The 46,918-nt window shown below is 67.7% G+C and carries 42 protein-coding genes and 1 riboswitch; of the genes, 24 read left to right on the top strand and 18 right to left on the bottom strand.

What is annotated here, in order from left to right; translation table 11 throughout:
- From RJ03_RS11130 to RJ03_RS11115, 4 genes are all read left to right on the top strand, one after another.
- The coding region (locus RJ03_RS11130; RefSeq protein ID WP_036500968.1) for a GuaB1 family IMP dehydrogenase-related protein at positions 1-1,168 on the top strand (1,168 nt) is incomplete at its 5' end.
- 333 nt (positions 1,169-1,501) lie between these two features.
- Positions 1,502-2,884, top strand: coding sequence for a hemolysin family protein (locus tag RJ03_RS11125; protein WP_036500995.1), 1,383 nt, complete (start codon positions 1,502-1,504; stop codon positions 2,882-2,884).
- On the top strand, positions 2,877-3,941 hold the full coding sequence (locus tag RJ03_RS11120) for a hemolysin family protein (protein WP_036500966.1): 1,065 nt from the start codon (positions 2,877-2,879) through the stop codon (positions 3,939-3,941). Before RJ03_RS11125 ends, RJ03_RS11120 begins: the two co-directional genes overlap by 8 nt.
- On the top strand, positions 3,938-4,837 hold the full coding sequence (locus RJ03_RS11115) for a 3-methyladenine DNA glycosylase (RefSeq protein WP_245552244.1): 900 nt from the start codon (positions 3,938-3,940) through the stop codon (positions 4,835-4,837). The genes RJ03_RS11120 and RJ03_RS11115 overlap by 4 nt, the downstream gene beginning before the upstream one ends.
- Positions 4,838-4,853: 16 nt before the next feature.
- On the opposite strand, the gene RJ03_RS11110 is transcribed toward RJ03_RS11115, so the two are convergent.
- Positions 4,854-5,327 carry a nuclear transport factor 2 family protein gene (locus RJ03_RS11110; RefSeq protein WP_036500964.1) on the bottom strand — a complete coding sequence of 158 codons (474 nt, stop codon included), beginning with the start codon at positions 5,325-5,327 and terminating at the stop codon, positions 4,854-4,856.
- A 58-nt stretch (positions 5,328-5,385) separates the two neighbouring features.
- On the bottom strand, positions 5,386-5,760 hold the full coding sequence (locus RJ03_RS11105; RefSeq protein WP_245552243.1) for a DUF8021 domain-containing protein: 375 nt from the start codon (positions 5,758-5,760) through the stop codon (positions 5,386-5,388).
- Positions 5,761-6,016: 256 nt separating this feature from the next.
- On the opposite strand from RJ03_RS11105, the gene RJ03_RS11100 reads away from it, so the two are divergent.
- From RJ03_RS11100 to RJ03_RS11090, 3 genes are all read left to right on the top strand, one after another.
- A complete protein-coding gene (locus RJ03_RS11100) occupies positions 6,017-7,594 on the top strand; it encodes an LVIVD repeat-containing protein (protein ID WP_036500960.1) in 1,578 nt (525 codons plus the stop codon).
- Positions 7,595-8,242: a DUF305 domain-containing protein gene (locus RJ03_RS11095; protein WP_036500958.1), complete on the top strand. Its 648-nt coding sequence runs from the start codon at positions 7,595-7,597 to the stop codon at positions 8,240-8,242.
- Between the two features lie 164 nt (positions 8,243-8,406).
- On the top strand, positions 8,407-9,120 hold the full coding sequence (locus RJ03_RS11090; RefSeq protein ID WP_036500956.1) for a hypothetical protein: 714 nt from the start codon (positions 8,407-8,409) through the stop codon (positions 9,118-9,120).
- Between the two features lie 27 nt (positions 9,121-9,147).
- Here the strand turns inward: RJ03_RS11090 and RJ03_RS11085 are convergent, their stop codons facing one another.
- Positions 9,148-9,744 (bottom strand): TetR/AcrR family transcriptional regulator, encoded by a 597-nt coding sequence (locus tag RJ03_RS11085; protein ID WP_036500954.1) that lies wholly within the window; start codon positions 9,742-9,744, stop codon positions 9,148-9,150.
- 97 nt (positions 9,745-9,841) lie between these two features.
- Here RJ03_RS11085 and RJ03_RS11080 point away from each other — a divergent pair, with 97 nt between their 5' ends.
- From RJ03_RS11080 to RJ03_RS11050, 8 genes are all read left to right on the top strand, one after another.
- Positions 9,842-10,921: a hypothetical protein gene (locus tag RJ03_RS11080; RefSeq protein WP_036500953.1), complete on the top strand. Its 1,080-nt coding sequence runs from the start codon at positions 9,842-9,844 to the stop codon at positions 10,919-10,921.
- Positions 10,922-11,219: 298 nt separating this feature from the next.
- Positions 11,220-13,403: a malate synthase G gene (locus RJ03_RS11075; RefSeq protein ID WP_036500952.1), complete on the top strand. Its 2,184-nt coding sequence runs from the start codon at positions 11,220-11,222 to the stop codon at positions 13,401-13,403.
- Between the two features lie 174 nt (positions 13,404-13,577).
- Entirely contained in the window at positions 13,578-14,333 is a 756-nt protein-coding gene (locus RJ03_RS11070; RefSeq protein ID WP_036500992.1) for an NAD(P)H-dependent oxidoreductase, read from the top strand.
- A 238-nt stretch (positions 14,334-14,571) separates the two neighbouring features.
- A complete protein-coding gene (locus RJ03_RS38805) occupies positions 14,572-14,703 on the top strand; it encodes a hypothetical protein (protein WP_269750230.1) in 132 nt (43 codons plus the stop codon).
- Between the two features lie 52 nt (positions 14,704-14,755).
- Positions 14,756-15,304 (top strand): HNH endonuclease, encoded by a 549-nt coding sequence (locus RJ03_RS11065; protein ID WP_036500990.1) that lies wholly within the window; start codon positions 14,756-14,758, stop codon positions 15,302-15,304.
- Between the two features lie 70 nt (positions 15,305-15,374).
- The gene (locus RJ03_RS11060) at positions 15,375-15,635 is read left to right on the top strand and encodes a WhiB family transcriptional regulator (RefSeq protein ID WP_036500951.1); all 261 of its coding nucleotides are present in this window, start codon (positions 15,375-15,377) and stop codon (positions 15,633-15,635) included.
- A gap of 105 nt (positions 15,636-15,740) precedes the next feature.
- The gene (locus tag RJ03_RS11055) at positions 15,741-17,414 is read left to right on the top strand and encodes a VWA domain-containing protein (RefSeq protein ID WP_198163992.1); all 1,674 of its coding nucleotides are present in this window, start codon (positions 15,741-15,743) and stop codon (positions 17,412-17,414) included.
- A 94-nt stretch (positions 17,415-17,508) separates the two neighbouring features.
- Positions 17,509-18,036, top strand: coding sequence for a winged helix-turn-helix transcriptional regulator (locus RJ03_RS11050; RefSeq protein ID WP_232329651.1), 528 nt, complete (start codon positions 17,509-17,511; stop codon positions 18,034-18,036).
- Between the two features lie 21 nt (positions 18,037-18,057).
- On the opposite strand, the gene gcvP is transcribed toward RJ03_RS11050, so the two are convergent.
- From gcvP to RJ03_RS11015, 7 genes are all read right to left on the bottom strand, one after another.
- Positions 18,058-20,871 (bottom strand): aminomethyl-transferring glycine dehydrogenase, encoded by a 2,814-nt coding sequence (gene gcvP / locus RJ03_RS11045; RefSeq protein ID WP_036500949.1) that lies wholly within the window; start codon positions 20,869-20,871, stop codon positions 18,058-18,060.
- 137 nt (positions 20,872-21,008) lie between these two features.
- Positions 21,009-21,103: riboswitch (glycine riboswitch) on the bottom strand.
- A 91-nt stretch (positions 21,104-21,194) separates the two neighbouring features.
- The gene (locus RJ03_RS11040; RefSeq protein ID WP_051024556.1) at positions 21,195-21,785 is read right to left on the bottom strand and encodes a MerR family transcriptional regulator; all 591 of its coding nucleotides are present in this window, start codon (positions 21,783-21,785) and stop codon (positions 21,195-21,197) included.
- A 255-nt stretch (positions 21,786-22,040) separates the two neighbouring features.
- Entirely contained in the window at positions 22,041-22,514 is a 474-nt protein-coding gene (locus tag RJ03_RS11035; protein ID WP_030517724.1) for a bifunctional nuclease family protein, read from the bottom strand.
- Positions 22,515-22,593: 79 nt separating this feature from the next.
- Positions 22,594-23,367, bottom strand: coding sequence for a transcriptional regulator FtsR (gene ftsR, locus RJ03_RS11030; protein ID WP_086007226.1), 774 nt, complete (start codon positions 23,365-23,367; stop codon positions 22,594-22,596).
- A 55-nt stretch (positions 23,368-23,422) separates the two neighbouring features.
- A complete protein-coding gene (odhI, locus tag RJ03_RS11025) occupies positions 23,423-23,893 on the bottom strand; it encodes an oxoglutarate dehydrogenase inhibitor Odhl (RefSeq protein ID WP_036500944.1) in 471 nt (156 codons plus the stop codon).
- Between the two features lie 220 nt (positions 23,894-24,113).
- Entirely contained in the window at positions 24,114-24,512 is a 399-nt protein-coding gene (gene gcvH, locus RJ03_RS11020) for a glycine cleavage system protein GcvH (RefSeq protein WP_036500942.1), read from the bottom strand.
- A gap of 101 nt (positions 24,513-24,613) precedes the next feature.
- Complete coding sequence (locus RJ03_RS11015; protein ID WP_036500985.1) at positions 24,614-25,183, bottom strand: CDP-alcohol phosphatidyltransferase family protein; 570 nt, start codon at positions 25,181-25,183, stop codon at positions 24,614-24,616.
- A 272-nt stretch (positions 25,184-25,455) separates the two neighbouring features.
- On the opposite strand from RJ03_RS11015, the gene RJ03_RS11010 reads away from it, so the two are divergent.
- On the top strand, positions 25,456-27,150 hold the full coding sequence (locus tag RJ03_RS11010) for a GMC oxidoreductase (RefSeq protein ID WP_036500940.1): 1,695 nt from the start codon (positions 25,456-25,458) through the stop codon (positions 27,148-27,150).
- A 90-nt stretch (positions 27,151-27,240) separates the two neighbouring features.
- Positions 27,241-28,134 (top strand): nuclease-related domain-containing protein, encoded by an 894-nt coding sequence (locus tag RJ03_RS11005; protein WP_036500938.1) that lies wholly within the window; start codon positions 27,241-27,243, stop codon positions 28,132-28,134.
- 12 nt (positions 28,135-28,146) lie between these two features.
- Here the strand turns inward: RJ03_RS11005 and RJ03_RS11000 are convergent, their stop codons facing one another.
- Both RJ03_RS11000 and RJ03_RS10995 read right to left on the bottom strand, forming a co-directional pair.
- Positions 28,147-28,869 (bottom strand): phosphatase PAP2 family protein, encoded by a 723-nt coding sequence (locus RJ03_RS11000; RefSeq protein WP_063820359.1) that lies wholly within the window; start codon positions 28,867-28,869, stop codon positions 28,147-28,149.
- A gap of 65 nt (positions 28,870-28,934) precedes the next feature.
- The gene (locus tag RJ03_RS10995) at positions 28,935-30,971 is read right to left on the bottom strand and encodes an acyl-CoA dehydrogenase family protein (protein ID WP_083870741.1); all 2,037 of its coding nucleotides are present in this window, start codon (positions 30,969-30,971) and stop codon (positions 28,935-28,937) included.
- A 201-nt stretch (positions 30,972-31,172) separates the two neighbouring features.
- On the opposite strand from RJ03_RS10995, the gene RJ03_RS10990 reads away from it, so the two are divergent.
- Positions 31,173-32,555, top strand: coding sequence for a threonine/serine exporter family protein (locus RJ03_RS10990; RefSeq protein WP_036500979.1), 1,383 nt, complete (start codon positions 31,173-31,175; stop codon positions 32,553-32,555).
- A gap of 52 nt (positions 32,556-32,607) precedes the next feature.
- Here RJ03_RS10990 and RJ03_RS10985 read toward each other — a convergent pair whose 3' ends face one another.
- From RJ03_RS10985 to RJ03_RS10970, 4 genes are all read right to left on the bottom strand, one after another.
- Positions 32,608-33,327, bottom strand: coding sequence for a TetR/AcrR family transcriptional regulator (locus RJ03_RS10985; RefSeq protein ID WP_036500936.1), 720 nt, complete (start codon positions 33,325-33,327; stop codon positions 32,608-32,610).
- A gap of 126 nt (positions 33,328-33,453) precedes the next feature.
- Complete coding sequence (locus RJ03_RS10980) at positions 33,454-34,689, bottom strand: cytochrome P450 (RefSeq protein WP_036500934.1); 1,236 nt, start codon at positions 34,687-34,689, stop codon at positions 33,454-33,456.
- Between the two features lie 186 nt (positions 34,690-34,875).
- A complete protein-coding gene (gene asnB, locus RJ03_RS10975; protein WP_036500933.1) occupies positions 34,876-36,720 on the bottom strand; it encodes an asparagine synthase (glutamine-hydrolyzing) in 1,845 nt (614 codons plus the stop codon).
- A 235-nt stretch (positions 36,721-36,955) separates the two neighbouring features.
- Positions 36,956-37,273 (bottom strand): hypothetical protein, encoded by a 318-nt coding sequence (locus RJ03_RS10970; RefSeq protein WP_245552241.1) that lies wholly within the window; start codon positions 37,271-37,273, stop codon positions 36,956-36,958.
- Positions 37,274-37,550: 277 nt separating this feature from the next.
- Here RJ03_RS10970 and RJ03_RS10965 point away from each other — a divergent pair, with 277 nt between their 5' ends.
- The 5 genes from RJ03_RS10965 (at position 37,551) to RJ03_RS10945 (ending at position 43,919) form a co-directional block, all read left to right on the top strand.
- Complete coding sequence (locus RJ03_RS10965; RefSeq protein ID WP_036500931.1) at positions 37,551-38,300, top strand: helix-turn-helix domain-containing protein; 750 nt, start codon at positions 37,551-37,553, stop codon at positions 38,298-38,300.
- A 385-nt stretch (positions 38,301-38,685) separates the two neighbouring features.
- On the top strand, positions 38,686-39,366 hold the full coding sequence (locus RJ03_RS10960) for a biliverdin-producing heme oxygenase (RefSeq protein WP_051024555.1): 681 nt from the start codon (positions 38,686-38,688) through the stop codon (positions 39,364-39,366).
- 317 nt (positions 39,367-39,683) lie between these two features.
- On the top strand, positions 39,684-41,699 hold the full coding sequence (locus RJ03_RS10955) for an SDR family oxidoreductase (RefSeq protein WP_036500929.1): 2,016 nt from the start codon (positions 39,684-39,686) through the stop codon (positions 41,697-41,699).
- Between the two features lie 46 nt (positions 41,700-41,745).
- Positions 41,746-42,462, top strand: a complete 717-nt coding sequence (locus RJ03_RS10950) for a polysaccharide deacetylase family protein (RefSeq protein ID WP_036500927.1) — start codon at positions 41,746-41,748, stop codon at positions 42,460-42,462.
- 56 nt (positions 42,463-42,518) lie between these two features.
- Positions 42,519-43,919: a WS/DGAT/MGAT family O-acyltransferase gene (locus RJ03_RS10945; RefSeq protein ID WP_036500925.1), complete on the top strand. Its 1,401-nt coding sequence runs from the start codon at positions 42,519-42,521 to the stop codon at positions 43,917-43,919.
- A 5-nt stretch (positions 43,920-43,924) separates the two neighbouring features.
- Here the strand turns inward: RJ03_RS10945 and RJ03_RS10940 are convergent, their stop codons facing one another.
- Together RJ03_RS10940 and RJ03_RS10935 are read right to left on the bottom strand one after the other, a co-directional pair.
- On the bottom strand, positions 43,925-44,875 hold the full coding sequence (locus RJ03_RS10940; protein WP_245552240.1) for an alpha/beta fold hydrolase: 951 nt from the start codon (positions 44,873-44,875) through the stop codon (positions 43,925-43,927).
- 45 nt (positions 44,876-44,920) lie between these two features.
- On the bottom strand, positions 44,921-45,928 hold the full coding sequence (locus tag RJ03_RS10935; protein ID WP_036500972.1) for a zinc-binding alcohol dehydrogenase family protein: 1,008 nt from the start codon (positions 45,926-45,928) through the stop codon (positions 44,921-44,923).
- 150 nt (positions 45,929-46,078) lie between these two features.
- On the opposite strand from RJ03_RS10935, the gene RJ03_RS10930 reads away from it, so the two are divergent.
- On the top strand, positions 46,079-46,918 hold an 840-nt coding region (locus RJ03_RS10930; protein WP_051024554.1), incomplete at its 3' end, for an AraC family transcriptional regulator.

The raw sequence follows: 46,918 nt of genomic DNA, 5'->3' as shown, positions 1-46,918 counted from the left end.
GAGCCGTTCGCTCACCGCCGACACCCCCGTCACGCTGGGGCCGGATCATTCGGTGTCGGACGCGCTGGCGCTGATCCACAAGCGCGCCCACCGCGCCGTGGTGATCGTCGAGAACGACAAGCCGGTCGGTGTCGTCACCGAAGCGGCCTGCGCTGATGTGGACCGCTTCGCCCGGCTGCGTACCGTCGCCGACGCCGATTTCGTCAGCGCCGCCGCCACCGCCTCGCCGCGCGAGATCTTCGACCGGCTCGAGGCGGCCCATGCCGGTCTCGCGGTGCTGGTCCACGACGACGGCACCCTCGCCGGTGTGGTGACCCGCACCGGCGCGGTCCGCGACGGTATCTACACCCCCGCCGTGGATCGTCACGGCACACTGCGCATCGCGGCCGCGGTCGGGGTGAACGGCGATATTCCGGGGAAGGCGAAGGCTCTGGTCGACGCCGGCGCCGACGTCCTGGTCATCGACACCGCCCACGGCCATCAGGAGAAGATGCTCGAGGCGTTGCGCGCGGTCGCCGATCTGAAACTGGGTGTGCCGCTGGTGGCGGGCAATGTGGTGTCCGCGGCCGGAACCCGCGACCTGGCCGAGGCGGGGGCCGACATCGTCAAGGTCGGTGTGGGCCCGGGCGCCATGTGCACCACCCGCATGATGACCGGCGTCGGCCGCCCGCAGTTCTCCGCGGTCGCCGAATGTGCCGCGGCGGCAAAGGATCTCGGCGTGCACATCTGGGCCGACGGCGGCGTCCGTCATCCCCGTGACGTGGCGCTGGCACTGGCCGCGGGCGCGTCGAACGTGATGATCGGCTCCTGGTTCGCCGGCACCTACGAATCGCCCGGCGATCTGCGCGTGGACCGCGACGGCAACGCCTACAAGGAGAGCTTCGGCATGGCCTCCAAGCGCGCCGTGGCCGCCCGCACCGCCGCCGACAGCGGATTCGACCGCGCGCGCAAGGCGCTGTTCGAAGAGGGCATCTCCTCCTCGCGGATGCGGCTGGATCCGGAACGCCCCGGCGTCGAGGACCTCATCGACCACATCTGCTCCGGCGTGCGCAGCGCCTGCACCTACGCCGGCGCCCGCACGCTCGCCGAACTGCACGAGAAGGCGGTGCTCGGCGTGCAGTCGGCCGCCGGTTTCGCGGAAGGACGCCCGCTGCCCTCGGGGTGGTGAGGCTCACCCACGCGGACGGCGGGCCAGGAGGAGCCCGCCACACACCGGGCGTCTCCGCGGCCGCCGCGAGCCGATTCGCCGCGCCGCAGGGGGCGCGGCGCGCCGTGCCGCTCGGTCGCCGCGGGGATCCCGGTAACATAGGCTGTGCCGACCGGCGGGGACTGCTCCGCCGACCGGCATTGCGTTTTTGTTCGGCTCGTCCACTTGCGAAAGGAACCAGTTGTCACCCGCGTCCGAGGGCGCCACACAGGAGGGCTCCTCTACCGAGCCGGGTGACCAACCCGGCGCCTCCGTCTCCGCAGATCCTCCGTTACCCGGTGGGCGGTGCCGATCGTGTCCGTAGTGCTCACCATCGTCAGCCTGCTGGGATTCATCGCGCTCACCGCGGGCACGGCGATCTTCGTCGCTGCCGAATTCTCGCTCACCGCACTCGAGCGCAGCACCGTCGAGGCGCACGCCCGCGAGGGTGACCGTCGCGCCCGCCAGGTTCGCCACGCGCATCGCACCCTGTCGTTCCAGCTGTCGGGCTCGCAGCTCGGCATCACCATCACCACCCTGGTCACCGGTTATATCGCCGAACCCGTGCTGGCCCGGCTGATCGAGCCGATCTGCACCGCACTCGGCGCCGGCCCCGGGACCGCACAGGGCATCTCGCTGGTGATCGCCCTGGTGCTCGCGACCTCGCTGTCGATGACCTACGGCGAGCTCGTCCCCAAGAACATCGCGATCGCCAAACCGCTGACCACCGCGCGGTGGACGGCAGGTCCGATGATCGTGTTCACCACGGTCTTCTCCTGGCTGATCAAACTGCTCAACGGCGCCGCGAACTGGGCGGTGCGCCGGCTGGGCATCGAACCGGCCGAGGAATTGCGGTCGGCACGCTCACCTCAGGAACTGGGCTCGCTGGTGCGCACCTCCGCCATGCGCGGATCGCTCGATCAGCGCACCGCCCTCGTGGTGGACCGCTCGCTGCTGTTCGGCGAGCGCAGCGCCGAAGACCTCATGACGCCACGGGTGAAGATCGAAACACTGGATCAGAACGACACCATCACCGATCTCATCGCCGCCGCCGGCCGCACCGGACTGTCGCGTTTTCCGGTCATCGACGGCGATCTGGACAACACCCTCGGCATCGTGCACGTCAAACAGGCGTTCCTGTATCCGGGCGCGCAGCGCGGCACGATCGCGCTGTCCTCGATCGCGCGGCCGGTGCCGATCGTGCCCGCCAGCCTCGACGGTGACACCGTGCTGGAACGGGTGCGCGCCGACGGGATGCAGCTCGCACTGGTCGTCGACGAATACGGCGGCACCGCGGGCCTGGTGACCATGGAGGACATCATCGAGGAGATCCTCGGCGACGTCCGCGACGAGCACGACGAGGAGGAACTCGACGTGCGCCGCACCGCCCTGGGCTGGAATTGCTCCGGCCTGTTGCGCATCGACGAGGTTTCCCGGGCCACCGGCTACGACGCGCCCGAGGGTGAATACGACACCCTCGGCGGACTGGTTCTGACCACCCTGGGCCGGATCCCGGTGGCCGGCGACGAGGTGTTGCTGCCCACCCCCAGCTCGACCAACGGGCACGGGATGCAACCGCATACCCACGGCGGCTGGCTGGCCCGGGTGGAACGAATGGACGGACGGCGCATCGACCGGGTGCTGATGCAGCCGGTGGACGCCGATGCGGTGACGACGTGGGAGCTCAGCCATGGGTGATCTGTTCGGACTGTTGCTGACCGTCGTCCTGCTCGGCACCAACGCCTTCTTCGTCGGGGCCGAGTTCGCGCTCATCTCGGCCCGCCGCGACCGGCTGGAAACCCTTGCCGCCCAAGGCAAACGGGGAGCCTGCACGGTGATCGGCGCGGCCGAGCATCTGTCGATGATGCTGGCCGCCGCCCAGCTGGGCATCACCATCTGCTCGCTGCTGCTGGGCCGCATCGGCGAACCGGCGATCGCACATCTGCTCGAGCGTCCGTTCGATCTGGTCGGCGTACCGGATCAGCTGCTGCATCCGGTGGGATTCGCGCTGGCCCTGGGGATCGTGGTGATCCTGCACATGCTGATGGGCGAGATGATCCCGAAGAACATCGCCTTGGCCGGGCCGGAGCGGGTGGCGTTGCTGCTGGTTCCGATCATGCTGTGGTGGCTGCGCCTGGCCCGCCCGCTGATCGGCCTGTACAACCTGGCCGCCAATCTCACTCTGCGTGCACTGCGCATCGAGCCCAAGGACGAACTCGACGCGACGGTGTCGTCGGTGGAGCTGGCGGAGATGATCGGCGAATCCCGCTCGGAAGGTCTCATCGACGAGGAGGAGCACCGCCGCCTCACCCAGGCGCTGGGCACCACCGACCGCATCGTCGCCGATGTGATGGTCCCGCTGGCCAAGACGCGGTGTGTGCCGCTGCGCGGTGACGGCACCACTCTCGGCGATATCGAATCCGCGGTCGCCGAAACCGGCTTCTCCCGCTATCCGGTGCGCGCCACCGACGGCTCGCTGGTGGGCTATCTGCACGTCAAGGACGTACTGGACAAGGTGGCCGACGATTCGGCCGGACCGTCGACACCGATCCCGCGCACCGATATCCGGCCGCTGCCGACGCTGAGCATGGGCACCACGCTCTACGAGGCACTGGCCCGGTTGCGCCGCACCAGCAGCCATCTGGGCCGGGTCATCGACACCCGCGGCAACACCGTCGGCATCGTCGCGCTCGAGGATCTGGTGGAAGAGTTCGTGGGCACCGTGCGCGATGCCACCCACCGGGTGGCGGAATGACCGTGGACGCGACACCGGCGGTGCAGGGGCTTCGGGTCCTGCCGCCGGACCGGTGGCGGGCCCGGGCACAGGCGCATCGGGAACGGGTCGACGAGATGGTCGGCCCGTACCTGCGCCAACGCGCCCACGGCGGCACACATCCGGTGATCGACTTCCTGTTCACCTACTACGGCCACAAACCGGCCCAGCTGCGCCGCTGGCATCCGGGTTTCGGCGTGGCGCTGGCCGACGCCGAGGAGTACGCGCAGCGCCGCGGCTATCACCGGGTCGAGACGCCCGGCGGACCGGTCCATACCGCCGGCCCGGCCTTTCTCGACCGCCGCCGCGACACCGTGGAATTCGTCGCGGCCCTGCTGTCGGCGACCGCGGACCGGCCGGCGCACCTGTCCTGCTTCGGATTACACGAGTGGGCGATGGTCTACCGCAGCGACGACGTGCGCCACCGGCAGGTCCCGCTGCGGCTCGGACGTGCCGGAACCGACGCCGTGGTCGATTCGATGTCGTTGCGCTGCACGCACTTCGACGCCTTCCGCTTCTTCACCCCCGAGGCCGCGCCGCGCAATACCGAACAACTCACGCGCGAGGACCAGGCCCGCCGGGAACAGCCCGGCTGCCTGCACGCGGGCATGGATCTGTACAAATGGGCGTTCAAACTGGTGCCGCTGATCGATTCCGATCTGCTGCTGGACTGTTTCGCCCTCGCCTGCGCGGCCCGCGAAATCGATATGCGGGCCAGTCCCTACGACCTCACCGACTACGGCTACCAGCCGATCGCCATCGAAACCCCCGGCGGCCGTGCGGAATACGTCCGCGCTCAATCCGAGCTGGCCCGGCGGGCGCAGCCGCTGCGCACCGAACTGCTCGGCCGCTGCCGGGCACTGCTCGCGTCGTTCTGACCGTGCGGTGAGCGGCTCAGCTCGCGCGCCGGATACTCAATTCCGCCGTGGCGTCGTAGATCCACGACATATCCGCCGCCGCGAAATCCGCCAGCCAGGTGGACGGCGCCGCCGAGGTGAGCGTCTCGAAGTTCCAGTAGTCCTTCCACAGCGAGACGCGCCCGTCGCGCACGCGGTGCACCGAGACGAAGGGCAGTTCGGCGCGCTCGCCGGTCGGCCACACCCAGGTTTCGGAGTGCTCGTAGATCACGTCCGGCCCCTCGGCGACCAGCAGACCGTCGTGATTGGTGTATTCGGCCAGCCCCGCCAGCCCGATGCGCAGGCGCTTGACGGTGTCGGCGGGTCCCTTCGCCGCCAGCGTGGGACCGGTCGGCACGTCGAGGTAGATACAGTCCTCGGTGAGCGATGCGGCCACCGCGTCCCAGTCGCGCCGGGCCAGTGCCGCCCACAGCCGCAGCACTACCGCCCGCGGTTCGTCGTTGTCGGACATACCTTTTCCTCGCTCTCCGGTTGGGTTCCGGTGCTTTCCGATCCCGCGCCGCGCGCGGTCACACCACCGGGTCGATGGTGGCGTTGATGGTATGGATGGTGCCGTCGGGAATGACGAAGGTCTCGGTGATGTCGACGGTCATCAACCGCACTCCGGCGACACCGGAGTCGAGCAGATAGCGTGCGGTCACCACATCACCGCATTCGGTCATCCGCAGATCGCGAATATCCTGAATTACCGAATATTGGACGCCGTGATTCAGCTCCTGAGTAAGCTGCGGCCCCGAATAGCCCGTTTTCAGCCCGGCTTCGACCCGGGTGGCGTCCGGCGCTAACGGCACGGCACTCGCATCGTGTGAAACCAGCGCGTCGATATATGCGCGGGCGACGGCCTGCCGGGGCGTATCGGCCGGATTCGGTGCTGCCGCAGCCATTCCCACTCCGGCGTTCAACGCGGCAGCCACCGCACCCGATATGACTGCAACGTGTTTCATTCCCATGCGCAGAGTTTGTCTCACGTGTTGCTGCGGCGCAACAGCTCGGAGCACCCGGACCGCTTTCTCCGAAAACCGACCCGATGAGAAGGTGGCTGAGCTACCGTTTCGATGCGTTGTCCGCAACCGGTGGTACCGACTATCTCGGCGGCGGTGACGCCCAGCCCGTTTCACTGTGGAAAGTGGGGGTCCCGCAATGGCGCGGAGCTCTGGCAGACGCACGCCCAAACCACTCATCGCCGCGGCCGCCGCCGTACTCGCCGCCGCGATCCTGCCGGTCGGCGGCGCATCAGCGGATCTGCAATCCGATATCGCCACCCAGGTACAGGAATTCCTCGATATCGGCAAGGTCGCGGTGCCCCCGGCCGACTGCGGTCCGGGTTCGCGACCGGAAACCGGTATGCAGGGCGACGTTCCGGCCGCGGACCGCGCCTCCGGTCGCAGCACGCAGGGCTACACCTGCAATATGTCGTTCGTCGGCGGATATGCCGGGCACGGCGCCGGCATCACCTCGACCACCTACGATCACTGCTCCTACACAGGCTCGTTCTTCCCCGGCGATCTGCTCGGTCCCGCACAGGGCGTGCAGGTGATCGACGCCTCCGACCCGGCGCATCCGGTGTTGAGCACCACCCTCACCGAACCGGCGATGATGGCCGGCACCTGGGAGAGCCTGAAGGTCAACACCGCACGGAAACTGCTGGTGGGCACCGGAGTTCCGTTCCTCGAGGGCACGGGCTACCTGTCGGTCTACGACATCTCCGACTGCGCGCATCCACGACTGCTCAACCCGGGACCCGGCACCAACCTGGCCATGCCCCTGCCCATCACCACCCACGAGGGCGGCTTCTCCCCCGACGGCCGCACCTACTGGGCCTCGGGCATCGCGCCCGGATTCGTCAGCGCGGTCGACCTCACCGATCCGGCGAACCCCCACGTGATCTGGCAGGGGCTCACCGGCATCGAGGCGCACGGCTTCGGCATCAGCCCCGGCGGCAACCGCATGTATCTGTCTGCACTGGGCGGATTCACCGTGCTCAATATCAGCGCGGTGCAGCGTCGCGATCCGAATCCGCAGGTCAACCACATCGGCCGGGTGTTCTGGACCGACGGCTGGGCGACCCAGCACAGTGTGCCGGTCAGCTACGACGGCACGCCGTATCTGTTCACCGTCGACGAGGCGGGAGCCGGCGGGGTGAAACTGGTCGACCTCTCCGACGAGAACAACCCCAAGGTCGTCGAGAAGATCAAGTTGCGGATCGATCTGCCGGAGAATCAGGACAGCATGCTCGCCTCGTCGATGGGCGGGTCGGTGTTCTCCTACGATCCGCACTACTGCGCGGCCGACCGTCCCGAGAATCCGACGGCGCTGGCCTGCGGATGGGAATCGTCCGGCATCCGGGTATTCGATGTGCGCGATCCGTTCCGGGTGCACGAGATCGCCTACTTCAATCCCCCCGCCCGCACCGGACAGAATCTGCAACTGTGGAATTCGCCGCACGCGCTGGGTTCCCTGATCGGACCGCCCGCGCTGGAAGGGTTTTCGGTGGCGCGCGCCATTCTGGACGGCAAATTCGATCCGGCCCAGGCCTTGTCGCCACGCACCGGGATGCTGGCCTTCGGTGACGTGTCCTCCGACTGGTGTTTCGCGCCCCCGGAATGGCACGGCAGCCAGCTGTGGACCTCCTGCAACGACAACGGATTCATGGTGCTGCAACTGGACAACGACGTGTATTCACCACCCGCCGACCAGCAGTCGATCGTGGGGTCCTAGATGTCGCGGTGGCTACGCTGGGGATCCTACGCGGCGGTGGCGTTGATCCTGCTGGTGATCGGCGCCGCGCTGCGTCCGGTCGTCCTGCCCGAGAAGCACACCGCCGCACCGGTTCTCGATGCCACCGAAATCGGGTTCGCCCAGGATATGACGGCTCATCACCAGCAGGCGATCCAGATGGTGCAGCGCCTGGATCCCGGGGTGGATCCCCAGGTATCGCGGCTGGCGCAGCAGATCGACCAGTCACAGCGGGTGGAGATCGGCACCATGCTCGGCTGGCTGCGTCTGGCGAACGCCGCTCCGGCAACGGACCGGCCGATGGCCTGGATGACCGCGGATACGACTGCGGCTCACCATCATTCGATGAGCCCGACGTCCACTGCCGCCTCGCCCGGTATGCCGGGGATGGCGACCATGGCCGAACTGGATCGGCTCTCGGCCGCTCGCGGCCGCGATGCGGAAGTCCTGTTCCTGCAATTGATGTACCGCCACCACCAAGGCGGTATCGCGATGGCTCGCGCCGCCGATCAACAGATCGCCTCCGGTCCGGTGAAGGAGCAGGCCCGGGCCATGCTCGTCGCCCAGAGTCAGGAGACCGGGTTGATCGCGCTGATGCTGAACCAGCGTGGGGCACAACCACTGCCCTAGGCTCTTCCCGCGCGGCGCAGGGGCACACCACTGCGGTGTCCGCCGCGTCGGCGACCCTACGAGACGGCCGGTGGGCCGGAGTGACTTCCCCGGCCGGCGCAGGTTTGTCGGTGGGTGCCGCTATGGTCGCTGGGGCGGCACACAATCGAGAGGTTCGGACGCGCATGACTGTCGGTACGGCGATCACCATTCCCACGCATATCCACGGTTATCCGGATCTGGCGTTCGGCGGGTATGTGGCTGGCCTGCTCGCCGATCGTGTCGGTGGTGAGGTGCGTGTCGACTTCCGGCGCGGTGTTCCGGTGCGGACGCCGGTGCAGATCACCGATACCGAATCGGGCAGCGTCCTCACCGATTCCGACGGCACGGTCCTCGCCGAGGCGAGTCCGGGCTCGGTGGAATTGGCCGTCACGCCGCCACCCACGTGGGAGGACGCGGTCGTCGCGTCACGGGATTCGTTCGCCGCGGGGCGTGCCATTCCCGACTGCTACGGCTGTGGCACCACGAACACACCGGGCCGGGGCCTGCGGCTGTATCCGTGGCGGCTGCGCGACCAGGACCTCGTCGCGGCCGCCTGGATTCCCGATGCCGAATTGGCCGGGCCCGGTGGACATCTGACCACGGAGAACATCTGGTCGGCCGTCGACTGCCCCGGCGGCTGGGCCGCCATCGAACTGTCCGGCATGTCGCCCGGGGGCGTCACGGCCGCCCTCACCACCCGTCGCATCGGGCCGGTGCGCGCCGGGGAGAAATACCTCGTGTGGTCCTGGCCGATCGCCACCTCCGGACGCAAACACACTGTCGGCGTGGCCATTTCCACGCCGAAAGGCGATCTGCGCGTCCTGGCCGAAGCGCTGTGGATCGAGCCCCGGCAGTAGCGTTGCTTCCGTCTCCCGGTCGTTCGCCTACTCTCGGGCGCCCGCCAGACTGCGGTAGGCGGCAGCGTAGGAATCCGGGCGGACGTCGCCCATGAGCAGGTACTGCTGCAGGAACCCCATCATCGCGCCGAGCATGATCTGGGCCAGCGCATCGATATCGGTTGCCGCGGAGAGTAATCCGGCCTCGCGGGCGCGCACGAGCAGCTCCCGCCAGGCGGCCCGGACTTGCGTCAGCCGCTCGCGGACGATCCCGGCAACCGCCTCGTCCCGCCCTGCCTCCGCCCACGCCTGCACCGCGACGCGCGGAATATCACCGCCGCGGGCCAGATCCGCTATCTGCCCGAGAACCGACTCCAGCGCGTCGATCGGCGCCACCGGCGTTTCCCCTTCGGTGAGCCGCGCCAGATTCGCGGTCATCCGGCCGAGCACGGAATCGGCGATCGCGCGGATGATGTCGTTCTTGGATGCGAAGTAGCCGTAGACCGCCCCGGCCGACATCCCCGATTCGGCGATGACCGCGGACATCGTCGTCTTGTGGAATCCCTCGCGGGCCACACACCGCACGGCGGCGGCGATGAGCTGGTCGCGCCGGGCGTTACGACGCTCTTCGGTCAGTCGCGGCATCACCGCATCATAAAAAGAACGTTCGTTCTTGACAATCTCGGCGCGCCCGGCGCATGCTCGAAACACAAAAAGAACGTTCCTTCTCTTTGGAGTTGCGATGCGACCGTCGCCCGCCACCGTTCTCGGACCGGTTCTGGCCCTGTCCGCCCTCATCACCGTGCTGGTCACCGCCTTCGCCTGGCCGACCAGCAACCTGGCCCCACGCCATCTCCCGGTCGGCGTGGCCGGCCCGGCGCCCGCCGTCGAACAGGTACGCCAGGGCCTCGGCGCCCTCGGCGATTCGGCGATCGACGCCACGACGTATCCCGACCGCCCCGCGGCCGTTCAGGCCATCGAGGATCGCGACATCTACGGCGCCATCGTGATGGGCGCGAACGGGCCGGAGGTGCTGACGGCCTCCGCAGCCGGTCCTGCGGTCGCCCAGGCCCTGAGCGAGGCCGCCCGGAGCATGAGCCAACGGATGCAAACCCCTGCGCCACAGCTGAATTCCGGGCAGTCGCAACAGCCCAGTCCTGCCGCGGGCCAACCCTCGACTACGTCGCAGCAACTGTCGCCGGCTCCGGTGGTCACCGATGTGGTCGCGACGCCTCCCGCCGACCCGCACGGCGCGGTCTTCGGCCTCACCTTGGTCCCCATGGTCATCGGCGGTCTGCTGACCGGCGCCGCACTGTCGCTACTGCCCCTGGGCCGCACCGCCCGGATCGGCGCGGCCGTGGCCGTCGCACTCATCGCCGGATTCGCGGTCACCGCTGTACTGCACACCTGGCTCGACGTGCTGACCGGGAATTATCTCGCCAACGCCGGAGTGGTTGCCCTGGCAATCGGCGCGACCTCCCTGACACTTCTCGGCCTGCGCGCCGCGCTCGGCCTCCCAGGGCTCGGGTTGGGTGCGGCAACCTTTGTCGCACTGGGCATTCCACTCTCCGGCGCCATGTCCGCGCCGGAACTGCTGCCGACCGGCTGGGGCACCCTGGGAACCCTGCTTCCGCCCGGCGCGGCCGCCACCGCCCTGCGCTCGACCGCCTATTTCGGCGGCTCGGGCTCGGCAGCGGCGCTGGCGGTGCTGAGCTGCTGGACTGTGGGTGGACTGTTGCTGGCGACTCTACCCCGGCGCACCCGCCACCTTCCTGAGCAGGCGCTCGACGCCGCACCCACGCAGCTCGCCCGGACGACGTGATGGACCCCGCTCGCCAACCCGGCCCGTGGCCATCGGTTGCTTGTCGGGCGCCTTCGCAGTGCCCCGCAGCGTGACGAACCCGCCGCACAGCTACCGACATCCCGGATCGCCGCTTGTCGACGCCTCGCGGGCCTGCCGAATTTCCGGGCCGGATGCCGACCCGGGGCACCCGACCGCAGTTGTGGCCCAGGATACAATCGGGCCTGCTCAATCGATGCCGACCGCGACCGTGCAACTACCCACGGGTAACATGACAGGCGTACTTTTTCCATCCGGCTTTCTCGAAATGAGGCAGTAGATGACAGAGCGGATTCAGGTCGGCGGGCTCCAGGTGGCCAAGGTTCTTCACGATTTCGTGGAGAACGAGGCGCTCCCCGGCTCCGGCGTAGATTCCGCCGCGTTCTGGACCGGTGCGGAGAGCGTCATCAACGACCTCGCTCCCCGCAACCGCGCCCTGCTGGCCGAACGCGACGAGATCCAGGGCAAGTTGGACGCCTGGCACGCCGAGAACCCCGGCGCCGGCTACGACAAGGCCGCATACAAGCAGTTCCTCACCGAGATCGGCTACCTGCGCGAGCAGCCCGCCCCCTTCGCCATCGACACCCAGAACGTCGACGACGAGATCGCCACCACCGCCGGCCCGCAGCTGGTCGTGCCGGTGAGCAACGCGCGTTTCGCCATCAACGCCGCCAACGCGCGCTGGGGCTCGCTCTACGACGCGCTGTACGGCACCGACGCCATCTCCGAAGCCAACGGCGCGGAGAAGGGCACCGGCTACAACAAGGTCCGCGGCGACAAGGTCATCGAGTGGGCGCGCAACTTCCTCGACGACGCCGTGCCGCTGATCACCGGTTCGCACGTCGGCTCCAAGGCCTACAAGATCGTCGACGGCGAACTCGAGGTCACCCTCGAGGACGGCACCGACATCGGCCTGGCCGATTCCTCGGCCCTGGTGGGCTACCTGGGCGATCCGTCCGCGCCGAGCTCGATCCTGCTGCGCCACAACGGTTTGCACATCGACATCCAGATCGACCCGGAATCGCCGATCGGCAAGACCGACGACGCCGGCGTCAAGGACGTCGTGCTCGAGTCCGCGGTCACCACCATCATGGACTTCGAGGACTCGGTCGCCGCGGTCGACGCCGAGGACAAGGTGCTCTGCTACCACAACTGGCTGGGCCTGATGAAGGGTGACCTGGCCGAAGAGGTCAGCAAGGGCGGCAAGACCTTCACCCGCACCATGAACCCCGACCGTGTCTACACCGGCCTCGACGGCAACGACGTGACGCTGCACGGCCGCTCGCTGCTGTTCGTGCGCAACGTGGGCCACCTGATGACCTCCGACGCGATCCTCGACGCCGAGGGCAACGAGGTGCCCGAGGGCATTCTCGACGGCCTGATCACCTCGCTGATCGCGGTGCACTCGCTCAACGGCAACGCCAAGGTCAGCAACTCGCGGACCGGCTCGGTCTACATCGTGAAGCCGAAGATGCACGGCCCGGACGAGGTCGCCTTCGCGAACGAGCTGTTCGGCCGTGTCGAGGATGTACTGGGCCTGGCCCGCAACACCCTCAAGGTCGGCATCATGGACGAGGAGCGCCGCACCACGGTCAACCTCGCGGCCTGCATCGCGGCCGCGAAGGACCGCGTGGTCTTCATCAACACCGGCTTCCTGGACCGCACCGGCGACGAGATCCACACCTCCATGGAGGCCGGCGCGATGATCCGCAAGGCCGAGATGAAGAAGCAGCAGTGGATCCTCGCCTACGAGGACTGGAACGTCGACAACGGCCTGGCCGACGGACTGCAGCACAAGGCGCAGATCGGCAAGGGCATGTGGGCCATGCCGGATCTGATGCACGACATGCTCGAGCAGAAGATCGGCCACCCGCGCGCCGGCGCCACCACCGCGTGGGTCCCCTCCCCGACCGCCGCCACCCTGCACGCCACCCACTACCACCTGGTGGACGTGTTCAAGCGGCAGGCCGAGATCGCCAAGGGCGGCCCCCGCGCCACCGTCGACCAGATCCTGGAGATCCCCCTCGCCACCGACACCAACTGGTCGGCCGAGGAGATCCGCAACGAGCTGGACAACAACTCGCAGTCCATCCTGGGCTACGTGGTCCGCTGGATCGATCACGGCGTCGGCTGCTCCAAGGTGCCCGACATCAACGACGTCGCACTCATGGAAGACCGTGCGACCCTGCGTATTTCGAGCCAGCTGATGGCGAACTGGCTGCGCCACGGCATCGTCACCGAAGAGCAGATCGTCGAGAGCCTGGAGCGGATGGCGCCCGTCGTCGACCGGCAGAACGCGGGCGACCCGGCCTACAAGCCGATGGCCCCCGACTTCTCCGGCAGCATCGCCTTCCAGGCCGCCAAGGAACTGATCCTCGAGGGCGCCTGCCAGCCCAACGGCTACACCGAGCCCATCCTGCACCGCCGCCGCCGTGAGGCGAAGGCGCTCGCCGCGAAGGGCTGATCCGAGACTCGTCGCGACTCTGTCGCGGCGAACTCGCCCGACATCGCAACCCCGGTCGTCGTCGGCGACCGGGGTTGCGCCATCTCCGGGATCGACGTGTCGAGGTCGATCCTCGGCGCCGCCGAGCGCTCCGGCTCGGGAATGCGTGGCGGCATCGAACCGTTGTCGGCACATATGCGAATTCTGATCGTGTACGCGCATCCCGAACCCGATTCGCTCACCGGCGCTCTCAAAGATGTTGCGGTACACCACCTCCGCGCTAGCGGTCACGAGGTGGTGGTCAGTGATCTGTATGCGATGGGGTGGAAGGCGCAGGCCGATGCCGCCGATTTCGGCGAGACCGGTGCGGACACCTTCATGCAGGCCTCCGGCGAGGCGTACAGCAACGGCACGCTGACCGCCGATATCACGGCCGAACAGGACAAACTCCGCTGGGCGGAGGTGGTGCTGATGCACTTTCCGCTGTGGTGGTACTCGATGCCGGCCATCCTCAAGGGCTGGGTGGACCGGGTGTTCACCAACGGCTTCGCCTACGGTTCGGGCAGCACCGCGCTGCCCCGATACGGCGCGGGCGCGCTGAGCGGGCGTCGAGCCATGCTGGTGGTATCCATCGGCGGACGTGAGCCGGCCTATTCCGAGCGCGGCATCAACGGTCACATCGACGACCTGCTCTTTCCCATCCACCACGGCATCCTCTACTACCCCGGTATGGATGTGCTGCCGCCGTTCCTGGTCCACGGCACCATCCGGGTCGACTCCGAACGGTTCGCGGATATCGCCGCCGACCTGCGCGAACGGCTGAGCCGGATCGAGACGATCGAACCGATTCCCTACCGCACCCAGGCCGGTGGCGACTACGACCGCAGCCTGCGACTGCGCGACGATCTGGGCCACCGCGCGATCGGGTTCGGGCTGCATCGCGCCGGCTGATTCGGGACGCCGGCGTGGCTGAGCGCACACTCGCAGGTCGCGAGATCGGGAATACTTCGCATACCGCCGGTGCTGTAATCACCGCACCAGGGGGTTGACGCGCAGCCGGATCGCCTGCGGCGGCGAAAAAATGAGCCGACAACGGCGGTAACGCTGTGTCACCATGACAACGATGATCAACCGGTCCCGCCGGCACAGTGGGACCACTCGACGAGTAACGGGAAGGAGGAGGTGGCCGATGTATCCGAAGAGTATGCGCGACGAGATGAACAGTGTTGCCGGGCAGCGACTTTCGACCGGCATCGAGCAGTCGCAGCCCATGCTGCGGCATGCCGACCGGGAATCCGGCCCCCTCTTCCAGCACGCCTGACCGGCTCCCGCCTTCCTTCTCGTTCCGCCTTTCACGAAACATGGTGACTCCCATGCTGTCTCGTCACGCCGAAAGACCCCTCACTCCCGACAACTGGATACACGCGCAGGTGCTGGTCCTCAACGCCTCCTACGAGGCGCTGACCGACATCGGCGCCGACCGCGCGGTGGTGCTGGTGATCAGCGGGACCGCCGAGACCGTGGCCGAGCGGCAACCTCATTTCCCGATTCGTTCCAAGCATCTGGAAATCGCTCTGCCGCAGACGATTCGGCTGCTGCGCTACGTCTACCTCGAGCACAGCGTGCTCGTACACGACGAGAGCCGAGCCACCCTCGCGGGCGTGCTGCGGCGCGACGACCACCGGTGCGGATACTGCGCCGGCTGGGCGCGCACCGTCGACCACATCCGCCCGCGCAGCCGGGGCGGACCCAACACCTGGAACAACCTGATCGCGGCGTGCGGACCGTGCAACACACGTAAGGCCGATCGCACCCCGGACGAGGCCGGGATGCGGTTGCTCTGGGAACCCAAGGCGCCCACCGACATGCAGCGGCGGCAGCGACGGATCTGGAAGGACCTCGTCGCCGCAGGCCCACAGTGAACAGCAACCGGCGCACAGCGAACAGCCGCACAGTGAACACCCCCATATCCCGAGAAAGGAGGGATCCGATATGACAACTACGACTCCGGCACTCACACTGGTGGATCTGCTCCCGGTCTCGGATACGCAGAGCTGGGAGCAGGCGGCCTGCAAGGGTGACCCGAACCACGATGCGTGGTTCCCGTACCCGTCGCAGGACTTCGACTACGCGCGCGGAATCTGCGCCGGCTGCCCCATCCGCCGGCAGTGCGCGGAATTCGCGGCCACCACCGGCCAGTCCGGTGTGTGGGGCGGTCACGAATTCGACCGCGGCAAGCTGATCCGCGACTGACACCGACACCGCGCGAGTGGTCCACGCCACTCCCTCCATCGCGAGCCGGCGCCCGACCGATCCTGGTCGAGCGCCGGTTTTCGCGTGACCATACACTGGAAAATCGTGGGCACACATCGCAGCGCGGACGGATCACGGGGCGTCAGCAAAGGTTTGGTTATCACCGTGGTAGCGGTCCTGCTGCTGATCGCGGCGGTCGCCGGTTGGTTCTGGCTCAGCAATCGCTCGGCATCGGAGAACCGCAGCGCCGCCGGTCAGTGCATCGAGGGTCCGGTCACCCTCGCCGTCACCGTCGATCCCGATATCGCCGCTCCGGTGCGCGCCGCCGCCGACCGCTACAACGCCACGCACCCCCAGGTGCGCGACCACTGCGCGAAGGTGTCGGTCACCGAACGCACCAGCGCCGCGATGGTGTCCGGGCTCACCGCCCCGAACTGGGACGCCAAGCTGGGCCCGCAACCCGGTCTCTGGATTCCGAGTTCGTCGCGCGCGGTCGAGCAGATGCGGGTGCCGGGACTGGTCCAGGGCACGCCGGCGTCGATCGCCGTCAGCCCGATCGCGGTGGCCGCTCCCGGTCCGCTGGCCCAGGCGATGGAGAAGGCCGACCTCAGCTGGTCGGATCTGGCGCGTCTGCAGCGCGGGGCGCTCGGCGATATCGGCCTCGGCAGCTGGGGGCCGCTGCGGATGGCGATGCCTCCGGGTGACGATTCGCTGGCCGCCGCGGTGGCGGTCGGATCGGCCGTCTCGGGCTCCGATCCGCTGACCGATGAGGCCGCCGCGTCCGGGCAGGTCGTCGCGGCCATCTCCGGATTGGCCGCCGACGCACCGGAATCCGGCGACACCGCCTCCGCGCTGGCCGCGGTCGCCGATCCCGCACAAGGCCCCAACTCCCCCATCCACGCCGTAGCAGTTACCGAGCAGCAAGCCAAGACGCGCCCGAACGTCGCGCTGTTCCATCCGACCGGCGCCGCGCCGGTCGCCGATCACCCCGCGGCGATGCTCACCGGAAGCTGGGTGGACAAGACCCAGAACCTCGTCGCCGGCGTGTTCGCCGACTTCCTGCGCGCGCCCGACCAACAGAAGCTGTTCACCGACAACGGTTTCGGCGCCGCGGCCGCCGCACCGGTCGCGGTGCCGGCGAAATCGGTTCTCGATCGCGTGCAATCGGTCCTCGCCCACCCGGTGCTGGGCGTGCAAGCCACGATCCTCATCGACACCTCGGCGTCGATGGCCGCCAACGACGGTTCCATGTCGCGATTGAACAACGCTCTCGCCGCGGTGCAGTCGACCCTCGACACCATGCCGCCGGATTTCGGCGCCGGCGCCTGGATCTACGCCAACCAATTGACCGACGGCAACCCCTACCGCATGGTCGCGCCCACCCAGGCACTCACCCCGCAGCATCGCAGCGAATTGTCCACGGCCCTGGGCAATGTCACGCTCGCCGGTTCCAGTACCGACCGCACCTATCCCTCGCTGGAGGCCGCCTATCGCAGTGCGGTGAAGAACTACTCCTCGGGGAAGACGAACTCGATTCTGCTCATCACCGGCGGCCCCAACGACAATTCCTCGGTGACCGGGGATCAGCTGATCTCCGATATCACCGGCGCCACCGACGCCGCGCATCCGGTGCGGGTGGACGTGATCGTGATCGGCGGCCAGGGCGCGCAGACCCTGCAGAATCTGGCGCAGAAGACCGGCGGCACCTACACCAAGGTCAGCACCTCCGACGACATGACCTTCGGCACCGCCGTCAACCATGCGCTGACCACGCCGTAGCGCTCCGGCGCGTTGAGTGCTTGCTATTCACTAGCGCTCGGCGGCACCAGCCGCTAGTGCTAGTAGGATGCAAGCAGTTGATGGAGGAGGTGCGGTGTCCGAGGAACAGCGGCCGGGGGAACAGCTGCCGGCGCAACAGCGGTCGGGCTGCCCGATCAACGCCGCCATCGAGGTGGTCGGCGATCGCTGGACGATGCTGGTCCTGCGCGACATCATGTTCGGCGACCGCCGCCATTTCCGGCAGCTGCAATCACAGTCGGAAGAAGGCATCGCCTCCAACATCCTCGCCGACCGGCTCAAAACCCTCGTCGATGCCGGACTGCTGACCCGCGACGAGGTCCGCCGCGGCCAGCGAGCCACCTACAGCCTCACCGAACCCGCCATCCAGCTCGTTCCGGTACTGGTCGCCCTGGGCTCCTGGGGGCTGCGACACCGTCCGACAACCCACGAACTGCGGGTCCGCGCGGAACTGCTCGAGGCCGGCGGCCCGCAGCTGTGGGCGGAATTCATGGACGAACTGCGCGAACGCCATCTCGGCATCGCACGCCCGGACACCGGCCGGCCGACCGCCACCGAACGCCTCGCCGAGGCCTACGCGCAGGCGGTCGCCGCCGAACAGTGACCGCCTGCGCTCGGCCCGTACTCAGTCGGTGTAGGCCTCGAGCGGCGGGCACGAGCACACCAGGTTGCGGTCACCGAACGCTCCGTCGATGCGCCGGACCGCGGGCCACACCTTGGCGCGGCCGGAATGCACACCCAACGGGTAGACGGCGGTTTCCCGGCTGTACGGATAGTTCCAGTCACCGACGAGGGCGGCGGCAGTATGCGGAGCGCCGCGCAGCGGGCTCTGCTCGACCGGCCAGGTTCCGGCGGCGACCTCGTCGATCTCGCCCTTGATCGCGATCATCGCGTCGGCGAAAGCGTCGAGCTCGTCGAGGTTTTCGCTCTCGGTCGGCTCGACCATGAGCGTGCCGGCGACCGGGAAGCTCATGGTCGGGGCGTGGAATCCGTAGTCGGCCAAGCGTTTCGCCACATCGTCGACAGTCACGCCGGTGCGCTTGGTGATCTCGCGCAGATCCAGGATGCACTCGTGGGCGACCATGCCGTTCTCGCCGGTGTAGAGCACGGGGAAATGCGGATCCAGCCGTCGCGCAAGGTAATTGGCCGAGGCGATCGCGGTCAGCGTGGCCCGGCGCAGGCCGTCGGCGCCCATCATCCGGATATAGGCCCACGTGATCGGCAGGATCGAGGCCGACCCGTACCGCGCCGCGGACACCGCGTGCGAATCCGGCTGTAGCGGATCGCCCGGCAGATACGGCGCCAGATGTTCGCGCACCGCGACCGGACCGACACCGGGGCCGCCGCCGCCGTGCGGGATGCAGAAGGTCTTGTGCAGGTTCAGATGCGAGACGTCTCCGCCGAAGCGTCCCGGACGGGCAAGTCCCACAAGGGCGTTCAGATTCGCGCCGTCGACGTACACCTGCCCGCCCGCATCGTGCACGAGCGCGCACAACTCGGCCACCTCGTGCTCGTACACGCCGTGGGTGGACGGATAGGTGATCATGATGCAGGCCAGCCGGTCGGCGTGATCGGCGATCTTGGCGCGCAGATCGTCCAGATCGACGTCGCCGTTGTCCCGGCATTTCACGACCTCCACCCGCAGTCCGGCCATGGCCGCCGAGGCGGCGTTGGTGCCGTGCGCGCTGGAGGGAATCAGGCAGGTGTCGCGGTGGGTGTCGCCACGGTCGAGGTGATAGCGGCGGATCGCGAGCAATCCCGCGTACTCACCCTGACTGCCGGCGTTGGGCTGCAGACTCACCCGGTCGTAACCGGTCACCGCGGCCAGCCAGTGCTCCAGATCCTCGATCACGCGCAGCATCCCGGGGGTGTCCTCCACCGGCGCGTACGGATGCAGCCGCGCGAAACCGGGCCAGGTGATGGGCTCCATCTCGGCGGTGGCGTTGAGCTTCATGGTGCAGGAACCGAGCGGAATCATGCTGCGGTCCAAGGCGATATCCTTGTCCGACAGCTGCCGCAGATACCGCAACATCGCGGTTTCGGTGTGATAACGGGTGAACGCCGGATGGGTCAGATAGGCCGAGGTCCGGGTCTCGATCGAGGGCAGCGCGGCCGTCTCCGGCATTCCGTCGGCGCCGAAGCACTCCAGCACGATCGCGACCTGGGCATCGGTGGTCGCCTCGTCGCAGGCCACCGAGACGTGATCGGCGTCGACCAGGCGCAGATTGATCCCGCGTCCCTTCGCCTTGGCGACCACGGCCTCGGCTCCGCCGGGCACCGAGACCAGCACGGTGTCGAAGAAGCGTTCGTGCACGACCGCGTCGCCGAGGCCGGTGGCGAGCCGCTCGGCATGGCCGTGCACCCGCCGCGCGATCGCGCGCAGTCCATCGGCGCCGTGATAGGAGGCATACATCGCGGCCACGATCGCCAGCAGCACCTGCGCGGTGCAGATGTTCGAGGTCGCCTTCTCACGGCGAATGTGCTGTTCGCGGGTCTGCAGCGCGAGCCGGTAGGCGCGGTCGCCGTCGGCGTCCACCGAGACGCCGACCAGGCGGCCGGGCAGTTGCCGCGCGTGCGCTGTGCGCACCGCGAGATATCCGGCGTGCGGTCCGCCGAAGCCGAGCGGGACACCGAATCGCTGCGTGGTGCCGAAGCAGACGTCGGCGCCCTGCTCCCCGGGCGGGGTGATCAGCGTCAGCGCCAGCAGATCGGCGCCGACCGCGACCAGCGCACCCCGATCGTGCGCCGCGGCGATCACCGCGGCCGGATCCGTGATGCGGCCGGAGGCGCCCGGCGTCTGCAGGACGACGCCGAAGAAGTCGCCCTCGGGCAGCTCGCCGGAACTCAGATCCGCCTCGACCAGCGTGATGCCGAGCGGCTCGGCCCGGGTGGTCAGCACGGTGCGGGTCTGCGGGAAGAGGTCGGCGTCGACGAGCAGTCGCTGGGAGGTGCTCTTGCGGTTGGCGCGCTGCAGCAGCGTCATCGCCTCGGCGGCGGCGGTCGCCTCGTCCAGCATGGAGGCGTTGGCCACCTCCATCCCGGTCAGATCGGAGACCATGGTCTGGAAGTTCAGCAGCGCCTCGAGCCGGCCCTGGCTGATCTCGGGCTGATACGGCGTGTAGGCGGTGTACCAGGCAGGGTTTTCCAGCAGATTGCGGACCAGCACCGGCGGGGTCAGGGTGTCGTAATAACCGAGGCCGATCATCGACGTGGCGACGGTGTTCGAATGTGCCAGCGCCGCAAGCTCGGTCAGAGCGTCGTGTTCGGAGACCGCGGGCGGCAGCACGTCCAGCCCGGTCTCGCCGGCGGCATCCAGAATGCTCGCGGGAACGGCACGTGCGGCGAGTTCGTCCATCGACCCGACGCCGACGGTATCGAGGATCCGATCGAGTTCGGTGGTGTCGGGTCCGATGTGGCGGTCGGCGAAACTACGGGTCACGGCAGCTCCAAGGCTCGGGCGGGTCGTCGGCCCTCCCCCTCTGTCGTGGCGCCTGAGAGATTCGGGGTCGCGCGCGATCCCTTTCCCCATGGGCGGGCGGCCCGCATTGTGTGCGGCCGCCGCTTTCCAGAGGCGTCGAACTCCGTACGGTCCCTGATGCCTGAGAGATTGACGGGGAGGTGCTGCTCCTTCGGCGTCCAGGACGTACCCGGAACTCTCCCGCACGGCGGCGACGCACCCTCAGTCTAAGCGGTGCGCGGTAAACGCCATGTTGCCGACCCAGCTCAGCACGCAGTCGGCTCCGTCACATTCGGCGCGGACGACTATCCGGTCTTGCGGTTCTCCCGGGCCTTGCGGCGATAGGCCAGTTCGTCCTCGGGCCGGTCACTCGCCTCGTGGGTTTCGGCGCGTTCGGCCGGGAAGTTGGCGATCGCGCCGGTCAGCTCGCGCATGGCTCCGCTGACGGCGATGCCGAAGACCCCCTGCCCGCCCTGCAGTAAATCGACGACCTCTTCCGGCGACGAGCATTCGTAGACGGTGGTGCCGTCGGAGAACAGCGTGATCCCGGCCAGATCCTCGACCCCGCGGCTGCGCAGATGATCGACGGCGATGCGGATGTTCTGCAGTGAGATACCGGCGTCGAGCAGCCGCTTCACGATCTTGAGGACCAGGATGTCCTTGAAGGAGTACAGACGCTGGCTGCCTGAACCGGTGGCGCTGCGGATCGAGGGGACGACGAGCCCGGTGCGGGCCCAGTAGTCGAGCTGCCGGTAGGTGATACCGGCCACCTGGCATGCGCTGGGGACGCGGTAACCGACCAGCTCGTCGGGCACCGTGTCGTCAGGGAACAGCCCTGGCTGCACGACCGCGGTGGGCCGCGGGTCGGGTGCTGGTTGCTGCGGTCGGTCTCCCACTGCTACTCCCTCACTGCATCGCCGAAGAAGAACAACGGCCTAACTGTCGAGGCTACTCTGTCGATTGTCTCGGCAGCACGGGCATGGAGCCAAACTCCGCGTGCGGCGTGTTTCTCACCCTCTACGTGAGGTATAGAGCACAGTCCAAGATCATCTCACCGCCGCGCGCGGTGGCCGATGATCAAGCCGGACTTCCGAACAGCTCAGCTGTCGGTGCCCTCGAAACAGCTCAGCTGTCGGTGCCCTCGAGACAGCTCAGCTGTCGGTGGCCTTGAAATCGTCCGGTGACACCGACTCGAGGAACTCCTTGAACTTCTCCACCTCGTCCTCGCGTTCGTCGGGCATCACCAGCCCGGCTTCCTCGAGGACCGGTTCCTCCGCGTAGATCGGGCAACCGACCCGCAAGGCGATAGCTATCGAATCCGACGGACGTGCGGAGATCCGCACGTCGTTGTCGAAGACGAGGTCGGCGTAGAAGGTGCCCTCCTGCAAATCCACGATTCGCACCTCTTTCAAGGTGTGGCCGAGGTCGTGGATCAAGATCTTGATCAGGTCGTGGGTCAGGGGCCGGATAGGGGTCACCCCCTCCTGCTCGAGCACGATGGCGGTCGCCTCGGCCTGACCGATCCAAATGGGCAGATAACGGTCGCCCGACTCTTCACGCAGCAGCAACACGGGCTGGTTCTGGGGCTGCTCGACCCGGATGCCGATCACACGCATTTCACTCATCGCACTGGCCTCCCATACTCGCCGGCCGCCCGCACGAGCCCAGCTGGGCAGGCCGTATCACCGAGTCTAGGCGAAGAATTCAGCCGCCGAGGGAAGCCCGCACCGACGTCTTCACCAAGCTGGTATGCAGCGTCAGCGACAGCGCCGCCAACTCGCGTACCGTCTCCTCCGCGCGGGCCCGGGCATCGGCGTCGCGACTCTTGGCTATCGGCGCGGCGATCTGAGCGATCATCGCCGCCTCCCGGTCCGCTGCCAGCTTGAACGCCCGCAGATGCCGTGCCTCCAAACCGAATTCGCTCATCGCCTGCGCGGTGCGAGCCAAGGTGACGGCCTCGGCGCCGAAGAATCCGGCAGCGCCGGGCGTGATGAGCCCGGCGCGAATCAGTTCGGTGAGAAATTTCTCATCTATCCCGGCCTGCTCCAGCAGATCGGCACGCGTGACGCGCATTTCGTGATCGAGGCGCAATTCGTCCGGCGACACCTCACCGGGCACCACGCCCAGCCGCCGGGGCGCCGCGGGTGCGCCCACCGTGCGGGTGGACTCGGGCGCACGCCCCGAGCCGTCCACACCGGCGCCGTCGGCCCGGGCCCGCGCTTCGCGCACACCCAGGGTCGCCGCGCCGCGGTCGATCGCTTCGAGTTGCTCCTTGATCACCTTGAGCGGCAGATACTGATCCCGCTGCGCGGTCAGCACGAACTTCAGCCGCTCGACATCGGCGACCGAGAATCTGCGATATCCCGAAGGCGTGCGCTCCGGGCGGATCAGCCCCTCGGATTCGAGGAAGCGGATCTTGGAAATGGTGATGTCCGGAAAATCCGGACGCAGCAGGTCCAGCACGGAGCCGATCGACATTCCTCCGCGTGTCCATTGCGCTGCGCCAGTCATCAGTAGAATCCGCCTCGGCCGTTTATGCGCTCGGCTCGTTGACCTGCGGCCGCGGTCCGGTCAGGAAGACCAGCCGGAACTTGCCGATCTGCACCTCGTCACCGTTCTGCAGCTCCGAGGAATCCACCGGCTCGCGGTTGACGTAGGTGCCGTTCAGGCTGCCCACGTCGACGACCTGGAAGGTGTCCTCGTCCTGCCGGAACTCCGCGTGCCGACGGGACACGGTGACATCGTCGAGAAAGATGTCGCTGTCGGGGTGACGGCCCGCCGACGTGGTGGGCTGATCCAACAGGAACCGCGACCCCGCGTTGGGACCGCGCTTGACCACCAGCAGGGCGGCACCCGCGGGCAGCCCCTCGACCCCTTGCACCGGCTGCTCGCCGGTCTGCTCACCGGAGCGCGACGCGTCGACCTCGTTGAGGAAGTCAGCGCGGAACACCGAAGTCGTTTCGGCCGCGCTCTCCCCGTATCCCGGGTCTTTGTTCTCGCTCACCCTTGCTCTCCTCCTCGAACCGATTTTCCGTACCGGTATCCGGCGCCAATTCCGAGCGCACTGCCCTCGACCCGCGCCACCCATCGCGACCGGCTGTCGCGCTGTCAGGTGTCACCGGCAAGTTCCGGCAGAGTTCCCGGCACCGGCCGCCGGCACATCTGTTGGCATTGACCGTACCCTGCTGGGCCGCACCCGTGCAGGTAGAACTGGGAAGGCTGACTCAGCCCTCGATAACTCCTTGGTAACCTGCGGCATCGAGCAATGCGCCGAGGGCGGTTTCGAGTGCCTCGGCGTCGTCGATCTGCAGCTCGAACATCCAGCCGTCACCGTAGGGGTCGGTATTCAACGACTCCGGCTCGGAGTCGAGATCCTCGTTCGCCGCAACGACTTTCGCGTTCAGCGGGGCGTAGATCTCCGAGACGCTCTTGGTCGATTCGACCTCGGCGATCGCCTCGCCGGCGGACACCACGGTGTCGACCGCCGGCAGCTGCACGAACACCACATCACCGAGCTGCGACTGGGCGTAGTCGGTGATACCGACCCGGACACGGTTCGGCGCGATCCGCTGCACCCATTCGTGTTCCTCGGTGTAGCGAAGGTCCTCGGGAAGGTTGGTCACAGGCTGATTCCTCTCACGGGGCGTCCTTTCACGGGCGTCGGCCAACCGGCGTTCGGCACAACTCTATCGACCCGGACCGACACGGCGGATCGCCACACCCGCTACGAAGTTGCTCGCGGCGCAACAGGTATGGTCCGAGCGACCGCGAAGGCCTTGCGCAGATACAGCAGACCCGTCCACACGTAGACCGCGGTTCCCCACCACAGCAGCGCCCAGCCGAACGCCCGGCCGAAACCGGCGGCCGCCCAATCCATCTGGCCGGCCAGCAACCACGGCAGCGCCGACATCAGCGCGAAAGTGGCGGCCTTGCCGAGGTAGATGACCTCCGGCGGATCGAGGTTGCGGCGGCGATAGATCGGCAGCGTCGCGCTCAGGATCAGGTCGCGCCCGATCAGTACGACCACGAACGGCCACGGCAGGATTCCGCGCACCAGCAGACCGAGCACGGTGGCGATGAGATACAACCGGTCCACCAACGGGTCCAGCAGGGCGCCCAGCCGCGAGTACTGGTCGAGCAGCCGGGCCAGTTTGCCGTCGAGGTAGTCGGTGACACCGCTGGCGACCAGCAGCGCGAACGCCCAGCCGTCGGCATGCAGGACCAGCAACAGCCACAGGAAGACCGGCACGCCGATCAGCCGCAACACACTCAGCACGTTCGGCACGGTGAGAATGCGGTCGGTCTCCGCGCCGGCCGCGACGTCCGCGGGTTCGCGCGCGGGCTCCGAATGCTCGGAGGCCTGATGGTCGGGGCCGGACCCGCCGGCCGGTCGGTTGCTCACGCCTGTTGCTTACCCGAACCGATCGCGCCGCGCCATTCGGGCACGCCGCGACGGGTGCGGCGGCACGATAGGTTTATCAGTCGCATCCGGCAGGGTGGCACACCAGCACGTGACACAATGAGTCCTAAATCGTTTCATTGTGGATGCGGTGACGAGAGGAAGACATGCCCGACTTCGACTACGACGTGGTAGTGATCGGCTCCGGTTTCGGTGGCAGCGTCAGTGCGCTGCGTCTCACCGAGAAGGGCTATCGGGTGGCCGTGCTGGAATCCGGACGGCGCTGGCCCGCGGAGTCCATTCCGAAGTCGAATTGGAATGTGCGCAAGTCCATCTGGGCGCCGCGCCTGGGCCTGACCGGCCCGCAGCGGATCAGCCTGCTCGGCAAGTGCGCGGTGTTCTCCGCCGCGGGCGTCGGCGGCGGCTCGCTGATCTACGGCAACACCCTCTACGAACCGCTGCCGAACTTCTACACCGACAAACAGTGGGCTCATATCGCCGACTGGCGCAGCGAACTGGCGCCCTATTACGACCAGGCCAAGCGGATGCTGGGCGTGGCGCCCAATCCGCGTGTGACGCCCGCCGACGAGGTGATCCGTTCCATCGCAGACGATCTCGGCGTGGGTGATACCTATCACCCCACCAATGTCGGCGTGTTCTTCAACGAGGAGCAACCCGGTGTCGAGGTCGACGACCCGTACTTCGGCGGCGCCGGCCCGCGCCGCAGCGGCTGCATCCACTGCGCGCGCTGCTTCACCGGCTGCCCGCACAACGCCAAGAACACCACCCCCACCAACTACCTCTACCTCGCCGAACAGGCCGGCGCCAAGGTCTTCGAGCTGACCACCGTGACCCGCGTCCGGCCGATGGTCGGCGGCGGCTACGCGATCGAGACGCAGCGTGCGGACCGCTGGGTTCGCAAGGGCCGCAAGACCTTCACCGCCGAACAGGTCGTCTTCGCCGCCGCGGCGCTGGGCACCCAGAAGCTGTTGCACAAGATGCGCGACGACAAGGTGCTGCCGAATCTCTCGCCCCGGCTGGGTGAGCTCACCCGCAGCAATTCCGAGGCCATTCTCAATGTGGTCAGCCGGCAGCGGCGCGACTTCGCCGAGGGCATCGCCATCACCTCCTCGATCCACCCCGAGCCCGACACCCACATCGAGGTCTGCCACTACGGCAAGGGACAGAACGCGCTGTTCCCGATGTCGGTGCCGATCGTCGACGGCGGCGCGTTCCGATTCCTGCGCTTCCTGCTGGCCATCGTGCTGCACCCGCTGGTGTTCGCGCGCAGTCTCAACGCCCGCCATGCCTCGGAGAAGTCGGTGATCCTGCTGGTGATGCAGTCACTGGACAATTCGCTGACCTCGTTCCGCCGCTGGGGGCAGCTGAAGACCAGGCAGGGCACCGGACAACCGAATCCGACCTGGATTCCGCTCGCGCACGAGGTCGGCCGCCGATTCGGCGAGAAGGTCGACGGCGACGTACACGGCCTCGTCATGGATGTGTTCGACATCCCCGCCACCGCGCACTACATCGGCGGCTGCGTGATCGGCGAAGGGCCCGAGAGCGGTGTGGTGGACCCGTACCAGCGGGTCTTCGGCCACCCCGGACTGCATATCGCCGACGGATCCGCGGTCACCGCGAACCTCGGGGTGAACCCGTCGCTGACGATCACCGCGCAGGCCGAACGCGCGATGGCGTTCTGGCCCAACAAGGGTGAGGCCGACCCGCGCCCGGAACTCGGCGCGGCCTACCGTCGTATCGACCCGGTCGCCCCGTACTACGCCACCGTGCCGGACAGCGCGCCCGGCGCGCTGCGACTGCCCATCGCGCCGATCGATCCCGCGCCCGCCGAACGCTGACCGCCGACACCGGCGCGTCGAAGTCTCCCCCGGACCCGTAGTGCCCCTTATGCTTTCCGGTATCGAGTGTCGACGGAAGGGCGGTCGCCAATGCTCGTGCGAGTGCAGAACGCGGCCGGAACCCTGGCCGAGCGGGTCCTCATCGACTGGCTGCGCACCTGGAAGGGTCCGGACGACCCGCAGGGCGTCGCGACGGTCAACTGCGGTCTGTTCTACGCGGACCGGTTGCATCAGTTCGACGCGGTGATTTGGACGCCGACCACCTGCGTGGTGATCGAGGCCGAGGCCCTGGTCGAGCGGGTGAGCGGCGACCTCGAGGTCCCGCTGAACGGGCCGTGGCGGGTCGGCGGGCACGTGGTGAGTTTCGACGGCAGCGAGCGCGGCACACCGCTGGACCGCTCCCGCGAGCACACCCACGCGCTGCAGAACTGGCTGGCCGAACGCGGACTGGGCCAGCGCGTCGTGCAGGGTGTGGTCGTGGTGGTGCCGCCGCACGGCGCGAACCCGACGATCCGTCAACTGTGGAACGATCCCGGCTTCCAGGTGGTGCTCGGCGACGACCCCAAGCGGCTGGCCGACTGCCTGACCGCGCTCACCTCGCAGGGCCGGGCGCAGTGGACGGTGAACGACGTCGCACTCACCTTCCGCGGATTGGGCATCCTGCCGTATCTGCCCGCCCCGCAGGATCTCGTCGCCGAGGGATTCGGCGGACCGGTGGACACCACGCTGTGGTACGGCGGACCGCAGCAGGCACAGGCCGAAGCGTTCATGGAGGAACAGGCCCACGCCGATCAGCCCTACGGGCTCCCGGCCGCGATCACGATGCCCTGGTACAGCCCGTGGAACCTGTATCCGAAGGAGGCCGACCGGATCGATCCCGGCCGGGCGGTGCTGCGTATCCTGCTCGCGATCGGCATGCTCGTCGGGGCTGCCTGGGTGGTGTGGTTCGTGATCACGCTGGTCCTGAACTTCGGGCCCGGCTGAGCCGCACCCGGCTCAGGCCGCGGGCGTGCCCGCCGTGCGATCGGTGTCCCCGCGACCCGATTCCGCCTGTCCACCGGTTCCGGTCTCGTCGGCGTCCTCTGCCCGAAGCCGCCGGTTCTCGTACCGCAGGCGCAGTGTCGTCGTCACCGTCCAGCACGCGGTTACCGCCGCGATCGCGAAGGCGGTGCCGCCGACGACGTCGGTCGGATAGTGATAGCCGCGCCCGACCATGCCCACCGCCACGGCCGCCAGCGCGAGCGCGGCGAGCACGCCGATGACGATGCGCCAACGCACGGTGGCGGCGACGAGCAGCACACCGGTCGCGATGGCGACGAATTGGACGGTGTGCCCGCTCGGATAGGCGAGGTAGTGGTGTAAATGCCTGTCCCACAGCGGTTTCAGCGCCCAGGTGTTGATCGCGACCACCAGCTCGGGGACGACCACCAGAAATCCGGCACCCCACCAGTCGCGCCGCCGGACACAGTAGAGCACGCCGATCAGCAACAGCGGCAACACGATATAGGCGTTGCTCGGCACCACCAGCGCGTCGTAGACACCCCGATGCGCGTCCAGGCCCTCGTGCACCTCGTCACCGATCGCGCTGTCGAACGTGGTCGGTCCCCCGCCGGCGGGAAAGCTCAGGGGGACCGTCACGGTGATCAACAGGCCGATCAGGGTGACGGCGGCGGCAACGAGACGCGCTCGATATCGAGCGACCGGCGGTGGAGCGGACACCTGTCGACCATAGCCGCGTCCGGCTACTGCCCCACCCTCACCGGCCGCCGATATCGAGCACGGCTTCACGCGCCCTGGTGCACGCTCGCGTCGTCGAGCATCGCCGCGCGCAACATGGCCTCGGGCACGCCGAGCGCCTCGACCAGGGTGGCCGACTCCGGGCGCAACCGGTCCACGAGTTCGTTGACACCGCGGCGCACCGACTTGGCCCGATCCACCGACATGAAGCGGTGCATGATGTACCAGGCCTGATTCTGTTCGATGGTGGAGTACACGAACAGATCGCAGACCGTGTCGGCCAGCGCTCGCGCCTCCGGATCCTCGATATCGGCGATGCCCTCGATGAACGCCTCCAGCACCAGCCGGTCGATATGCGCCTCACCGGCGGCGAGGATATGGTCCTGCGCGTTGTTGAACGCCTCGAACGGGCCGGTCTCCTCGGCCCGCGCGCGCAGCCGGTGCGCGGCGGTACGGGTCAGATAGTCCTCGCGGTCGGCGAACAGCTGCAGCTGCACCGAACGCCGGGCCGGATCGCCCTCGTCGACGCCGTCGTCGGAACGGTCACGCAGACGCTGGATGAGCTGGCGCACACCCGAGGTCTCGCGCACCACATCGCGCGCCATGGTGGCCGCGAACTTCACCCAGCCCAGAGCGTCGAGATCACGCACCTCGTCGGAGTAGGCGGTGAGCAGCTCCTTGGCCACCAGCTGGGTCAACACCACGTTGTCACCTTCGAAGGTGGTGAACACGTCGGTGTCGGCCTTCAGGGTGACCAGCCGGTTCTCGGTGAGATAGCCTGCGCCGCCGCAGCATTCACGGCATTCCTGGATGGATCGGGTGGCGTGGCGGGTCTGCGCGACCTTCAGGCCGGCGGCCCGCTTCTCCAGCGCGCGCTGCGCTTCCGGGTCCAGATTCTGCCCGGTCTGCACCAGGTGCATGCGCCGCACCAGATCGTTCTGAGCGAACGACAGCGCGAACGCGCGCGCCACATGCGGAAACAGCCGGCGCTGATGGCTGCGATAGTCCAGCAGCAGCGTTTCGCTGCCGTCGTCCGGATCGGAGAACTGGCGGCGCTTGTCGCCGTAGCGCAGCGCGATACTCAACGCCACCCGCGCACCGGCGGCGGCCGCACCACCGACACTGACCCGCCCGCGCACCAGCGTGCCCAGGGTGGTGAAGAACCGGCGGCTCGGGTTCTCGATATCGGAGCGGTAGGTCCCGTCGGCGTCGACGTCGGCGTAGCGGTTGAGCAGGTTCTCCCGCGGAATCCGGACGTGATCGAATTCGATGCGGCCGTTGTCGACGCCGGGCAGACCGCCCTTGAGACCGCAATCCGAGGTGGTCACGCCGGGCAGGTCGTTGCCCTCCTCGTCGCGGATGGGCACGAGGAAGCAGTGCACGCCCTTGCTTTCGCCGCCGGTGATCAGCTGGGCGAAGACCGCCGCCATCCGGGCGTGTTCGGCGGCGCCGCCGATGTAGTCCTTGCGAGCGGAGGCGGTAGGACTGTGCACCACGAATTCGCCGGTCGCCGGGTCGTAGGTGGCGGTGGTCTCCAGATTCGCCACATCGCTGCCGTGCCCGGATTCGGTCATCGCGAAACAGCCGAGCAGATCCAGCGACAGCAGTCGTTTGACGACGTCGGTGTGGCGGTCGGTGCCGAGATTTTCCACCGCGCCGCCGAACAGCCCCCACTGCACACCGGCCTTCACCCACAGCGACAGATCGGTGTAGGCGAGCATTTCCAGGCCGGTGACAGCACCGCCGGGATCGCCGGTTCCCCCGTGTTCCAGGCTGAAACCTTTTTCCGCATAACCGAATTCGGCGATGAGGCGCATCTGTTCCAGCACCCGCGCACGGGCCTGGCGGTAGTCGAGATAGGGATCGCCGAACAACCGGTCGTCGACCAGCTGCCGGCGCGCCTGCTCCCTGACCTCACGCCACGGGCCGTCGAGCGCGGCCCGCAAATGGTCGGCGGTCGACTTCCCGGTCTTCGATGGTCCGGTGTTCGATGTCCCCGTGTTCGATGTCCCGGCCTCCGGCTGCGCGGAGTTCGATCTCACGGAATCTGCTGCTTCGGTACCCGTAGCCGTATCGGTGCCCATGGTTATCGACTGTAGCGGGAGTGCGGACACGCCGGTGATAACCAGCGAATTGCCCAGCTCGCCACTCCCGCCGGGGAGAGGGAGCTGATCCGCGACCGCCTATCGGCGCCGACTACCGTGTGTCGTGTGACAGATGAGTTGGAGCCCGAACTCGTCCGCACGGGGCCGGAGACCCAGCCCAGTTCGTTGTGGCATCGGGCGATGGGAGCGGTAACCGATCGGCTGGTCGCGCAGCGGCGCGCCACGGTGGACTCGGTGGTCGAGGCACCGGCCCCGCTGAAGCCGATCGATCTCACCGACGACGCCGCGGTAACCGAGGTACTCGACCTGGCCGAACGGGTCGGCGAGGTGGTGCTCGCCTCGGGCACCGCCGTGACCGACACCAGCACACAGGTCGAATTCATCGCCGCGACATACGGTTTGGCGCAATGCGATATCGACGTGACCTACAACTCGATTCGCATCTCCGCCGACCGGGGTCCGTCGCTGCCACCCGCCAGCACCATGCGGGTGGTGCAGTACCGCTCGCTGGACTTCACTCGCCTGACGGCCGTCGACCGTCTCACCCGGCGGATCCGCCGCGAGGTGGTGCCACCCCAGGAGGCGCACGCCGCGCTCGACGCGATCACCACCGCGCCGCACCCCTACAACCGGTGGATCGCCACTTTCGGCTGGTCGCTGCTGGCGGCGTCGATCGCGCTGTTGCTGGGCGGTGGCGCGCTGGTCGCGGTCGTGAGTTTCGCCACGACGTTGCTGATCGACCGCTGCAACCGCGAACTGAACAAGCGCGGCCTGCCCTTCTTCTTCCAGAACATGATGGGCGGCATCATCGCCACCCTGCCGGCGATCCTGCTGCAAACCTTCGCCGAGGGTTTGGAAACCAATCCCAGCCTGATCGTCGCGGCCGGAATCACCGTGCTGCTCAGTGGTTTACAGCTGGTCGGCGCGGTCGAGGACGCGATCACCGGCGCACCGATCACCGCCGCGGCCCGCATGTTGGAAGTACTGGTCATGACCGGTGCGATCATCGGCGGCGTCGGTTTGGCGCTGCGCGGAGCCCAGGCCTTCGGCGCGCAGGTGCCGCCGATCGACATGTCGCCGTCCTACGACATCACCAATCTGCCGTTGAAGATCACCGCCGGTGCGGTGGCGGCGGCGGCCTTCGCCCTCGCCTGTTATGCCGAGCGCCGGGCCCTCACCGTCGCCGCCCTCAGTGGTGCCGGGATCACCGTGTGCTATCTGTTCGTGCAGCACGCCGGTTTCGGTCCGGTGATCGCCGCGGCGGTTTCGGCCACCGCGATCGGTCTCGCCGGTGGTCTGCTCGCCCGCCGTGCGGTGACGCCTCCGCTGGTCGTCGCCATCGCGGGCATCACTCCGCTGCTTCCCGGTCTCAAGGTCTACCGGGGCCTGTTCGCGCTGATCAACGACGATCTGCTGGTCGGGCTGAATCAGATGTTCGCCGCGCTGGTGGTCGGCTGCGCCCTCGGCGGCGGTATCACGCTCGGTGAGTGGTTCGCCCGGTGGCTGCGCCGCCCGCGGATCCTGCGGCGGGTCACCGGGGTGCGACCCGACGACTTCACCTGAGACCGCCGGGTCCGCGGCCCCGAGCCGGAGGATCGATTTCGCCCGAGATTCCTCAGGCCGCGAATCCGATGGAGCGGGCCAGATCCGCCAGCGTCGCATCGAACAGGGCGTCCGGATTACCCACCGGCATCGGGTAGTTGCCGAACACTTCGAGCGTGACGTGCCCGTACAGCCGCGCCCAGAACTGGATCATCAGATAGGTGACGCCCAGGTCCAGCTTCTCGGCGGGGAATTTCTGCCCCGATTCGGCGAGCACGGCGAGCAGTTCGGTCTGGAATCCGACGAGGTCTTCGCGCAGCGCGTGCGGGATCACGTCGGTCGGCGGGGTGACGATGTCGTAGGTGGTCAGCAGCCGGCCCGCGGCCTCCAGGAAGATGCGGCCGAACGGTTCGTCGAATTGCCGCATGGCGCTGGCCGAACCACCGGCCGGCGAGGCGAACACGAGCGTGAACTCGTGGGCGTGGGCCAGGGCCCACTGCCGGAAACCCTTGCAGATGGCGAACAGCTGGACCATGCCGTCCTCGGGCAGCTCGGCCACCTGCTCGACGAGCTCTTGGGCCAGGTCGGCGCAGATATCGCTGCGCAGCGCACCCACCAGATCGTCGCGCGAGGCGTAGTACCGATACAACGCGGGCGCGGTGATACCCAACTCACGCGCGATGGCGCGCAGGGTCACCGCCTCGGGACCCTGCTCCACCAGGAGCGTGCGGGCCACGCGCCGGATATCGGCGTCGCTGACCGCGGGCATCCGGCCCCGTCGTGCGGCTGTCATGCGTCGTCCTTCGTCGTATGCGCACCGGCCTCGACGTCACGGGTACGTCGAGGCCGGTGCGCACACTGTGTCCTGGGCCGCCGGAGACCGGGGTCGCCGAGGGTGCTGCCCCGGCGGCCGCGGCGCTCACTCGTAGGCGACCTGCCAGCTCTTGATTCCGTTCAACCAGCCCGAGCGTAGCCGGACCGGCTCGGAAACCTCACGCAGGTTGGGCATCACGTCGGCGATGGCGTTGAAGATCAGATCCAGCTGCAGCCGGGCCAGGTTGGCGCCGACGCAGTAGTGGGTGCCGGTGCCGCCGAATCCCACGTGCGGGTTCGGGTTTCGCATGATGTCGAATTCGAACGGCTTGTCGAAACGCTCCTCGTCGAAGTTCGCCGAGGAGTAGAACAGGCCGACCCGCTGGCCCTTCTTGATGGCCTGGCCGCCGATTTCGGTGTCCGACAACGCGGTTCGCTGGAACGCGATCACCGGGGTCGCCCAGCGCACGATCTCGTCGGGCGCGGTGCGCGGCCGCTCGGCCTTGTAGAGCTCCCACTGCGCCGGATTGTCCACGAACGCCTTCATGCCGTGGGTGGTGGCGTTGCGGGTGGTCTCGTTACCTGCCACGGCCAGCAGGATGACGAACCACGCGAACTCCTCCGAGCCCAGCGCCTCGCCCTCGACATCGGCGTTGAGCAGCTGGGAGACGATGTCGTCGGCCGGGCATTTGCGCTTCTCCTCGGCGAGGTTCCACGCGTAGCCCATGACCTGGGCGTTGGCCATCTTGTAGCTGTCGGCGTACTCGGGGTCGTCGTAGCCCATCATCTGGTTGGACCACTCGAACAGCTTGCCGCGATCCTCCTGCGGTACGCCGAGAAGTTCGGCGATGGCCTGCAGCGGCAGCTCACAGGCCACCTGCTGGACGAAGTCGCCGCCGCCGGTCTTCTTCGCCTCGTGCACGATCCGCTCGGCGCGCTCGCGCAGCGCGGCCCGCAGACTCTCCACCGCACGCGGGGTGAAGCCGCGCGAGATGATGCGGCGCAGCTTGTCGTGCGCCGGCGGATCGGTATTGACCAGCATGGCCCGCTGGATCTCGATCTCCTCGCGGGTGATCTCGCCGTTGAAGCGGATCACCGCGGTGTTCTCCTGCGTGGAGAAGACCTCGGAGTTCTTCGAGATCTCCTTGATATCGTCGAGCCGGCTCACCACCCAGTAGCCGCCGTCGTCGAAGCCACTCACTCCGTTGGGCTGGTCGACCCACCACACCGGAGCGGTGCGGCGCAGTTCGGCCCATTCGGCCACGGGCAGGCGCTGCGAGAGCAGATCGGGGTCGGTGAAATCGAAATCGTGACTGATGGACGGCAGAGACGGCGCGGACACGGTACCTCCTTTGGAACACGTTCCTAGGAGTGAACCACACCACACCCGTTTTGTGAACACCTATTAGTAAATAATGTTCACGAGCTTGTTCCGGTACCCCAGCAAATCTCCGGCACCACCTCTGAACAGCGCGGACAGCGTCCGGGCCGGCCTCGACGCGTGGTCGGAGCCGGCCCGAGGGAGCGCTCAATCCAGCCGCAGTTGCGGAGAATACAGCTCCAGCCAGGTGTGCAGATCGATGATGCGGTCCAATCCGGCGCGCACGGCGCTGTCGAGGCCCGCCGGGTCGAGGGCGACCGCCCGCTGCAGCCACTGCCGGTCGATGAGCTCGAACAGCCGTGGATCACTCTCGGCGAGAACGTGTTTCGCCTGCTGCTGCAGCACCGCCGCGTAGCCCGGATCCTGCGTCGACGGGTACGGGCTCTTGACCCGCTGCACGACCGATTCCGGCAGCACATGCTCGGCCGCATGCCGCAGCAGGCTCTTCTCCCGGCCATCGAAGGTCTTCAGCGACCACGGGGTGTTGTAGACGTATTCGACCAGGCGGTGGTCGCAGAACGGGACCCGCACTTCGAGGCCGACCGCCATCGACGCGCGGTCCTTGCGGTCGAGCAACGTGCGCACGAATCGGGTCAGGTGCAGGTGGCAGACGGTCCGCATCCGGTGTTCGACCTCGGATTCGCCGTCGAGGTGCTCGACCTCGGCCACCGCGGCGCTGTACTGGTCGGCGACGAACTCCTCGAGCCGCAGCCGTTCACGCAGGGCCGGGTTCAGGATCTGCCAGCGTGCGTCGCCGGTCAGGGCGCTGTTGAACGCGAGCCACGGAAAGTTGTCCGCCTTCAGCGCCACCTCGTCGTGGAACCAGCGATACCCGCCGAACACCTCATCGGCCGACTCCCCCGACAGTGCCACGGTCGACTGCTGCCGGATGGCCGCGAACAGCAGATAGAGCGAGGTGTCCATATCGCCGAAACCGACCGGGATGTCGCGGGCGGTAACCACCGCGCGCCGCGCCGCCGGATCGGCCAGATCGGCCGGATTCAGCATCACGTCGCGATGGGCCGAGCGCACCAGCGCCGCCACCTCCCGCACGAATGGTGAATCCGGGGTGTCGCGCATCTCGTCGGGAACGAAGTTCTGCTCCTGGTTGGCGAAATCCACCGAGAAGGTGCGCAACTGCTCGCCGTCGCGGGCGAGCCGTGCCGCGGCCAGTCCGGTGATCGCGCTCGAGTCCAGCCCGCCCGACAGCAGCACACAGCGTGGCACATCGGAGATCAGCTGGCGATCGACGATATCGGTCAGCAATTCACGCACCCGTGCGACGGTCCGCTCCTGGCTGTCGGTGTGCTCGACGGCATGCAGCCGCCAGTAGGTACGGGTGCGAATTCCGTTGCGGTCCACCGTGACCAGCGTGCCGGGCAGCACCTCCGCCATACCCTTCCACAGCGACCAGCCGGGCTGTTTGGTCATGGCGAACAGCTCGCGCAGGCCGTCGAGGTCGACCGCCTTGGCCGCGAGCGGGTTGGCGAGGATGGCCTTGGGCTCGGAGCCGAACAGCACGCCGTCGGGAGTCGGGTAGTAGTAAAACGGTTTGATCCCCATCCGATCGCGCACCATGACCAGCTTCTGATGGCGCTCGTCCCAGATCGCGAAGGCGTACATGCCGTTGAGATGGTCGACGACCGACTCACCCCACTGCAGGTAGCCGTGCAGCACCACTTCGGTGTCGCTGTCGGTGTCGAAGGTGTGCCCGAGAGCACGCAGTTCGTCGCGCAATTCCCGGAAGTTGTAGGCCTCGCCCGAGTACACCATGCCGACGTCGCCCGCCGGGGTCGGCACGGTCATCGGCTGCGCGCCGCCGGGCAGGTCGATGATGGCCAGTCGCCGGTGCCCCAGTGCCGCGTGTTCACGAACGAAGGTGCCTCGCCCGTCCGGCCCGCGACAGGCCATGGTTTCGGTCATCGCATCGATAACCCCCTGCTGCCGGGTGAGGTCGTCCGAGAACGCCACCCAGCCCGCGATTCCGCACATTCCGCCGCCTCTCCAAAATTTAGTTAGCTTAGTGAACGATGCGTAAAACCGTTGTAACACAAGGCCTCTCGGACGCGCCACCCTGCGCCCGACTTGTCCGAGCTTGTCCGAACTCGCCGCTTTCGCCCGAATAGTTCTCTTCGCCCGCGGCGGGCGAACGCCCGGAAATCACCGGTTCCGCCACACCGGACCCGCGCCGACGGAACGCGCCGCAACTCCTATCGTCACCCCGCCCCTACTTCGGCTCCCGGCCGGGTTGCCATCCGGTAGCCCATCGCGAGAACGAGAGTCGCGGGTTCACGGTCTCGACGTCGGCGACCGCCATCACCGAATTCAGCGCAAGGAAGTCGAAATGCTCTGCCGACGGTGCGATTACGACTTCGGCACCGGCCGCGCGGACCTGATCGGCGAGCGGTATCCGACTCGCCTCCGGCACCCACACCAGCCGATAGCCCAGCCGCTCCGCCAGCCGCCGCACCTGAGCGATATCCCAGTCGAGACACGGCGACTCCGGATGCACCCAGCCCAGCGCGACCGGGAGCACATCTTTCACGACCGCTGATCCCGGCGACGCACCTCGCCACGCAGCGGAGCGCGTACCAGCGCGACGGTCAACACGAGCAATCCCACGGTGAGCAAGAACAACATCCACATCGCACACTCCCCTCGCTGTCCGGTTCGGAATGCCGCAGCGCCGGAAACCGAAGCCCTCGCCACCGCGGCCGCGTCCAGATTCGCGCGGACCGCCGCCTTCGGGCGACGACGAAAGCGGCGTCAATCGGTACACAAATGGGGCGACATTCAGGCGTCATTTGCTTTACGGTGGGCGCATGGGAACGCCGAACGTCGCCTTGCGCGCCGCCCGCACGGCACGGCTACTGAGCCAGGACGATCTCGCCCGCATGTTGCGCGAGGCCGGATGCGTCAGCGCGACGAAACGACTCGTCCAGCGATGGGAATCCGGCGCGACCGCCCATCCCCGCCCGTCACATGCGCGGGCCTTGGAACAGGTGATGCGCCTGCCCATCGAAAGCCTCGGATTCGGCGCGGTGATGGCCGGACGCAGCCTGTCCGGCGACGACACGGCCGGCCATGAAGTCCACTCGGCCATCGGCGACGTCCCCCGGGAGCGCCATCCCGGCCAGGCCGCACCGCAGCCCAATGCCGGCACGTACTCCGGAATCTGGTTGTCCCGCTATGAGTTCTACTCCTCCGGCCGCGAACAGACCTTCACGTCGTCGCATTACGTGGTCGTGCTCCAGCACGAACAGAGGCTCACCGTCCGCAGCCTGCCGAAGTCGGCGGCGGGCACACTCGAACTCGACCTCACCCTCGACGGGCATATCGCGACGGGCACCTGGTCGGAAACCACGGCCCCCAGCGGCTACTACAAAGGGGCACGTTATTTCGGGGCGATCCAGCTGCTGTCGGAGCTCACCGCCACCCGGTTGGCGGGCAAGTGGGTGGGCTTCGGCAAGAACTTCGACGTGAACGTGGGGCCGTGGGAGCTGGTCCTGCAGGACCGATCGACGTCGAAAGCCACGATCGAGAAATACGATCGCCCGCCCCAAAGCGATTGATCCGCAAGGGTTCTGCCGCCGGAATCGCATGGGCGCCCCGCTCGAGCGGGAAGACCGCGCTCACGAACGATCCGTGTCCACCGCCGGGACGGTGCGCCGATCGACACGGACACGGCCGGAGGCGGTCGTGCTGAACTTTTCGTGCAAACCTCCGCGAAAATGGCGGAAAACTCGCAAAGACGATGAGGTTTGCACGATTTGTTCACCCGTCCGCCGCTGGCGACGAAACGGCAGTTCACCGGCAGCCGCTGGTCGCCGCCTGCACGGCCGCGCGTGGGTTTCTCGTCCGAAAGTTTGATTCCGGCGCGCTCTCGGGCCGGTATCGTCGGAGGCGAAGTTAGGTTATCCATACTTGTCGTCCTACGAAGCGAGGAAATCTCCGATCATGCCGGACGCCACCTCTACCGAGCAGCCCGTGCCGTTCTCCGCGCAGATCCGCTCCGCCACCGCCGAACAGCACGAGCGCGCCGAGAATTCCACCTTCATGAGCGACATGCTGGGCGGCGCATTGGACGTCAGCGCGTTCTATCGCTATACCGGCCAGCTCTGGCACATCTATCAGGCACTCGAGGCGCATTGGGACGTGCTCGCCGACGATCCGGTCGCCGGTCCGTTCATCCGGCCCGAACTCGCGCGCCTGGCCCATCTCGAGGACGATCTCGCACATCTGGGCGGGCCACAGTGGCGCGACGACATCACCGCCCTGCCCGCCACCGCCGAGTACGCCGCCCGGATCACCGAGTGTGCGCTGCACTGGCCCGCGGGGTACGTGGCCCACCACTACACCCGCTATCTGGGCGATCTGTCGGGCGGCCAGGTCATTCGCGGCACCGCGGCGAAGCTGTGGCAGCTGCCCAAGCGGGGCGACGGTGTGCGCTTCTACGTCTTCGATCAGATCGCGAATCCGGCCGCCTTCAAGCGCGGCTACCGCACCCTGCTCGACGAACTGGCCGTTGACGATCTGGAGAAGCAGCGGGTGCTCGGCGAGTGCCGGCGCGCCTTCGATCTGAATACTGCCGTATTCGCCGATCTGGCAAGCGAATTCCCGGTCCGCCGCGAGGGCTGAACCCTCCTCCGGCGTTCTTGGACAGCCGACCGGAAGGTCGCTAGTCGATAGCCAGATGCGTCTCTGAGTTACATCAAAATCGTTGTTACACATACCGATCGGCGCTCCCACGTGGTGACCAGTCCCACACCGCAGGGGGCGCCGTTTGGTTGCGGGCACAAGTCGCCGCCAGCTAAAGTTACTCACCAGTTAGGCACGCAGGGGTTCCTACAGCGCCCTCGATTCTGATAGAGGCCGCTTCGTTCAGTCCGCATCCACCGACGCATGTCGGACGAACAACGTTGTGCAACAACATGTTCGACATGCAAGGAGGGGTAATGGCTACCTATATCGTGACCGGTGGGACGGGTTTTCTGGGACGGCGCGTGGTGGAAGGACTCCTCTCCGCCGATACCGACGCCGTGGTGCACGTGCTCGTGCGTGAGGCCTCGGCGGCCAAACTGGCCGAGCTCGCGACCCGATGGAATGCCACCGACCGAGTGTTTCCGCTGGTCGGAGACCTGACGGCCCAGGGTTTGGGGCTGGTGGACGAACCGCCGGCCGCGCAGCACGTGGTACATCTGGGCGCGGTCTACGACATGACCGCCGATGAGGAATCCGCCTACGCGGCGAACGTGAACGGCACCCGCGCGGTGATCGCGCTCGCCACCGAACTGGGTGCGATGCTGCACCACGTCTCGTCGGTGGCGGTGGCCGGTGACCATCGCGGAAAATTCTTCGAAGACGATTTCGATCTCGGCCAGAACCTCGAATCTCCTTATCACCGAACGAAATTCGCTGCCGAGCGATTGGTGCGCGAGAGCACGGGACTGCGCTGGCGGGTGTATCGCCCGGCGATCGTCGTCGGCGATTCGCGCACCGGTGAGATGGACAAGATCGACGGTCCGTACTACTTCTTCCCCGCCATCGCGCGGCTGGCCGCACTGCCGGGCGGGCTGCCGCTGCCGCTGCCGGATCTGGGCGCGACCAATATCGTCCCGGTCGACTACGTCGCCCAGGCGATGGTCGAACTGATCGGCCGACCGGGTCTGAACAAGCGCACCTTCCACCTGGTCAATCCGCGTCCGCAGCCGTTCACCGAGATCTACAGCGCGCTCTCGCGAGCCGCCGGCGCATCCGGTGGCGTGGGCCCGGTTCCGGGCAGTCACACCGCACTGGCGACGCTGAACCGCCTGCCCGGTGTCACCGCGGCGCGTGATTTCCTGTTGAGCCAGTTCGGTATTCCCGCCGAGGTCGCCCCGCACACGTCGTTCGCGTCGGAATTCGTCTCCGATTCCACCCGGGCGCTGCTGCGCCGCATCGACCTCGAGGTCCCCGCCTTCGACACCTACGCCGAAAATCTGTGGCGGTACTGGCGCGCACATCTGGATCCCGACCGGGCACGCCGGCACGGCGGCGGCGACCGGCTGCGCGGCCGGATCGTGCTCATCACCGGCGCCTCCTCCGGTATCGGCCTGGCGACCGCGCATGCGGTGGCGCGCCGCGGTGCGACGGTGCTGATGGTGGCGCGCGGGATCGACGAACTCGAGGCGGCGGCGGCCCAGGTGCGCGAACAGGGCGGCGACGCCTACAGCTATTCGTGCGACATCACCGACGAGAAGGCGGTCGAGCTGCTGGTCAAGCAGGTGCTCGCCGACCATCACCACGTCGACTACGTGGTGAACAACGCCGGACGTTCCATCCGTCGCTCCGTGCTGAACTCCACCGATCGCATGCACGATTTCGAGCGGACGATGGCCGTCAACTACTTCGGCGCGGTGCGGCTGATCCTGGCCCTGCTGCCGGCCATGCGGGAACGCCGCTTCGGCCACGTCGTCAACATCTCCTCGATCGCGGTGCAGACCAAACAGCCGCGTTTCGCCGCCTACGTGGCGAGCAAATCGGCGCTGGACACCTTCAGCGAGATCGCGGCGGTCGAGAACGCCGACGCCGGCATCACCTTCACCTCGGTGCGGATGCCGCTGGTGCGCACCCCGATGATCGCACCGACCGAGATGTACCGATCACTGCCGGTGCACAGCCCCGAACAGGCGGCGGCGATCGTGGTGCGCGCCCTCGAGGAGCGCCCCGCGCGCATCGACACACCGATCGGCACCTTCGCCCAGGTCATCGACACGGTGATGCCCTCGGTGAAGAAAGCCATTCTGCACCAGGGCTTCCGGCGGACCGCCGACTCCGCCGCGGCCCGGCACGGCCGCACCGCATCGAGCGATACGACCGAGACCGGCGGCCGCAGCCCCCTGCTGGCGCTCGCACCGGTGGTGCAGCCACTGATGGGCTTGCCCACCCCCGCGGCTCGGATCATCAACCGGCTGCCCGGCCTGCACTGGTGAATCCGCACCTACCACCGGACCCGGTGTCCGGTGGTAGGTTTCGCCGGTGAAACGCAGGCTTCTGCTCGGCGGCGCGCTCGTCGTCGTCCTCGCGGCGGTGCTGTCGGCCGGCACCTACGTCCTGATGAATTCGCGGACCTTCCAGGTCGCCGGTCGCGTGGTCCACCGCGTCGACACTGCCGGAAAGGTCGTCGCGCTGACCATCGACGACGGCCCCACCGACCGCACCCCGGCGATCCTGGAAACACTTGCCGCTGAACATATTCCGGCCACCTTCTATCTTGTCGGCCGTGACCTGGCCGCCCATCGCGACTACGGCGCGCAGATCGCGGCCGCCGGGCACGAGCTCGGTAATCACAGCTACACCCATCGACGGCTCGTATTCGTCACTCCCGCGACGGTCCGCGGCGAGGTCGAGCGCACCGATGCCGAAATCGAGCGCACCGGGTACCACGGCCCGGTGACCTTCCGCCCGCCCTACGGCAAGAAGCTGGTCGCGCTGCCCTGGTATCTGTCTGATCACGACCGCACCACCGTGATGTGGGATGTGGAATCCGATTCCACCGGTGGCGCGAGCACCGATGTCATAGTCTCGGACACGGTGAACCGCGCCCGGCCGGGATCGATCATCTTGTTGCATGCGATGTACCAACCGGCCGCCGCGGCGGCGATTCCGCGCATCGTCGCGGAACTCCGTTCGCGCGGTTACGGTTTCGTGACCGTCTCGCAACTGATCGCTGGCACGAAACCCACCGGAATGTGACCGAACTCCCCGGCCGTTTCGGCCAAAACTAGAACGTGTTCTAATAGTCTAGAGGTATGGAGCGATTGACCGGGCTGGATGCCAGCTTTCTGTACCTGGAGACCGACACCCAACTGCTGCACGTGTGCGCGCTGCTGATTCTCGACCCGCCCGCCGACGGGACGAACTACGAATTCACCGCGCTGAAGGAGGAACTGGGGCGCCGCCTGCACCTGATCCCCTCCATGCGCCGCCGCGTCCATCGGGTCCCGTTCGACCTCGACCACCCGGTCTGGGTCACCGATACCGGCTTCGACCTCGACCGGCACGTCCGCCGCCTCGGGCTGCCCTCCCCCGGCGGGCCGAAGGAACTGGCCGAACTCGTCGGCGACATCGCCGCGCAACCGATGGACCGCGACCGGCCGCTGTGGGAGATGTGGGTGATCGAGGGCCTGGCCGACGGCAAGGTCGCCGTGGTCTCGAAATACCATCACGCCGCCGTCGACGGCGTCACCGGCGCCAACATGATGGCGTATCTGTGCGACGCCGAACCGGGTGTGCGCTACCCCGATCCGCCGGCCGAGAACCACACGGAGTCCGGCGAGCCCAACGATCTCGCCCTCGCCGCCGAGGGGCTGGTGCGGATGCCGGCGAAACTCGGCGTGGTCGGCATGGTGCCGAAGACACTGGGCAAGCTGGGCGGGATGGTGCAGCGCCGGCGTGCCGACAAACAGGGCATGGCCTTGCCGTTCACCGCGCCCCGCACGCCGTTCAACCGAACCATCACCCGCCATCGCAGCGTCGCCTTCACCACCGCCCCGCTCGCCGACATCAAGGAGATCCGGGCGGCGTTCGATGTGAAGATCAACGACGTGGTCCTGACCGTCATCGCGGGGGCGCTTCGGCAATATCTGAGCGAACACGACGAACTGCCGGAGACCTCGCTGATCGCCTCGGTACCCGTTTCCACCCACGAGACCTCACGGCACGAACGCGGCGTCAACAAGGTGTCGACCCTGTTCGCTCAGCTCTACACCGACGTCGAGGATCCGGTGGAACGACTGCGGCTCATCGCGGAGGGCAACGTCGGCGCGAAGGAGGAACACGAAGTCCTGGGTGCGGACTTCCTGCAGGATTGGGCCGAATACGCCCCGCCGAACACCTTCCGGATCGCGGTGCGCGCCTATTCGTCGTTCAAACTTGCCGAACGCCATCCGGTGGTGCACAACCTGGTGATCTCCAATGTGCCCGGACCGCAGCAGCCGCTGTACTTCCTCGGCCACCGCATCGACTCACTGTTCCCGTTCGGCCCGGTGTTCCACGGCGCGGGCCTCAACGTCACGGTGCTGTCGGCCAACGGCGACCTCGATTTCGGCTTCATCGCCTGCCGTGAACTGGTCCCCGATCCGGACCGGATGGCCGACGCCGTCCACGACAGCATCTCAGCGCTCCTGAAGGCGGCAAACGCCCAGCGCTGAGCGCGTCAGCTCTCCCGCCGAGCGGCCACCGCCGCGCAGGCCTCGAGGAGTACAGGGACAAAGGCGTCCGCCTCGAGTACACAGGCCGCATGTCCGGCCGAGACGAGGAAAATCTCCGCTCCGGCAATCATTTTCGCCATTTCCAGCTGCCGGTAGACCGGCAGCGCGTGGTCGTGTGTCGTGATCACCACGCCCGTGGGCACATCCAGGCTCGACAGCCACGGCGAGGAATCGAAGCGCCCCAGTTCGGCGATCGCCTGAGTCATCGCCCACCCGCTGGTGGTGCGCAGCTCGGCCAGCGCCCACCGATCCATTCGCCCTGTCTCCCAGGATATTTCGGGCATATGCGGCAGCCTGTTCGCCGCCTCCGCCACTCGGCGCCCGGCCGTCTCGGTCATCACCCCGGCCACCAGCGCCATACCGCCGTGGAACAGCCGCTCACGCCATTTCTCCCGGAACCGGTAGGTCGTCGCGCACAGCACCAGGCCGCCGACGAGGTCCGGCCGCCGGTGCGCCACCGATTGGGCGACGATACCGCCCATGGAGTACCCGGCCAGGATCGGCCGCTCCACGCCGGTCAGCTCCGCCACCGCGACGACGTCGTCGGCGAGATCGTTCAGATCGAAACGCGGCGAACGGATTCCGTGCCCGTGCCAGCGCTGGTCGAACAGCACCACCCGATAGTGTTCGGACAACTCCGCCAGAGCCGGGAACCAGTTCAGCATCGCGGTGGTCACCAGGCCGTGCAACAGGATCACCGTCGGCGCGCCCTCGGGCCCGGGAATATCGACCAGATAGGTCCGCCCGCGCCCGGGCAGATCCACCATCCGGCCCGCCGGCACCGAGTTCGTGCGCGATACGCGGGTGCCGAATCGCCCGCCGGCCGCCCCGCGACCATTGCCCGCCGTCTGCCGCTCTGCCGCCATCGCATCCTCCCGCATCGCCGGCCCGGTCATGAATTAGAACACGTTCCAATTCGATGGTACCGGGTGCCACCGCGGTCACCGGGCTCCGGGAAGCAACACCGCCGCACCGGCGAACCGGCCGTGTGCCAGATCGGCCAGGGCCCGGTCGGCGGATTCGAGCGGATAGGGGTTGATGCGAACCTGCATCCGATGCCGGCCGCAGAACTCCAGGAACTCGCGTCCGTCCGCGCGGGTATTGGCGGTGACCGAACGAACCTCACGCTCCTGGAACAGATGACGCTGATAATTCAGCGCCGGAATATCGGTGAGGTGAATGCCGGCGATCGACAGCACACCGCCTCGATCCAGCCCCGCCAGCGCGGGCAGGACGAGATCACCGACCGGCGCGAACAGGATCGCCGAATCCAGCGGCACCGGCGGCGGATCGGCCGCACCCTGCGCCGACGCCGCGCCCAGCCCCAGGGCCAGCTCCCGCGCGGCCGCGTCACGGGTCATCACGTGCACCTCGGCGCCCTGAGCCAGAGCGACCTGAGCGGCCAGATGCGCGCTCCCGCCGAAGCCGTAGATGCCGAGCCGTCCCCCTTTCGGCAACGACGCCCGCCGCAGCGCCCGATAGCCGATGATGCCCGCGCACAGCAAGGGCGCCAACTCCGCATCGGCGTACCCGGAAGGCAGCGGATACACGTAATCGGCAGGCGCCGTGGCATATTCGGCATAACCACCGTCGGCGTCCCATCCGGTGTACTGCGAATTGGGGCACAGATTCTCCGCGCCGCGACGGCAGTACGCACACACCCCGCACGTGCTGCGCAACCACGCGATACCGACCCGGTCACCGGGCGCGACGGCCGTCGCTCCCTCACCCACCGCGACCACTTCCCCGACGACCTCGTGGCCGAGCACCACCCGCTGCCGATGCACCGCCAGATCCCCCTCCGCGACATGCAGATCGGTGCGGCACACCCCGCAGGCCAGCACCCGCACCAGCACCTCGCCCGCGGCCGGCTCCGGAATCGGGATCCGGGTGCGGACCGGCGGGGATTCGTCGATCGGGCCTGGCCGCACCACCTGCCAGGAGGCCATCGTCGCAGGATTCATCGCACTCCTTCCGACACCGGAACGCCCGCGCCACGGCGGGAAGATCGATGGTAGTCGCGCCCACCGACGAACCCGGCGTATCCGGCCGCCGAGGCGGTCACCACCATCGGAACGCGGCGTTGATAGCGTCGCTGCGTGCCCGCGCCGTCAACCGCCTTCACCCTGCCCATCGGGCGGGTGCACGCGATCGTCGACCTCGCGCGCCGGCGCGGCTGGGACACCGGGGAACTGCTCGCCGAAGCCGGGATCGCGCCGCAACTGCTGGATCAAGGACGCGCCCGCGTCACCGTCGGACAAGCCGTGCACCTGGTGCAGCAACTGTGGCGCAGCACCGACGACGAACTACTCGGACTGGGCGGCCATCCGATGCCGCGCGGCACCTTCCGTCTGGTGTGCTTCGCCCTGCTCGGTTCCCGCGATATCGCCGCCGCGCTGCACCGGTTCCGGATGTTCCAGAAGGCCCTGCCCGGCTTCCCGCCGCTGCGATTGAGCACCGACGCCGGCGAAGCGCGAATCGCGTTCGACCTCAGCGATATCCGCCATCCGCACGGCCTGATCATCGACACCATGCTGATGGTCGTCTACCGCTTCCTGGACTGGTCGGTCGGCGGCTCGCTGCGACTGCTGCGCGTCGAAGTCCCCTATCCGCCCAACGATCTCGACGACTACGACCTGATCTTCGGTGCGCCGGTACGCTTTTCGGCACCCGATCCCGCCCTGGTCTTCGATGCCGCCGTCCTCACCGCACCCCTCGTGCGCGACGAGGACGATCTGCTGCGCTTCCTGCGCAACGCACCTCAGGCCGTGATCGGCCGCGGTGACGATGCGGTGTCCACCGCGGCGCAGGTACGCCGGATCCTGGAACGCGGCGGACCACGGCACTGGCCCGGCGTCGAGCAGATCGCCGCCGAACTGGCCGTCAGTCCCGCGACACTGCGCCGCAAACTGAGCGACGAACACACCTCACCCAGTCGC

Origin of the sequence: Nocardia aobensis NBRC 100429 (assembly GCF_000308375.1) — a bacterium.
Classification (GTDB): domain Bacteria; phylum Actinomycetota; class Actinomycetes; order Mycobacteriales; family Mycobacteriaceae; genus Nocardia; species Nocardia aobensis.
The sequence above is the reverse complement of the archived record's forward strand: the minus strand, read 5'-3'. Positions and strand labels throughout refer to the sequence as shown.

Coding starts and splice junctions, on each gene's coding strand:
- RJ03_RS11115 (WP_245552244.1), top strand. CDS start 3,938: ATGACCGTGGACGCGACACCGGCGGTGCAGGGGCTTCGGGTCCTGCCG.
- RJ03_RS10955 (WP_036500929.1), top strand. CDS start 39,684: ATGGCTACCTATATCGTGACCGGTGGGACGGGTTTTCTGGGACGGCGC.
- RJ03_RS11105 (WP_245552243.1), bottom strand. CDS start 5,760: ATGGCTGCGGCAGCACCGAATCCGGCCGATACGCCCCGGCAGGCCGTC.
- RJ03_RS10965 (WP_036500931.1), top strand. CDS start 37,551: ATGGGAACGCCGAACGTCGCCTTGCGCGCCGCCCGCACGGCACGGCTA.
- RJ03_RS11005 (WP_036500938.1), top strand. CDS start 27,241: ATGCTCGTGCGAGTGCAGAACGCGGCCGGAACCCTGGCCGAGCGGGTC.
- RJ03_RS10940 (WP_245552240.1), bottom strand. CDS start 44,875: ATGACCGGGCCGGCGATGCGGGAGGATGCGATGGCGGCAGAGCGGCAG.
- RJ03_RS11070 (WP_036500992.1), top strand. CDS start 13,578: ATGCGAATTCTGATCGTGTACGCGCATCCCGAACCCGATTCGCTCACC.
- RJ03_RS11090 (WP_036500956.1), top strand. CDS start 8,407: ATGACTGTCGGTACGGCGATCACCATTCCCACGCATATCCACGGTTAT.
- RJ03_RS10990 (WP_036500979.1), top strand. CDS start 31,173: ATGGGAGCGGTAACCGATCGGCTGGTCGCGCAGCGGCGCGCCACGGTG.
- asnB (WP_036500933.1), bottom strand. CDS start 36,720: ATGTGCGGAATCGCGGGCTGGGTGGCGTTCTCGGACGACCTCACCCGG.
- RJ03_RS11035 (WP_030517724.1), bottom strand. CDS start 22,514: ATGAGTGAAATGCGTGTGATCGGCATCCGGGTCGAGCAGCCCCAGAAC.
- RJ03_RS11060 (WP_036500951.1), top strand. CDS start 15,375: ATGACAACTACGACTCCGGCACTCACACTGGTGGATCTGCTCCCGGTC.
- RJ03_RS11080 (WP_036500953.1), top strand. CDS start 9,842: ATGCGACCGTCGCCCGCCACCGTTCTCGGACCGGTTCTGGCCCTGTCC.
- RJ03_RS11110 (WP_036500964.1), bottom strand. CDS start 5,327: ATGTCCGACAACGACGAACCGCGGGCGGTAGTGCTGCGGCTGTGGGCG.
- RJ03_RS11095 (WP_036500958.1), top strand. CDS start 7,595: ATGTCGCGGTGGCTACGCTGGGGATCCTACGCGGCGGTGGCGTTGATC.
- RJ03_RS10945 (WP_036500925.1), top strand. CDS start 42,519: ATGGAGCGATTGACCGGGCTGGATGCCAGCTTTCTGTACCTGGAGACC.
- RJ03_RS11010 (WP_036500940.1), top strand. CDS start 25,456: ATGCCCGACTTCGACTACGACGTGGTAGTGATCGGCTCCGGTTTCGGT.
- ftsR (WP_086007226.1), bottom strand. CDS start 23,367: ATGTCGATCGGCTCCGTGCTGGACCTGCTGCGTCCGGATTTTCCGGAC.
- RJ03_RS11075 (WP_036500952.1), top strand. CDS start 11,220: ATGACAGAGCGGATTCAGGTCGGCGGGCTCCAGGTGGCCAAGGTTCTT.
- RJ03_RS10960 (WP_051024555.1), top strand. CDS start 38,686: ATGCCGGACGCCACCTCTACCGAGCAGCCCGTGCCGTTCTCCGCGCAG.
- RJ03_RS10935 (WP_036500972.1), bottom strand. CDS start 45,928: ATGGCCTCCTGGCAGGTGGTGCGGCCAGGCCCGATCGACGAATCCCCG.
- RJ03_RS11100 (WP_036500960.1), top strand. CDS start 6,017: ATGGCGCGGAGCTCTGGCAGACGCACGCCCAAACCACTCATCGCCGCG.
- RJ03_RS10985 (WP_036500936.1), bottom strand. CDS start 33,327: ATGACAGCCGCACGACGGGGCCGGATGCCCGCGGTCAGCGACGCCGAT.
- RJ03_RS10995 (WP_083870741.1), bottom strand. CDS start 30,971: ATGGGCACCGATACGGCTACGGGTACCGAAGCAGCAGATTCCGTGAGA.
- RJ03_RS38805 (WP_269750230.1), top strand. CDS start 14,572: ATGTATCCGAAGAGTATGCGCGACGAGATGAACAGTGTTGCCGGGCAG.
- RJ03_RS11065 (WP_036500990.1), top strand. CDS start 14,756: ATGCTGTCTCGTCACGCCGAAAGACCCCTCACTCCCGACAACTGGATA.
- RJ03_RS11085 (WP_036500954.1), bottom strand. CDS start 9,744: ATGCCGCGACTGACCGAAGAGCGTCGTAACGCCCGGCGCGACCAGCTC.
- RJ03_RS11120 (WP_036500966.1), top strand. CDS start 2,877: ATGGGTGATCTGTTCGGACTGTTGCTGACCGTCGTCCTGCTCGGCACC.